Source organism: Aquabacterium humicola (assembly GCF_030167915.1).
GTDB lineage: Bacteria > Pseudomonadota > Gammaproteobacteria > Burkholderiales > Burkholderiaceae_C > Pseudaquabacterium > Pseudaquabacterium humicola.
The window spans coordinates 1-55,485 of record NZ_JARGNB010000008.1 but is presented as its reverse complement, the minus strand read 5'-3'; the positions used below and the strand labels follow the sequence as shown (position 1 = coordinate 55,485).

Below are 55,485 nucleotides of genomic sequence, written 5' to 3'. Positions count from 1 at the left end.
GCGTGATCACGCGGCCGATCGCCGACAAGGCGCTGGCGATGCTCGACGTCGACGCCCAAGGCTTCGACCTGATGGACCGCAAGCTGCTGGAGGCGGTGGTGCACCGCTTCGACGGCGGGCCGGTCGGGCTGGACAACGTGGCCGCGGCGATCGGCGAGGAGCCGGGCACGATCGAGGACGTCATCGAGCCCTACCTCATCATGCAGGGCTTCCTGCAGCGCACGCCACGCGGCCGCATCGCGACGCTGGCCGCGTACAAGCACCTGGGGCTCGCGCCGCCGCGTGCCGGCGCCGGAGCGAGCGGCGAGCTGTTCTGATCAGGCGGCCGCGGCCCGCGCCGGCGCACCCGCCCGGCCGCTGCCGAGCCAGCCGACCAGACTCATGCCCGCCAGCAGCCCGGCGAAGGCCAGCAGCTGCGTCGACAGCGCCAGCGTGTGCGCATGCCACAGCAGCAGCACGGTGCCGCCCAGCATGCCGACGAACAGCAGCGCCGACACCGCCTTGGCCAGCGGCGACGCCGGCGGATCGAAGCGCTGCACCGCGCGCAGGTCGAACGGCGGTTTCGGATAACGCCGCTGCAGATCGGCCGGCCGCCAGCCCGGCGGCATGAACCAGAGCCTGACCTTGTCCGCCCAGCGCTCGGCGCGCCAGCTGTCCAGCGCCAGCGCGGCATAGACCTCGAGGTTGGCCCACAGCGGGTTCCAGCTGCGCAGCGGCGAACGCGTGCCGTAGACGCAGGGTTCGTCCTCGCGCTCGTCGCGGAAGGTGCCGAAGAGCCGGTCCCACAGGATCAGGATGCCGCCGTAGTTCTTGTCGACGTACGGGTCATTCACCGCGTGGTGCACGCGGTGGTTCGACGGCGAGCAGAAGACGCGGTCGAACCAGCCGAGGCGGCCGATCTGCTGGGTATGCACCCAGTACTGGTACAGCAGGTCGATCAGCGCGACGACGCCGAAGACCAGCGGCGGGAAGCCCAGCAACGCCATCGGCAGGTAGAACAGCCAGCCGGCGACCCAGTCGGTCGAGGTCTGGCGCAGCGCGGTCGACAGGTTGTAGTCCTCGCTCTGATGGTGCACCACGTGAGCGGCCCACATCAGCGCCACCGTGTGGCCGAAGCGGTGCTTCCAGTAATAGAGGAAGTCGTACAGCAGCAGCCCGCTGAGCCACACCCACGGCGCATCCGTGGGCAGCTTCACGAGCGCCAGCCGGTCGAACAGCATCGTGTAGAGGCCGATCATCAAGAGCTTGGTGAACAGGCCGACAACCTGGCTGAGCATGCCCAGTCCGATGCTGGCCATCGCGTCGTGCAGCCGGTAGGTGTTGCGGCGGCGGGCCAGGCCGACCACCCACTCCAGCGCGATCAGCGCCAGGAAGACCGGTGTGGCCAGCACGATGATCTGGGCGTCTTTCATGGCGGTATTTTCGCCATCGCCCGCTGACCGTTCGCAGGACATTCCCGAACGGGTCCGGCAGCGCCCGGGCCGGGCCATGGGTCGCCCGGCCGCCGTTCGAATGCATCGCACGACCGTTCGTCGGACCGGAAACATCTGTTTGCCAGCACACCCTCAAGGCCGTGAAGTCTGCAGCCGAAGGCACGGGACAGAACGCGGAACATGCGCCTCGCCGGCGCTCGTGCCGCCCCAAAACCGCCTTGGGTCGATGGTGGTGAAGTGTCCGGAATCGTTCGATGACCGCCCAACGAACACGCGGCTTCACGCTGATCGAGATCATGATCACCGTGGCCATCCTCGCGATCGTCGCCAGCCTGGCCTTGCCGTCCTACACCGCCTACATCCAGCGTTCGCGGGTGCCGGCGGCCCTGGAGGTGCTGTCGACCTTCGGCGCCAAGATGGAGCTGGCCTACCAGGACAGCGGCCGCTACGGCACCGCGGCGACCGGCTGCAGCGCGATCCTCGGCACGGCGCCCTACTTCACCGCGACCTGCACGCTCGCCGATGCCACCGGCCAGGGCTACACGGCAACGATGACCGGCTCCGGCACGATGGCCGGCTACACCTACACGATCAACCACCAGGGCGCCCGCGCGACGACGGCGCACCCGAAGGGCGCCAACGCGACCTGCTGGACCGCGAAGGGCAATTCATGCGACATCTGACCGCCCCCCGGTGCGGTTCCCCCGCACGCGGCCTGACGCTGATCGAGGTCATGGTGGCGCTGGTGATCCTGGCGCTGACCATCACCGTCGCGGGACCGCACTTCGGCGACTTCATCGTCAACACCCGCATGCGCGAAGGCGCGAACTCGCTGCAGGCGCAGGCGCTGTATGCGCAGAGCGAAGCGCTCAAGCGCAACGCCACGGTCCGGCTGACCATCACCTCCGGCGCCGCGCAGGTCACGCTGGCCGCCAACGGCACGGTGCTGCGCACGCACACGCTCACCAACGGCCTCGGCGCCGATGCGGGCACGATCGACTTCGGCAGCAACGGCCTGCCGCTGCCCTTCGGCACCGAGCTGGCGATCAACGTCGGCCACACCGGCACCACCTGCTCGCAGGACATGCGCTGCCCCGGCCTGCGCATCGACGGCGGCGGTGGCATCCGCGTCTGCAGCAACAAGCTGAGCTGCACATGAAGCGCGTCCGCCCCCCGCTGCGTTCGCAACGCGGCTTCGGCCTGTTCGACAGCGTCGTCGCGCTGTCGCTGCTGGGCTTCGGCCTGCTCGCGCTGGTGCGCATGGAAGGCAACCTCGCGGGCCAGTCCACCGAGGCCGCGCAGCGCCTGACGGCCTCGCAGCTGGCCGACGAGCTGCTGAACTCGATGCTCGTCGACAACGCGAACCCGAACTGCTACACGCTGCCGGCCGCCGGCGCCTGCGGCAACGCCACGGCGCGGGCGATGACCGATGCCTGGAAGGTGCGCGCGCTGGCCCGGCTGCCGCACGCCACCTCGGTCACCAGCACCTACAACGCCGCGACCGGCCGCCTGACGGTGCAGCTGGCCTGGTACTACAAGCAGGCCGGCGAGGCCCGCACGCACGAGGTGATCAGTGATGTGCGCTGAGTCCACTCCCCGGCGCCCGCGCCGCGCGCGCGGCCTGTCGATCATCGAGCTGATGGTCGGCATGGTCGTCGGCCTGCTGGTCAGCCTGATCGCCGCGCGCAGCGCGCAGTTCTTCACCGCCACGCAGCGCCAGGGCGTCGCCGTCGGCGGCGGCATGAGCAACGCCGCGTCGGCACTGGCGGCGATCAAGGAAGACGTGTCGCTCGGCGGCATGGGCTTCTTCGTCGACGGCCGCTACCGCTGCGCCAGCCTGAACCTCAGCAGCGGCGCCGGCACGCCGGCGTCCGACGGCGCGACCTTCGCCCCGGTGCAGGCCACGCGCGTGGGCAGCAACGATGTCATCGACGTGATCTACAGCAGCGACGTCGCGGCCGGCGCCTGGTCCGAGCTCAACGCCGTGTCCGACGGCAGCGCGGCGACGATTAACTCGCTGCTGCCGGTCACGGTCGGGCAGACCCCCGCGGTGCTGCTGGCGCGCAAGGTGGCCGATGCCACCGCCGCCAATCCCTGCCTGGTGCGCACCGTGACCGCGTCGACTGCACCCGCCGCCGGCGTGCGGCAGGCGATGAGCTTCGCCAATACCGGCGTGCACAACCAGGCCGTGTTCACCAGCAGCCCGCCCTTCACCGAGCGATCGCCGGTGATCCTGCTCGGCGGCCTGAACTGGAACCGCTACCAGCTCAACGGCACGAACCTGCAGCTGACCCAGCGCCTGACCGGCACGACGGCGACGCTGCTGCGCAACGTGATCGGCCTGCGCGTGCAGTACGGCGTGACGCTCGGCGCCGGCACGCCGGCCGCGGTCGAGGACTGGGTGCACACCACCGACGCCGGCTGGGGCAGCGTGAGCACCGCCAACATCGCCCGGGTGCGCGCGCTGCGCATCGGCGTCGTCATGCGCAGCCCGCAGCGCGAGAAGCCCGAGGGCAGCGGCGGCACCACCTGCGAGACGACCAAGACCAAGCCGCAGCTGTTCGAAGGCGCCGACGCGGTGACGATCGAACCCGACGTCGCCGACTGGCAGTGCTACCGCTACCGCAGCGCGGTGATCGTCGCGCCGGTCCGCAACCTGGTGCAGGGCACCAGCACGATCAACTGGCCCGCCACCAACCTGACGCCGTGATGAAGCTCCACTCCCTACGCGCCCAGCGCGGCGTGACGATGCTGATGGTGATGCTGCTGATGGCGGCGATGCTGATGGGCGCGCTGGCGTTCGCGCGCATCACCGAGGCCGGCACGCTGGTCAGCGGCAACGTCGCGACCCGCGAGGCCTCGACGCACGCCGCCGAGGTCGGCCGCGCCACCGCCTTCGCCGCGCTCGAGGCGCTGGCCAACAAGGACGCCAACGCCGGCACCTGGTACTGGGCGACGATGCAGCCGACCGCCGCCAACGGCGTGCCCTCGACGATCAACTTCGACGGCGCGGCGACGGTGGCCGGCGGCGTCGGCCGCTTCACCGTGAACTACGCGGTCGAGCGCATGTGCAACGTCAACACGGTCACCGACTCGTCGACGCAGTGCCTGGTGATGGTGCAGCCGCCCGACGCGGCCAGCGGCGACCCGCCGGACAAGAGCTACGACCCGAAGGACTACATGGCCATCGGGCCCAAGCAGTACCGCATCACGGTGCGCGTGACCGACGCGCGCGGCACGGCGACCTGGACCCAGTCGCTGACCACCGTCAACTGACGCTTCGCGCGCACCGGGTCCGTCTCCTGGAGGGAGCTCACGATGAAACCTGCCCTGAAATTCGCCACCGCCGTCGCTGCGCTGGGCGGCCTGCTGTTCCAGGTCGCCTCGCATGCCACGAACATGGCCGAGCAGCCGCTCAAGGCCTCGGTGCTGGCCAAGCCCAACGTCATCTTCGCGATGGACAACTCCGGCTCGATGGATGCCGAGGTCCTGCTGAAGACCTACCAGGGCTGGTACTGGAGCAAGACGAGCTCGCCGGGCCCCTACAACGGCAGCGCGCTGCACAACACCAGCAACAAGCCCTACGCCTACCTGTTCCCGAACGGCGTGCCGGCTTCCGGCGACGACGGCCGCAAGATCTCGACGCAGGCCAACGGCAGCAATGCCGGCCACGGCATTCCGCCCACCGCCCAGTTCGCGTTCGCGCGCTCGAGCGACTACAACCCGCTCTACTACGACACCACCAAGACCTACAAGCCCTGGAGCCCCGCTTACGTCAGCAGTGCGCTGAGCTTCGCCAACGCGACGCCGACGGCCGCCAAGTCCCATCCGGTGATCGGCTCCTCGACGATCGACCTGACGACCAACGTCACGACGACCGACAACGAGTGGCGCTTCGCGTTCACGTACGGGATGAAGATCCCGGCCGGCACGACCAACCTCTCCTGCGGCACCGCCGACGCCGTCTACACCGGCGGCAGCACCTGCTTCGGCTCGGTTCCCTACTACCCGGCGACCTTCTGGAAGAAGGAGACCTGCACTGACGACGGCGTCAACTGCACGACCAACTTCGACGGCGCCACGCTCAAGCGCTACGAGATCAAGTCGGGCAATACCTTCCCGTCCGGCCGCACCTACGCGGCGGAGATGCAGAACTTCGCCAACTGGTTCCAGTACTACCGCAAGCGCAAGCTGCTGATGGCCGGCGCGATGGGCGCGGTGCTCGAGGACATCACCGGCCTGCGCATGGGCGTGGTGGCCTTCACGCCGAACGCCGTGCCGACGATGTACGACGCCGACGCCACGACCGCCGCGTCGAACGCGCGCCGCGTCGCCGGCATCTTCTACGACGCGCGCATGGGCGGCTCGACGCCGACGCGCGGCACCTACAAGTACATCTACGACCAGTTCGACACCAATACGAACGTCGTGCAGTACGCCTGCCAGCGCAACGCGGCCTTCATCATCACCGACGGCTTCGCCAACGACGGTGCGCCGACGATCCCGAGCTACACGGCGTCCACCTACAACTCGCACGTCGCGCCGTACGCGACGACGCCGTCGACGTGGCTGGCCGACCAGGGACTCGCCTACTTCACGCGCCAGCTGCGTGCCAGCGGCGCCAGCGCGCTGCCGGCCGGCAAGGTGCCGCTGGGCAACCAGAGCGTGACCAACCCGGATCCGAATCCCAACCTGCACGTCAACACCTACGCGATCACGCTCGGCATGACCGGCGAGATCTGGCCGGCCAACAGCACGCCGTTCACGACGGCGCCGAGCTGGCCGACGCCGGTGACCGACACCGCGAAGATGATCGACGACCTGTGGCACGCGACGATCAACGGCCGCGGCCAGATGTACCTGGCGACCGATGTGACCTCGGCGGTCGAGGGCATCCAGGCGGCGCTGTTCGACATCCAGAGCCAGGAAGGCGCGCAGAGCTCCGTGGCGGTCAGCACCTTCAACCTGCTGGCCAGCGACGGCAAGGCCTATGAGGCGGTCTACAACCCGTCCGGCTGGACCGGCGACCTGACCGCCAGCGCGGTCAACATGACGACCGGCGCGATCGCCGCGTCGCCGACCTGGTCCGCCGCGACGTTGCTGAATGCCCGCAACTGGACCACGCGCGTGATCTTCACGTCCAACGGCAGCGCCGGCGGCGGCATCGGCTTCACCAGCGCCAACATCGGCAGCATCGTCAACCCGGACAGCGTCAGCTTCACCAACGACGGCGTCGTCGACTACCTGCGCGGCAAGCGCGACGGCGAAGGCACCACCTACCGCAAGCGGGTGAGCCTGATGGGTGCGGTGATCAACGCCGAGCCGGTCGTCGACAAGACCGGCGTCGCCTACGTCGCGTCCAGCGAAGGCATGCTGCACGCGATCAACACCAGCACCGGTGCCGAGGAGTGGGCGTTCGTGCCGTACGGCACGCTGCCGAACATCGGCCAGACGGTCGAGCGCCAGTACACCTTCAAGACCAAGCTGGACGGCACGCCCTCGGTGGGCACCTACACCGACGGCGGCAACCGCCTGCTGGTCAGCGGCATGGGCGCGGCCGGCCGCAGCTACTACGCGCTCGACGTCACCAGCCCGAAGAACCTGGGCGAAGGCGCAGCCGCGGCGCAGGTCAAGTGGACCTTCCCGTCGCCGACGCAGACCGCCTACCAGCCCTACGTCGGCTACACCGTCGGCCGGCCGCTGATCGTCAAGACCATCGACGACGGCTACGTCGCGCTGGTGACCTCCGGCTACGACAACGGCACGACGATCGGCGACGGCAAGGGCCGCATGTGGATGCTCAATGCCGAGACCGGCGCGGTGATCAAGGAGTTCGTGACCAGCGCCGGCACCACCGGCGCCGAGGCCGGCCTGGCGCAGATCGCGGCCTACCGCGAGGACACCGGCACCGCGCGCTACGTGTACGGCGGCGACCTGCTCGGCAACCTGTGGAAGTTCGACCTGAAGCTGGGCACGACCACGCTGCTGGCCACCTTCAAGGACAGCGCCGGCACCAATGCGCAGCCGATCACCACGACGCCGCAGCTGACCGAGATCGACGGCAAGCCGGTGATCATGCTGGCCACCGGCCGCCTGCTGGACATCTCCGACTTCGGCAACAGCAACGTGCAGTCGATCTACGCCTTCCGCGACACCGGTGCGGCCGCGCCCGCCAACGCGCGCACGACACTGGAGACGCTGACGCGCAGCGGCACCGTCATCTCCGGCACCGTCGACTGGGCGACCAAGCGCGGCTGGGTCGTCGACCTGCCGGCGGGCGAGCAGGTCAACGTCGAGCCGAAGTTCGCGCTCGGCTGGCTGTTCGTCAACGCCAACTCCGCCGGCGGCTCGAACTGCGCGCAAGGCGCGTCGGGCTACCGCATCAACGTGCGCAGCGGCAACGGCAAGACCGACGTGCTGTCGTCGGTCGCCAACGCCACCGCGCCGGTGATCGTGCAGCTGAAGGAAGGCGCGCTGATCCGCTGGGTGCGCAAGAACAACGGCGACATCCAGGGCGACGAGTTCGCCGCGGCCAAGACCTACCAGCGCCGCCGCAGCGCCTGGCGCGACATCCGCTGACGCGCGGCGTCAGTCCCGCCGGGTCGCCCCAAGGGACTGATCAGGGACTGATCCCCCTCGGGGGGAACGCGCCGCAGGCGCGCAGGGGGCCCCAGTCCCGCCGGGCCGCCCCAAGGGACTGGATCCCCCTCGGGGGGACCGCGCCGCAGGCGCGCAGGGGGCCAATCAAGCCGCCGCGTCGTCCCTGACCAGCACCGCGAGGTGCTGGTGGTCGTTCCAGCCGACCAGCGTGAAGCCCTGCGGCGAGTGCAGCAGCCGGTTGATCGCCGCGTTGCCGAGCTGCCAGGTGCGCGGCGCGTTCAGCTCGATGCGCGTCGCGGCCCGGTACAGGCAGTCCAGCACGCCGCCGTGCGTGACCAGCGCGATCGTGCGGCCCGCATGGCGTTCGGCGATCGCCAGCGCGGCGGCGATGCTGCGCTCGAAGAAGTCGGCCAGGCGTTCGCCGCCGGGCGGACCGAAATCGGGGTCGCGCGCGCGCCAGCGCGCGGACAGCTCGGGCCAGCGCTGATCGATCTCGGCATAGGTCTGGCCTTCGAGCAGGCCGAAGCCGCGTTCGCGCAGACCGGCGTGCATCTCCAGCGGCAGACCCAGCGGGCCGGCGAAGGCGCGTGCGGTGTCGGCCGCGCGGCCGAGATCGCTCGACACCACGACGTCGATGCCCTCGTCGCGCAGCGCGTCGGCGAGCAGCGCCACCTGGCGCCGGCCGTGCGCGTTCAGCGGGATGTCGAGCTGGCCCTGCAGGCGCGATCCGGCGTTCCACGCGGTCTCGCCGTGGCGGATCGCGACGATGCGCGTCGCGGAACTCAATGCCCGCCGCCGCGCAGCCGGGCGTTCAGCGTGTAGGTGCCCGAATGCGTCGCGGTGTCGAGCACGTGGCCGGCGAGGGCCGCACGCACCTCGGCGCCGGTGAACGCGCCCTCGACGCCGAGGCGGTCGACATCCACCGCGTACAGCGTGAACACGTAGTGGTGCACCAGCGAGTCGTTGAACGGCGGGAACGGGCCGTCGTAGCCGAAGTACTCGCCGGCCATCTGCGCATCGCCGGCGAACCAGCCGGTGAAGTCGTTGAGGCCCTGGCGCGCGCCCTGCGGCGCCGCCGGCCCGGGCTTGCCGCGCGCGGTGAAGCCGCGGCTGAACTCGCCCTCGGCGATCGCGCTGACCGAGGTCGGCAGGTCGACCAGCAGCCAGTGGTAGAAGTCGACCCGCGGCAGGTCGGCCGGCACCTCGCGGTCGGTCTTGTTGACGTCGTCGCCCTTGCTCGGCACGTCGAAGTCGTGGCACACCAGCACCAGCGATTTCGTGCCTGCCGGCAGCTCGCTCCAGGCCAGGTGCGGATTCAGGTTGTCCGAGAAGGTCGGGCCGCCCGGACCCGGCTTGCCGGCGGCACAGCGCTCCGGAATCGCCTCGCCGTTGGGCCAGCTGTCACTCCACAGTTTCATCGCTTCATCCTTCTCGGGGGCCGCTCACGCGGCCCGGGGTTCAGACGCCCCAGACGATCGGCTCGTTCGCGGCGCCGGCGCGGCGCATCATCTCGACCATCGGCCACCAGCGCTGGCGCGGCGTGACGCCCTCGCGCGGCGTCAGGGATTCGCCCTTCGCGGCGGCCTCCGCTTCGGCCTCGGCGCGCGCGGCCTCGTCGTCGGCGATGGCGCGCTCGATCGCGGCGATCGCCGCCGGCATGTCCTTCGGCTCGAAGATGCCCTTGGGCACCGGTTCGCGGCCGATCGCGCGCATCAGCGCATCGCCGTTCGGCCCCATCATGATGACGTCGCCGGCCGCCTTGCTCTTGAATTTGTAGATCATCGCCGGTACACGTAGCCGCGTTGGAAGGGATAGACCGATTGTGCTCCGCGCATCGGGCCGTCCGACAACGCGCCGCTCGGCCGCGACGCGAGGATCTGGTGCAGCGTGATCCAGCCCTGCTCGAAGGCCATCGCGCTGCCGGCCAGGTACAGGCGGTATGCCCGCACCACGCGCTCGCTGGTGATCTCGCGCGCATGGCCGAGCTGCGACTCCAGCCCGTCCGACCAGGCCCACAGCGTGCGTGCGTAGTGCGGCCGCAGGTTCTCGACGTCCAGCGCCTCGAGCCCGGCCTCGGACAGCTCGCGCAGCACGTGCGACAGGTGCAGCAGCTCGCCGCCCGGGAAGATGTAGCGCTCGATGAAGTTGCCCATGCCGGCGCCGAGCTGGTGGTTGCTCGTGCCGCCGGCGGTGATGCCGTGGTTCATCAGCAGGCCGCCGGGTTTCAGCAGCCGCAGCAGCTTGTCGAAGTAGGTCGGCAGCAGCGCCCGGCCGACGTGCTCGAACATGCCGACCGAGGCGATCTTGTCCCAGGGCTCGTGCTCGGGCAGCGCGCGGTAGTCGAGCAGCTCCATCTTCACGCGCCCGCTCAGCCCGCGCTCGGCGATCAGCCGGGTGACGTGCGCATGCTGGTTGCGCGACAGCGTGATGCCGGTCGCCTGCACGCCATAGTGCTCGGCCGCCCACAGCAGCAGCCCGCCCCAGCCGGCGCCCACATCGAGGAAACGTTCGCCCTCGCGCAGCATCAGCTTGCGGCAGATGTGGTCGAGCTTGGCCTCCTGCGCGTTCGCCAGCGTCATCGTCGGCTCGGCGTAGTAGGCGCAGGAGTAGACGCGGCGCGGATCGAGCCACAGCGCGTAGAAGTCGTCCGAGACGTCGTAGTGGAACTCGACCTGCCGCGCATCGGCCTCGGCGCTGTGCCGCGCCAGCGACTTGCCGCGGCGCATCAGCTCGCGCCACCAGCGCCACGGCCCGTGCTCGACGCCGCGGGTCGGGTCGCCGCCGACCAGCCCGGTCACCGCGCTCATCAGGTCGCGCATGCTGCCGTCGAAATCCGCGCGGCCCTCGACGTAGTCCTCGGCCAGCTTGCCGACCTGGCCGGCGGCGACGTGCGCCAGCGAGCGCATGTCGTTGAGACGGATGACGACGCGCGCGTCGGCGCTGCCGACGCGCTGCCCGCCGGGCAGCACCAGGGCGGCCGGCGCGCCCAGCGCGTCGAACTTGTCGCGGACGATGGCTTCCAGAGCGGGCATGGCGGTCGGACGCAGCCGTGGTGGTCCGGTCGACTCTAGGAAAATTCGCCGGGCCTCGTCAAGGCGACAGCAAACCGCGCGCCCGGCAAGCGGCGCGCCCGCCTTGACCTGGATCTAGGGCCTGTTAACGCTATGGGAGGGTCCGCGCCGCCCGCTGGCAGGCCCTAGCGCGCGACCAGGCTCAGCTGCGGCTTGGCGCCGCCGCGCGGCCGGCCGCGCACGCGCTCGTCGAAGCTCAGCGCATCGAGCGCCGGCGCGTAGAGGAAGCCCTGGAACTGGTCGCAGCCGACCTCGACGAGGAAGTTGCGCTGCGGCTCGGTCTCGACACCCTCGGCGATGACCTTCATGCCCAGCGCGGCCGACATCTGCACGATCGCGCGCACGATGCCGGCATCGCTGTCGTTCTGCGGAATGCCCTCGATGAAGCTGCGGTCGATCTTCAACCGCTCGATCGGGAAGCGCTTCAGGTACGACAGGCTCGAGTAGCCGGTGCCGAAGTCGTCGATCGCCAGCCGCACGCCCAGCTGCGACAGCTGCGACAGGCGCGCCAGCGCCTCATCGGCGTCGTGCACCAGGATCGATTCGGTCAGCTCCAGCTCGAGCAGCGAGCCGGGCAGCTCGTTGTCGGACAGCACCGCGGCCACGCGGTCGATGAAGTCGGCCTGCTGGAACTGCAGCGCCGAGACGTTCACCGACACCGGCATCACCAGGCCTTCGTTGCGCCAGCGTGCGGCCTGGCGCACCGCCTGCTGCAGCACCCAGTCGCCGATCGCGACGATGAAGCCGGTGTCCTCGGCAACCGGGATGAATTCGCCCGGCGACACCTCGCCGAGCTCCGGATCGCGCCAGCGGATCAGCGCCTCGGCGCCGATCACGGCGCCCGAGCGCAGGTCCAGCTGCGGCTGGTACTTCAGCCGGAAGCGGTTCGAGGCCAGCGCCTGCCGCATCGCATGGTCCAGGCGCATGCGCTGGCGCAGGTCGGCATCGTGGTGCGGCTGGTGGAAGCGGAAGCCCGCGCGGCCGCCCTGCTTGGCGCGCTGCATCGCGGTCTCGGCATGGCGCACCAGTTCGTCGCCGTCCTCGCCGTCGGTGGGGAACAGCGCGACGCCGACCGAGCAGGTCATCGTGAACTGCAGCCCGTCGACCGAACAGGGGCGCGAGATCGCCTCCAGCACACGCTGCGCGGCGGCTTCGGCGCCGCGGTGGTCGACCCGCTGCACCACCAGCGCGAACTGGTCGCCGCCGATGCGCGCGACGAAGTCGCCCTGGCGCAGGCAGCTCTTCAGGCGCTCGGCGGTGTCCAGCAGCACGCGGTCGCCGATCTCGTGGCCGAGGCTGTCGTTGATCTGCTTGAAGCGGTCGAGGTCGAGGATCAGCAGCGCCAGCGTGCCGCTGGCGCGGTGCGCCTGGCGCATCGATTCGGCCAGCGTCTCGCCCAGCTGGCGCCGGTTGAACAGGCCCGTGAGTCCATCGGTCGTCGACAGTGTATTGATGCGCTGGCTGGCGGTTTCCAGCTCGGTGCGGTCGCGGAACGCCCAGACGCGGCCGTTCGGCCGGCCGTGGCAGGACTGCGGCTGCGTGACCCGTTCGAGCACGCGGCCCGACAGCAGCTCGATGCGCTCGTGGGCCTGCATCAGCGTCGCTTCCTGGATCACCGCCAGGCGGCGCTGGTAGGCCTCGGGCTCGCGCACGCTGCGGCGCATCCAGTCGTAGACCGCCTCGTCGTTGCGCTGCGTCAGCAGTTCCTCGGGCACCCCCCACAGCTGCGCGAAGCGGCGGTTGAAGGCGGTGATGCGGCCGGCCAGGTCGGTGACCAGGATGCCGTCGCCGGTGGATTCGAGCGTCGCGCGCAGCTCGGCGACCAGCGACTCGCGCTCGTCGCAGCGTCGCTGCGCTTCGGTGCGGTCCTGCACGGTGACAAGAAAGCAGCGCTGCGCGGGGTCCAGCAGCCGCACGCGGCGGCTGACCTTCACCAGCCGGCCGCTGGCATGCACCAGTACGGTGTCCGACTGCAGCCACTGGTCGTGGCCGGCCCGCACCTCGTCCCAGAACGCCAGGTCCTCGGGCGTCGCGATCAGGTGGGCGGCATTGCAGCCGAGCAGCCGCTCCAGCGGCAGGCCGAGCAGCTCGACCGCCGCGGCATTGGCCGCCAGCACGTGCGCCGATGCGCCATCGACGAGCCACGCGGCATCGCCCAGCGCATCGATCGTCTGCGCCCAGGCAGACAGCAGATTCACCGGCACGCTCACGCAGCGAGTTCCTCGCGGGTGGTCGTCCCGGAAGGCCCCGCCGGCGCGGCGACCACGCCGGTGAGCGCCGGTTCGAAGAAGTAGACGACACGCTGGCGCGGCGCCAGGTAGTTCTGCACCGCCACCGGCAGCTGCGAGGGCTTCAGGCTGCGCCGGATGCCGAGGTCGGTGACCTCCTCGAGGTTCAGCAGCAGCGCCTCGTCCACCGGCACCGCCGCATCGCAGACCAGCACGCGGGGCTTCAGCGGCCGCGAGCTGTTGACGCTGACCACCGTCGCGTAGCGGTCGTCGGTCAGCTGCACCATCGAGCCCGGCGGGTAGACGCCCATCATGCGGATGAAGGCGTTGAGCATCGTCGCGTCGAACTTGGACTTCGCCTGCGCGAAGATCAGCGACAGGGCCTCGTGCGGCGTCAGCGCGTGCGAAGCGACCGCCGGGTTGCAGAGGTTGTCGTAGCGGTTGACCAGCGCGACGATGCGCGCCGGCGCGTTCATGCGGTCGCCGTTCAGCCGGGCGGGGAAGCCGGAGCCGTCGGCCATCTCGTGGTGCTGCGCGATCACCGACATCGCGCCGGGCGACAGGCCCATGCGCTGGCCGTGCGCGATGCCGTGCGCCACGTGCTCGCGGTACTGGTTGTTCTCGGCCGCGGTGAACAGGCCGTCGGGCAGGCGCAGACGCTCGGGGATCTCGAGCTTGCCGATGTCGTGCATCAGCGCGCCCAGCCCCAGGTCCATCATCTCGGCCTCGCTGAAGCCGAAGACGCGGCCCATCAGCAGCGAGATCACCGCGACGTTCAGCGCGTGTGCGCCGTTGCGGTCGCCACCGGCGTCGGCGAGCACGCGAATGCACAGCTCGCCCTCGATCATCATCTTGTCCAGCAGCGCGCGCGTCAGCGCCTCGCCGGTCTCGCGCGCGGCCTGCGGCAGCGACTGCACCTGGTCGCTCGCGATCTTCCAGGCCTGGCCGGCTTCGGCGTACTGCTCGGCACAGATGCGGTCGGCCTCGCGCTGCGCGGCCAGCGCGGCCCGGCGGCGCGCGGCTTCGGTCTTCGCGGCGGCTTCCGCGGCGGCAGCGGCAGCGGCATCGGCCGCGGCGACCGCCTCCTGCAGCTCCGACGGGGTGCCGGGCGTCAGCGTCGACGTCTGGAAGGCCGCCGCCTCCGGCAGCTTGCTCTTCTCCGGGCTCCAGCGCAGCCGCTTCAGGCCCAGCCCGCGGATCGTCGCGATCTGCTCCGGCGAGGTCAGCAGGAAGCTCGACAGCGCGAACGGATGCGCCCACCACCCGAGGTCCAGGTGGATGAACATCCCTACGCGCAGATTGTCGATATCGATGGTCGCCGACATGGTCGCAGTTTCCAGTCTTGGAGAGCCGCTCCCCGGGCGACTTGGATACGGCCGCCCCCCGAAGAACTCACGCTGCGGGTTTTCCCCGCTCAGGATCAACTTCGGCAGCGGGGGTGGAAAACTTGAAACGAAGCGCGCCCAGGCGACAGCCGCCGTGCCGGATCGACTCCTAGAATCGTTTGATTCGTGAAGTGCTTCACTGCTCGCCGCGCGCCGGCGCGGACCCCGGAGTCGATGCCATGACCCCTGCTGCCTTCATCTGCGACGGCGCCCGCACGCCCTTCGGCCGCTACGGCGGCGCGCTGTCATCGGTGCGCACCGATGACCTGGGCGCCATCCCCCTGCGCGCCCTGATGGCGCGCCATCCGAAGCTCGACTGGGCGGCCGTCGACGACGTGCTCTACGGCTGCGCCAACCAGGCGGGCGAGGACAACCGCAACGTCGCGCGCATGGCCGCGCTGCTGGCCGGGCTGCCGCCGTCGGTGCCGGGCGCGACGATCAACCGCCTGTGCGGCTCGGGGCTCGACGCGCTGGGCACTGCCGCGCGGGCGATCAGGGCCGGCGAGGCGCAGCTGATGATCGCCGGCGGCGTCGAGAGCATGAGCCGCGCGCCCTTCGTGATGCCGAAGGCCGACAGCGCCTTCAGCCGCAGCAACGCGGTCTACGACACCACCATCGGCTGGCGCTTCGTCAACAAGCTGATGAAGGAGCAGTACGGCGTCGACTCGATGCCCGAAACGGCCGAGAACGTGGCCGCCGACTTCGGCATTCAGCGCGATGCGCAGGACCGCATGGCGCTGGCCTCGCAGCTGAAGGCCGTGGCCGCGCAGAAGTCCGGCTTCTTCGATGCCGAGATCGTGCCCGTCACGATCCCGCAGAAGAAGGGCGACCCGGTGGTCGTGAAGCAGGACGAGCACCCGCGCGAGACCTCGCTGGAGGCGCTGGCGAAGCTCAAGGGCGTCGTCAGGCCCGATGGCTCGGTGACCGCCGGCAACGCGTCCGGCGTCAACGACGGCAGCTGCGCGCTGCTGGTGGCCAGCGAAGCCGCCGCGGCACGCCATGGGCTGACGCCGCGGGCCCGCGTCGTCGCGATGGCCACCGCGGGCGTCGCCCCGCGCATCATGGGCATCGGCCCGGCACCGGCGACGAAGAAGCTGCTCGAGCAGACCGGCATCGGCATCGACCAGCTCGACGTCATCGAGCTCAACGAAGCCTTCGCCGCGCAGGGCCTCGCTGTGCTGCGGCAACTGGGGCTGCAGGACGACGACCCCCGCGTGAACCCCAACGGCGGCGCCATCGCGCTCGGCCACCCGCTGGGCGCCAGCGGCGCGCGGCTGGCGATCACGGCCGTGAACCAGCTGCACCGGATGAACGGTGGCCGAGGGGGTCGCTACGCGCTGTGCACGATGTGCATCGGCGTCGGCCAGGGCATCGCGCTGCTGCTCGAACGCGTCTGAAGCGCCTGGCCGGCGGCGGCCGCCGGCCGCCCGAAGCGGCGCGAGAACCTGGAGGAGACCGATGACCCCCGCGCTGAGCTACCTCGTCTGGAGCATCGTGCTGTGCTGGCTGATGGTGCTCATCGCCAGCCTGGTGCGCGCCGAGAGCTGGACCTCCGCCGGCCTGCTGAAGGCCTTCGGCAACCGCGACGACCTGGGCGATGCCAGCGCGCTGGCCGGGCGCATGGACCGCGCGGCGAAGAACATGCTGGAGAACCTGCAGTTCTTCGGCCTGCTGGTGCTCACCGCGCAGGCCGCCGGCAAGGGGGCGGACAGCGGCGTGACGACCGGCGCGATGCTGTTCTTCTGGGCCCGCGTCGTCTACGCGCCGCTGTACTGGGCCGGCGTGAAGTTCCTGCGCACCGGCGCGTGGGCGGCGGCCGTGGTCGGCATGCTGATGATCGGCCGCGCGCTGCTCTGACGGATTCCTAACGCAGCGCCTGCGCGCGCCACGCGGTCGGCGTGAGCCCGGTCTCGCGCTGGAAGAAACGCGTGAAGTAGCCGGCTTCGGCGAAGCCGAGGCCGAGCGCGATCTGCTTGACGCCCAGCGTCGTGTACGCGAGGTCGCGTTGCGCCTCGAGCACCAGGCGGCCGTGCAGCACGCCGAGAGCTGAATGCCCGAGCACCTGGTGGCAGGCGCGGTTGAGCTGCGTCGGCGTGATGCCGATCTCGCGGGCCAGCGCCCCGAGCGTCGGCTGCTCGCGGAACCGCGCCTCGATCAGGGCGCGCAGGCGCCGCACGTGCGCGAGCGCACGTTCGCCGGCGGCTTCGGGCGCGGCGTCGGTCGGGTCCGGCAATGCGCGTCCCAGCTCGACGGCCAGCGCCAGCAGCGCCGCATCGAGCTTCAGGTCGCGCCAGGGCGCGGTGCCGAAGAACTCGTCGCGCAGCGTCTTCACCGCCTGTTCGACGGCATGCGACGCCGCGTCCGTCATCGCCCGGCCGAGGACCTGCGTGCGCATCACCCGCGCGGCCAGCGTACCGGCGCCGGACAGCAGCTGCGCGAGGTGGCGCTCGAGCACGGTGATCACGGTGCCGTCGACGTCCTCGTCGAAGCGGAAGCCATGCGGCGCCAGCGCGGCGACCGTGAGCAGGCAGGGGCCGCGCAGCTGCGCGGTGAGGCCCTCGAGCAGGGCCTGAGCCCGGCCGCTGCGGATGTACAGAATTTGAAAGAGAGATTCATGCCGGTGCGGCTTGATCTCCCAGTCGTGACGCTGGCTGCGTTCACGGATGGTCTCGCAGTGCAGCCAGTCTGTGGCCTGCGTGCGGCCGTGTTCGCCGTACAGCGCGTAGGTCGGCAGGTTGGGCGCAGGCGGTGGGCGGGGCATGTTCGAATTGTCCAAGCGTTAGCCGCTTCCGTCCATTGGCGCTGACGCCGCGCCGACCTACCCTTGACGCAGTTCAAGGACAGGAACGTCGTCAGGAGACAAACACCATGAGAACCCAGGTCGCCATCATCGGCGCCGGCCCGTCGGGCCTGCTGCTCGGCGCGCTGCTCGCGAAGGCGGGCATCGCCAACGTCATCGTCGAACAGCGCAGCGCCGACTACGTGCTGGGCCGCATCCGCGCCGGCGTGCTGGAGCAGACCACCGTCGACCTGCTGGATGCCGCCGGCGTCGGCAGCCGCATGCACCGCGAGGGCCTGCCGCACGACGGCGTCGAACTGTGCTTCGGCGGCGAGCGCCACCGCATCGACCTGCACGGGCTGACGGGCAAGCGGGTGATGGTCTACGGCCAGACCGAGGTCACGCGCGACCTGATGGACGCCCGCACCGCGGCCGGCCTGCCCATCGTCTACGAGGCCGACGACGTGCGCGTGCATGGCTTCGACGGCAGCACGCCGCACGTCACCTGGCGCGCCGGCGGTGTCGAGCAGCGCCTGGATGCCGACTTCATCGCCGGCTGCGACGGCTTCCACGGCGTCTGCCGCGCCAGCGTGCCCACCGAGGCGATCCAGCTGCATGAACGCGTGTACCCGTTCGGCTGGCTGGGCCTGCTGGCCGACGTGCCGCCGGTGCACCACGAGCTGATCTACCTGAACCACGAGCGCGGCTTCGCGCTGTGCAGCCAGCGCAGCCACACCCGCAGCCGCTACTACCTGCAGTGTTCGCTGGACGACAAGGTCGAGCAGTGGAGCGACGACGCGTTCTGGGCCGAGCTCAAGCGCCGCCTGCCGCCCGCCACCGCCGCCGAGCTGACCACCGGCCCGTCGCTGGAGAAGAGCATCGCGCCGCTGCGCAGCTTCGTCGCCGAGCCGATGCGCTTCGGCCGGCTGTTCCTCGCCGGCGACGCCGCGCACATCGTGCCGCCGACCGGCGCCAAGGGCCTGAACCTCGCGGCCAGCGACGTGGGCTTCCTGTGGCAGGCGCTTGATGAACACTACCGCGGCAGCGCGGGTGGCCTGGACGGTTATTCGGAGCGGGCCCTGCACCGCATCTGGAAGGCCGAGCGCTTCTCCTGGTGGCTGACCTCGCTGATGCACCGCTTCCCGGACGGCGGCAGCTTCGGCGCCAAGATGCAGCAGGCCGAGCTGGAGTACCTCGTCTCGTCGCAAGCGGCGATGACGACGCTGGCGGAGAACTACGTGGGTCTGCCGATGAAGTGAACCGAAAGCCGGCCGGTCGGCCGGCAGGCGGCCGCCTGCGGCATCATCGCCGTTCCTTCCATCCACCAGAAGAGAACGGAGACACGTCATGGGACGCATGCTGAAGCTCACCCTCGCCGCCATCGCAGCGGTCGCCACGGTCGCCACCCACGCCCAGGCGCCGCAAGCACCGCTGAAGGTCGGCCTGATGCTGCCCTACACCGGCACCTTCGCCGCCTTGGGCAACGCGATCGAGAACGGCTTCAAGCTCCACGTCAACGAGCAGGGCGGCAAGCTCGGCGGGCGCGAGATCCAGTACTTCAAGGTCGACGACGAGTCCGATCCGTCCAAGGCCACCGACAACGTCAACAAGCTGATCAAGCGCGATGCGGTCGACGTGATCGTCGGCACCGTGCATTCCGGCGTCGCGCTGGCGATGGCCCGCGCGGCCAAGGAGAGCAATACGCTCCTGATCGTGCCCAACGCCGGCGCCGACGCGATCACCGGCGCGCAGTGCGCGCCGAACATCTTCCGCAGCTCGTTCTCGAACTGGCAGCCGGGCTACGCCACCGGCGTGGTCGCCGCGGGCAAGGGCTACAAGCGGGCGATGACCATCACCTGGAACTACGCCGCCGGCAACGAGACGGTCAAGGGCTTCACCGAGGCCTTCGAGAAGGGCGGCGGCAAGGTCATCAAGGACCTCTCGCTGCCGTTCCCGAACGTCGAGTTCCAGGCCCTGCTGACCGAGATCGCGGCGCAGAAGCCGGACGTCGTGTTCGCCTTCTTCGCCGGCGGCGGCGCGGTCAAGTTCGTCAAGGACTACGACGCCGCGGGCCTGAAGAAGACGATCCCGCTGGTCGGCTCCGGCTTCCTGACCGACGGCACGCTGGAAGCGCAGGGCGCCTCGGCGCAAGGGCTGATCACCGCGCTGCACTACGCCGACAACATCGAGACGCCGCGCAACGAGGCCTTCCGCAAGGCCTATGCCCTGGCCTACAAGGCCAATGCCGACGTCTACGCGGTGCAGGGCTACGACGCGGCGCAGATGCTGGGCGCCGGCCTGACCGCCGTGAAGGGGGACTTCGGCAAGCGCGACGCGCTGCAGGCCGCGATGCAGAAGACCATCGTCGGCAGCCCGCGCGGCAAGTTCGCGATCTCCAGTTCGCGCAACCCGGTGCAGGACTTCTACGTCCGCGAGGTCAAGGGCACCTACAACGTGATGACCGGCGTCGCGGTCAAGCAGCTCGCCGATCCCGGCCGCGGCTGCAAGTCCTGACTTTCGCCTCGGCTCCTGGCCCCCTGGGCCAGGGCCGATGGCTCCTTCGGCCGATGTGAGCCGGCGTTCGTTTTCCGACACTGCCTTCATGCGCCGGACTTCCCGTCCGGCTTCCAAGAAGGACAAACGTCGATGGACCCGAACGCCACCCTGCCGCCCGGCTCGCGCCGCATGCCGCGCTACGACCTGTACACCGCGACGCACCGCGCGCTGCGGCTGTTCATGACCGAGACGCTGGCGCGCATCGGCCGCCTCGACGTCAACGACCGCCACGAGCTGACCACCGCGCTGAACGAGGTCGACGGCCTGCTGCGGCTGGCGCGGCTGCACCTGGCCCACGAGAACCAGTACGTGCACGCGGCGATCGAGGCCTGCCAGCCCGGCGCGACGCAGGCCATCGGCGCCGAGCACGTCGAGCAGATCGAGACCATGGACGCGCTGCATGCCGAGGCGCGCGCGCTGGCCAACCTGCCCACCACCACCGGCGCGCTGCGCCTGTACCAGCACCTGGTGCGCTTCGTCGCCGACAGCTTCGACCACATGCTGGCCGAGGAGACCGAGCTGAACCCGCTGCTGTGGTCGCATTACCGCGACGAGCAGCTGCTGGAGATCGAGCAGCGCATCGCCGACGCGACGACGATGACCGACCGCGCGCTGCTGCTGCGCTGGATGGTGCCGGCGATCACGCCGATCGAACGCGCGTGGCGCTACGCGCAGCTGCAGCGCCAGCTCAAGCCCGAGGCCTACGAGGCCGCGCTGGCCACCGCGCGCGCGGTGCTCGACGGCCGCGGCTGGAACAAGCTGAAGTGGGCGCTGGGCATGAACGCGGTCGCCTGAGCGTGCCGGGCCGCCGCCCGGTGAAACCCGCAGGCGCGCCGCCCGGCAGCTGGCCCGTGATCCCCACAGTCGCGGACGTCCGCCCAGCCACCCCGTGCGGGCCCGGTTGACAGTCTTCAGCGCGCCACTGCAGCATCACCGCGACGTCGGAGGGGGCTGCATGGAGAAGATCGATCCCGGGCAATGGGAGGCGGCCATCGAGCGCCTGTACGACGCGGTCGGCCACGAGCTGCCTTTCGCCGAGGCACTCGGCGCGTTCCGGGCCTTCTTCGACGCCCGCGGGGTGATCTTCCTGACCACGCCCGAGCGGCGCCTCGCCACCACCACCCACATCGGCTCGGTCGGCGTGTCGCCGGCCTCGCTCGTCGAGTACCACACGCACTTCAACGTGCACGACGAATGGGTGCGCAGCGGCTTCTCGCGCGGCTTCGTGCTCGACCGGGTGTACCGCGGCTCGCAGCTGGTCGCACCGCAGGCCTTGAAGCGCAGCTACTTCTGGCGCGAGTTCCTGCACCGTCACCGCATCCGCGACGTGTTGTGCTGCATCGTCGAACCGCTCGGCCCCGACGGCCAGGGCACCTTCCTGACCTTCCATCGCCACGAGGACCAGCCGCTGTTCCCGCGCCGCAGCGAAGCGCGCCTCGCGTCGCTGACGCCGCACCTGCGGCGCGTGCTGCGCCTGCACCGGCGCCTGGCACCGGAGCTGGCGGTCGGCGAGACGCTGCACGAGCTCTTCCGCGCCGCCGACGCGCCGATGCTGCTGGTCGGTGAGGCGGGCGAGCTCGTCGAGAGCAATCCGGCCGCGGCGGCGGCGATGGAACTGCCGGACGCGGTGCTGAAGCCGGTCGGCGGCCGGCTGATGATGTCGACCGCCGAGGGCTGGAAACCGCTGGCCGATGCGCTGGCCGCGTTCGCCGACGAGGCGCGGCCCAGCCTGTCGGTCGATCTGCAGACGCCCGGGCGCCACGCGGTGCTGGAGATCCGGCGCGTGCATGGCGCCACCACCGACCGCTTCGCGACCCACCGCGCGGTGGCCATCTGCACGATCGCCGCGCGGCCGGCCGGCGACGGCACCGACCTCGCGCGGCGCTACGGCCTGACGCCGGCCGAGCTGCGTGTGGCCAGGCGCCTGTGCGAGGGCCTCAGCGCGGCGGCGATCGCCGACGAGCAGCAGGTGGGCGTCACCACCGTGCGCACGCACATCCGCAACCTGTTCGTGAAGACGGGCACCTCGCGCCAGGCCCAGCTGGTCTCGCGGATGATGAACGGCCAGTGACGCGGGCGGCGCTCGCCATCGGCCGCGCGGCACGCCGTGTCGCGGCGTAGCCGCATCCACTGCACCTCACCGCACCGCACCGCAGCGCAGCGCAGCGCACCGATCAATAATCCGCCGCCGCCCGCGACCCCCACCCCCTTGGACCTCGCCACCTTCGCCGTCCAGTGCCTCAATGCCGTCCAGTACGGGCTGCTGCTGTTCCTGGTCGCGTCCGGGCTGACGCTGATCTTCGGGATCATGGGCGTCATCAACCTGGCGCACGGCAGCTTCTACATGATCGGCGCCTACCTGGCGTTCTCGCTGTCGCCGCTGTTCGGCCAGCACTTCATCACGATGCTGGTGTGCGGCACGCTGCTGGCGGCGCTGTTCGGCTACATCCTCGAATGGGCCTTCTTCAGCTACCTCTACCAGCGCGAGCACCTGCAGCAGGTGCTGATGACCTGGGCGCTGATCCTGGTGTTCGAGGAAGCGCGTTCGCTGCTCGTCGGCAACGACGTGCACGGCGTCAAGCCGCCGGACTGGCTGTCGGGCAGCATCGCGCTCGGCGAGCTGATGACCTACCCGGTCTACCGGCTGTTCGCATCGGCCGCCTGCATCGTCATCGGCGCGGCGCTGTACTGGATCGTCAACCGCACGCGGCTGGGCATGATGATCCGCGCCGGCGCCAGCAACCGCGACATGGTGCGCGGCCTGGGCATCGACATCACGCGGCTGTACCGCATCGTCTTCGCCGGCGGCGTCGCGCTGGCCGCGCTGGCCGGCATGATCGCCGCGCCGATGTCCAGCGTGTACCCGGGCATGGGCGGCCACGTGCTGATCATCTGCTTCGTCGTCGTCGTGATCGGCGGCATCGGCTCGATCACCGGCGCGCTGATCGCGGCGCTGCTGGTCGGCTTCGTCGACACCTTCGGCAAGGTCTTCTTCGCCGAGCTGTCCGGCATCGGCGTGTACCTGCTGATGGCCATCGTGCTGGTCTGGCGGCCCGAAGGGCTGATGAAGCGCGCCTGATGAACCCGCGCCTGCCGCCCTGGCTGCTGCCCTGGTTGTTGCCGACCATCGGCGCCATCGCGCTGCTCGCCGCGCAGCCCTTCCTGAGCTCGTACCTGCAGGACCTGGTGCTGCGCATCGTCACGCTGGCGATCTTCGCGCTGAGCCTCGAGCTGCTGGTCGGCACCACCGGCCTGGTCAGCCTGGGCCATGCGGCCTTCTACGGCATCGGCGCCTACGCCACGGTGATGCTGTCGCCGCCCGACGGGCCCGGCGCCATCGTGCTGCTGCTGCCGGCGGCCGCGGGCTTCGCCGCGCTGTACGCGCTCTTCGTCGGCGCCTTGAGCCTGCGCACCAAGGGCGTCTACTTCATCATGGTCACGCTGGCCTTCGCGCAGATGGCCTACTTCGTCTTCCACGACACCAAGTTCGGCGGCGGCACCGACGGCATCTACCTGAACGTGCGGCCGGTGCTGGCGATCGGCGAACGCGTGGTGCTCGACACCGACCACAAGCCCACGCTGTACTGGCTGGCCTGCACGCTGCTGATCGCCACCGGCGCACTGCTGGCGCTGATCCGCCGCGCGCGCTTCGGCCATGCGCTGGCCGGCATCCGCGTCAACGAGCAGCGCATGCGCGCCGCCGGCTTCCCGACCACGCTGTACAAGCTCGCCGCCTTCGTGATCGCCGCCGCGCTGGCCGGCGTCGCGGGCTTCGTCGCGGCGACCAAGGACGGCGTCGTCAACCCGGAGCTGCTGTCCTGGCACGTGTCCGGCGAGGTGCTGCTGGTGATCATCCTCGGCGGGCTCGGCCACCTGCGCGGTGCGGTGCTGGGCGCGGTGGCCTTCGTGCTGCTGAAGGAACTGCTGTCGACGCCGGCGCTGGTCGGCCCGCTGTCCGAGCGCTGGCAGCTGACCCTGGGCTTCACCGTGATCGCCTTCGTCGCGCTGCTGCCGAAGGGCCTGATCGGGCTGGCCCGGCGGAGGCTGTCGTGAGCGCCGTGCTGGCCTGCACCGGGCTGACGCGCCGCTTCGGCGGCCTGGCCGCGGTCAACGACGTGTCGCTGGATTTCCGGCTCGGCGAGGTGCATGCGGTGATCGGCACCAACGGCGCCGGCAAGTCCACCCTGATCAACCTGCTGTCGGGCGAGCTCGCCCCGAGCGCCGGCCGCATCGCGCTCGACGGCGCGGAGATCACCGCCTGGCCGCAGCCGAAACGCGCGCGCGCCGGCATCGGCCGCAGCTACCAGCGCACGACGATCTTCGGCGAGTTCAGCGTCTTCGAGAACGCGCGGCTGTGCGCGCAGGCGGCCTTCCCGCGGCCCTGGACCTGGCGCCAGGCAGCCGCCGACTGCCCGGACAGCGGCGCAGCCGCCCGCGAGGCGCTCGCCGCCGCGGGCTTGGCCGACCAGGCGACACAACTTGCTTCGACCCTCAGCCACGGCGGCAAGCGCCAGCTCGAGATCGCGATGTGCCTGGCGACGCGGCCCCGCGTGCTGCTGCTCGACGAGCCGCTGGCCGGCATGGGCGCCGAGGAGACCGAGCGCATGCTCGCGCTGCTGGCGGCACTGAAGCCCGGCCACGCGATCGCGCTGGTCGAGCACGACATGGACGCGGTCTTCCGCATCGCCGACCGCATCACGGTGATGGTCAACGGCCAGGTGATCGCCAGCGATGCGCCGGCGGCGATCCGCGCCAACCGCGACGTGCAGGTCGCCTACCTCGGAGAGCACGAGTGACGGCCCCGATGCTGGCGGTCGACGACCTGCACACCTACCTCGGCGACAGCCACATCCTGCGCGGCGTCAGCTTCGAGCTGCCCGCCGGCTCGGCGCTCGGCCTGCTGGGCCGCAACGGCATGGGCAAGACCACGCTGATCCGTTCGATGCTGGGTTATGTGCGGCCCCGCGCGGGCCGCGTGCGGTGGCTGGGCACGGACATCACCGGCCACCTGCCCGAGCGCATCACGCGCCTGGGCCTGGGCTACGTGCCGGAGGGCCGCGGCATCTTCCCGAACCTCTCGGTGCGCGAGAACCTGCTGATGGCCGCGCGGCCGGCCGCCGACGGCGCGTCGCCGTGGACACTGGAGCGCGTGCTCGAGACCTTCCCGCGGCTGGCCGAGCGCCTGTCGCACGGCGGCCAGCAGCTCTCGGGCGGCGAGCAGCAGATGCTGGCAATCGGCCGCGCGCTGATGACGCATCCGCGGCTGCTGATCCTCGACGAGGCCACCGAGGGCCTGGCGCCGCTGGTCGTCGCCGAGATCTGGCGCGTGATCGCGCTGATCCGCGCCTCGGGCCTGTCGACGCTGGTGGTCGACCGCAACATCAGGGCCGTGCTCGCGCACACCGACCGTGCGCTGGTGATGGAGAAGGGCCGCGTCGTGATGAGCGGCGAATCGGCCGCCCTGGCGGCCGATCCGGCGGCGATGGCCCAGGTGCTGGGGGTCTGACCGCGGCCGCCTCCCGGGGCGCGCCTTGCCGGCCTCAGGACTTCTTCGCCAGGCGCCAGACCATCAACCCGAGCGCCGCGACACCCGCCAGCAGCACGCCCCACAGCAGCATCGGCCGCAGCTTCGCGCGCTGCGCCTGCTGCTCGGCCTGCTGCACCACCTCCGGCACCTCGGCGAAGGTGCCGATCTCGGCACGGCCGAAGCGCGCGCGTTCCTGCTCGAGCTGCGGCACCAGCGTCTCGATCGGCAGCGCGCCGGGTGTCGGCGCCGGCGTACGCATGCCGGGCGTGGGCATGTTCACCGCGCCGGCCTGCAGCCGGTACGGCGGCGTGCCCTGCGCCGGGAAGACCAGCGACGCCAGCTGCACCTGGGCGATCAGCATCGTGCGTGCGGCATCCAGCGCGGGGGCGCGTTCGTCGGGCACCAGCCGCAGGTAGCGCGTCTCGGTGTGCAGCTTCAGCGGCGGCGAGACGCTGCTGGCGCCATCGCTGCTGCCGGGCCGCTCGATGCGGTAGACGACACCCGCGGTCAGTTCGTGCCAGGGCTCGTCGGCGCGCTGGCGTTGCTGCACACGCAGCGGGATCACCTGCGTGCCCGGCGGCAGCGCCAGGTCGACCTGCAGCACCGGCAGCACGCCGCCGAGGTCGACGTGCAGCGCGCGCCTGGCCGACGGGTCGGACGCGCGCGCCGGCGGCTCCGGCGACGCCGGCAGGCGCAAAGTGGTCGGCGGATCGAGCGGGATGCCGCCGCGCCGCTCGACCACCGCTTCGCCGCCGGTCAGGGCCGGGGCGATCGGCGGATCGGCCCAGCGCAGCCGGATGTAGCGCGCCGGCTCGGCCGGCAGCATCACCAGCGGCTGCGTCAGCGCCCCGCCCGCCGCCGCGGGCGCGGCCGGCGATGCCGTCAGCGACATCAGCTGGCCGCCGCCGGCGGGCCGCCACTGGCGCAGGTCGTCGCTGGCATCGAGGGCGTAGCCCGCATTGAATTCGGCCGGTCCCGACCAGCGCAGCCGCAGGCTGCGCGGCGCGGGCATGTCCGGTGTGCGTTCACCGAGGTCGAACAGCCAGCCCGCCGGCGCGCCGCCGGTCGGCCGCGGCAGCTCGCCGCCGGTCGTGCGCACCTGCAGCCGGCCGCCGTCGATGCGCAGTTCCAGGTTCGGCGGCAGCGCCTCGCCGGCGGCGACCTTGGGCAGCAGGTACAGCGCCACCTCACGCCGTTCTTCGGTGATGCGCTGCTGTTCGGCCCGCGGCCCCAGCAGCGCGAACGGCACCAGCCGGCCCTCCGCATCGACCAGGCGCAGATCCGCCAGCCCCGGCTGCCGGCTGTGGGCGTAGACCGCCGGCGGCAGCGGCAGCTGCACGAAGCCGCCCGGCCTGCTCACCGTCACCGGCGCGCTCCAGCGCAGCGCGGCGGCCTCGCCGGCCCGCGCCGGCGCCGGCAGCGCGGCGGCCAGCGGCCCGGCCACCAGCGCGGCCACCAACCCGGCCATCCGCCCGGCCACCCGCCCCGCCGCGCCCACCCGAATCTCAAGCCGCATGCGTCTCCTCCGTCGTCGCCCCCGCGCTTCGGCGCGCGGCGGGCAACGGCGCAACATAACCGATCACCAGCATCAGCAGGCCGACGCCGATGAAAGAGACGATGCGCGTGACGGTGCCCGTGCCCGACAGGTCGACCACCATCAGCTTCAGCACCACGGCGCCCAGCAGCACCGCGCCGGCGATCCACAGGGCGCGCTGCTCACCGACCTCACCCATGGCGCGCTGCGCGCGCCGGGCGCTCCACCACATCGCCGCCAGCGCCAGCGCGCTCCACAGCAGCGTCAGGCCGGTCTGCACCGCCAGCGAACCGCTCCAGCCATCGAAGGTGTAGGGCACGCCGGCGTGGTGGTGGAAGGCGCGCACCAGCATCGCGTTGAGCCACAGGAAGCCGATGCCGCCCAGCAGCGCCGGCACGGCACCGGGCTGCACCTCGCGCAGCGCGTCGGCGCCGTCCCCGCGGGCCCACAGCGCGACCGCGGCCAGCGCCAGCGCGATGCCCAGGTCCAGCGGGTTCAGCAGGGGCACGTGCGGCAGCGGCTGCGCCGAGCCGGTGGAGCCGATGTTGGCCAGCACGATCCACAGCAGCAGGCCCAGGCTCAGCACGCCGGCGGCGATGCTGCGGTAGGCCGACGGCTCGTCGCGCAGCGGCCACCACCTCAGCGTCGACGGCCGCGGCAGCAGCAGGAGCAGCACCGCCGGACCGACCAGCCAGCCGAGCCACGGCCAGGCGCTGCCGGCATCGCCCCAGTCCTTCGTCAGTGCCCGGCCGAGCAGCGCGGCCAGCGCAGCCAGCAAGAGCGCACCCAGCGCATGCGCGAGCTTGCGGCCCGCCGCCGGCCAATGCGGCGCGGCCCACTTCAGCGACAGCCCGTGCGCCAGCAGCATGACCGGCCAGCCGAGCCAGCCGGCGTCCTGCAGCGGACTGTCCTGCATCACCGCGCTGGACGCGGCGGCCAGCAGCGCCAGCGGCATCGTGCCGAGCACCGGCGCCGCGATGCCGGGCCAGCGCCAGCGCGCCGCGATCGCCGAGAAGGCGGTCGCCAGCGCCGCCAGGATCAGCAGCCAGGCGGCGAGCGAATAACGCCCGGGCACGAACTGCTCGATCTCGATCGCCGACGCGCTGAGCAGCCAGACGAGCGCCCAGACGATCAGCAGCGGCTCGGCGACACGTTCGCGGCCGATGCCGGCGGCGTGCCGGTGCACGACGTACGCCGCCACGATCGAACCGGCCGCCGCCAGCAGCGCGTTGAACAGCACCGCGTTCCACGGCGATGTCGGCATCGGGTGCGCATGGTCGAGCCCGATCAGCATCGACACGCCGGCCAAGAGCAGCAGCGCATAACCGAAGGCGCGCGGCAGCCGGCGCCCCTGGCGCAGGCCCAGCCACACCAGGCCCGCGCCTTCGAGCGACCAGGCGCCGGCGGTGCTGCGCGGATCGAGCGCGAACGGGATCACCAGCGTCAGGAAGACGGTGCCGATCGCGAGGCTCGCGTCGAAGGTCAGGCCCAGCCCGGGCCGGCCGCGCATCCATGTCGCCAGGCCGACGTAGAACGCGGCCAGCACCAGCGCCGACAGCGCGACGCCGTAGGCCGTGTCGTGCACCAGGCCGTACTGCAGCGCGAACGTGATCGTCGGCAGGCCGAAGAGCAGGCTGCCGTTGACCCACTTCGAGGTCCTGTCGGCCAGCGCCTCGGCCCGCCGCACCGGCAGCACCAGCACCAGCGCGAAGAGCAGGAAGAAGGCGATCAGGAAGGCCTGGCTGCTGGCGTAGTGCACGGGGCTGTAGCGCATCAGGCCCCAGGCCGTGCCGACGCCGAAGGTGAAGCCGAAGCCGATCACGTTCAGCACGCGCCAGGTGCGGAACCACGCGACCGCGAGGATGCCGAGGTCCAGCACCAGGTAATAGCTGAAGAGGGCCACCTGGTTGCCGCTGCCGGTGGACACCAGCAGCGGGGTCGCGAAGCCGCCGAGCGCACCGATCACCGCCAGCGCGCGCGCGTCCTGCAGCACCGCCAGCGCGGCGGCGAGCGCGGCGATCGCCACCATCATCGCGAACACCGGCCCCACCGCCAGCACGCCGTAGAACTTGAACGCGACGAACAGCGTCAGGTACAGCACCGCGACGGCACCGCCCTGCAGCGCCTGCGCGTAACCCGGCCGGCTCGTGCGCAGCCGCCAGCCGACGGCCAGCAGCACGATCGCCGCGACGCCGATGCCAGCCAGGCGCAGCTCGATCGGCAGGTCGACGTGCTCGGACGCGTACTTCGCGAGGAAGGCGAGGCCGAGGAACAGGATCAGCACACCGGCCTTGACGATGGTGTTGCCGCCGAAGAACCAGTCGCGCAACGGCGCGAGCGGGCCGCGCGAGGGCGGCGGCGCCTCGGCGGCGCCGGCGAGCGTTGGCGCGGCGGCCGCAGGCTCGTCGAGCGGCACATCGACTGCCGCCGCGGCCAGCGCGGGCGCCGCGAGGGCCGACGGTTCCGTCGCCGAGCGCGCCGGCAGCGGCATCGTCACCGGTTCCGGCGCGACGGGCATCGCGCCCGGCGCGGTTTCGGCGTGCGCGTCGGGTTGATCGGTGCCGGCATCGGCCGCTGCCGCGGCCGCCGCGGCGGGTACCACCGCACCGGCCTGGCCCTTCTGCAGCGCATCGATCTGCCGCTGCTGGCGCCACGAGCGCACGGCCAGCCAACCGATCAGCGCGCCGAACACCACGCCGCCGTCCGACTCCATCGCGGCACCCAGAATCGCACCCACGACGATCGCCACGATCACCAGCATCTCGCCACCCTCTTTGCGCCAGGTTGGCGCCATGCGCGGGCATTCTGTCAGCGCGCCCCCCGGCCGCGCGGTTTCATGCGTTTCGGTGGCGTCGTATTGGCTGCAAAGGCGCATGGCGTGCGCCCGGCGCCTTGCGCACGCTCAGCGCGCCAGCAGCATCGCGAGGTAGCTGTCGACCAGCGACGGCGCGTCCAGCCCGACGCCGCGGCCGCGGCCGCGCGTGGCCTGCAGCATCACCATGCCGACGTAGCTCGCATAGCCGATGCGCGCGCGGTCGGCGGCCACCGCCGGCGCCAGGCCGGCCTGCTCCAGCACGCGCGCCAGGTAGTCGATGCGCGCGGCGGTCGCCCGCTCCACCGATGGCCCGACCAGCGGGTCGGACGCGGCGCACCACAACGCGTACTGCAGCCGCACCACCCGCGCCGGCTGACTGCCTTCGTCGGTCACGGTGCGGGTGACGACGCGGATCAACTGCTCGGCATGCTGGGCGCTGTCGGGCATGGCATCGACCAGTTCGATGATCGCCTGCGTGCCCTGCGCCTCCCAGCGCTCGAGCACCGCCTGCAGCAGCGCGTCGCGGCTGGCGAAGTGCCAGTAGACCGCCCCCTTGCTCAGCCCGAGCGCCCGCGCCAGCGGCTCGATCGCCAGCGCCGCGACGCCGTGCTCGGCGATCCAGTCGGCGGCCGCGGCGATCCAGTCGTCGCGGCTGAGCGTCGGCTTGCGTCCCATGGGTGCCCGATTCTAGGGACCGCCCCGCGGCCGGGGCTTGACGCAAGGCACGGTCCGTCAATAACATTCGCATGCGTATGTTTTGAGGACCCCGCATGATCGCCGCGCTGTGTGCCGCCCTGCTTGTCTTCGCCGCAGGCTTCCACTTCTACTGGGGCTTCGGCGGCCGCGTCGGCTTCGACGCCGCGCTGCCGCAGCGCGCCGGCAGCGGGCAGCGCGTCTTCACCCCGAGCGCCCGGGGGGCGCACCTCGTCGGCGCGCTGCTGCTGGTGATGGTGATGCTGGTCGCCGCGCAGGCCGGCTGGCTCGGCGGATGGTTCCCCGCGTGGCCGCTGCCGGCGGCCTGGACCCGCGCCGCGGTTGCGCTGCTGGCGGCGGTGTTCCTCGTGCGGGCGCTCGGCGCCTTCGAGTACGCCGGCTGGTTCAAGCGCGTGCGCGACACCCGCTTCGCGCGTTTCGACACCTGGTTCTACTGCCCGCTGTGCCTGGTGCTTGGCCTCGGCCTGGCGTGGCTGGCGTTCGGCGCCTGAGCGCCTGCTTCCGGGAGATCCGATGAATCGGTGGTTCCTCTCGGCCGGCCTGCTGGCCTGCTTCACGGCGCTGGTGCACGTCTTCGCCGGCGGCCCGGGCGTGGCCGAGCCGCTGCTGCGATCGTCGATCGACGACGTGCCGCGGCTGACGATGTACGCCTGCTGGCACCTGGTCTCGGCGGCGCTGGCGGGCAGCGGCCTCGCGCTGCTGGCCGCGGCGCGGCCGGCCGCCGAGTTGCAGGCGCGCGCGCTGGTCGGCTTCATCGCCGTGCTCTGGCTCGCCTTCGGCCTGGTGATCCTGTCCGTCGCCCTGCAGCAGCCGGGCGCGGGCTGGATCTGGAAGATGCCGCAGTGGCTGGCGCTGATGCCGGTGGGCCTGCTCGGCCTGGCCGGACTGCGGCGCCCGGCGCCGGCCACGGTCTTTGCGAACTAGCACCATGAGCCCCTTGCCGCCCGGCCAGCAGGCGCTGGACCACTTCCCGCGCTTCGGCATCACCGCGCTCGCGCGGCGCTTCCCGAAGCAGCCGCACCGCGTGCAGCTGGCGCTCGACGGCGCCTTGCAGTCGCCGCTGGCGATCGACGAGGCCGCGTGGGCCCGCTTGCCGCGCCACCAGCAGACCAGCGACTTCCACTGCGTGACGACCTGGAGCCGGCAGGGGCTGCAGTGGTCCGGCGTGCGGTTCCGGGACGTGCACGCGATGCTCGCCGCGTCGCACGGGCTCGATGCGCAGGCCACGCTGGTGGTGCTGCGCAGCCAGGACGGCTACCACGCCGCGCTGCCGCTGCAGGACCTGCTGGCCGACGACGTGCTGCTGGCCGACCGGCTCGACGGCGCGCCGCTGCCGGTCGAACACGGCGCGCCGCTGCGCCTGGTGGCGCCGGCGCACTACGGCTACAAGAACGTCAAGCACCTCAAGCGCATCGAGTTCCGGCGGCCCGGCGACGGCTACCGGCCCTTCGGCTGGCGCTTCATGTCGCACGAGCGCGCCCGCGTCGCGCTGGAAGAACGCGGCACCGGGCTGCCGGGCTGGCTGCTGCGGCGGTTGTACCGGCCGCTGATCGGGCCGACGGTGCGGGCGTTCGAGCGGGCGATGCGCGAATACACCGCCGCGCCACGCTGACAACCGGTCCGTACACCCCCCGCTGGCATCATCGGCCTCCTGCCCTGCCAGGAGCTTGCCGATGCCCCCGAACCCCGCCGCCGCGCGTGCCGCCGAGACCTTCGACAGCGGCCGCTTCGCCGCCGACCTCGCCCGCCGCGTCGCCTTCCGCACCGAGAGCCAGAACCCCGAGCGCGCCGGCGAGCTGCGCGACTACCTCGCCGACGAGATCGCGCCCAGCCTGCAGCGGCTGGGCTTCGAATCCCGGCTGCACGACAACCCGGTCGCCGGCGCACCGCCCTTGCTCACCGCCGAGCGGCTCGAGGACCCGGCGCTGCCGACGGTGCTGGTCTACGGCCACGGCGACGTCGTGCGCGGCCACGAAGGCCAGTGGGCCGAGGGGCGCGACCCGTGGGCGCTGACGCCCGATGCCTCGGCCACGCCCGAGCGCTGGTACGGCCGCGGCGGCGCCGACAACAAGGGCCAGCACAGCATCAACCTGGCGGCGCTGCAGGCGGTGCTCGATGCGCGCGGCGGCCGCCTGGGCTTCAACGCCAAGGTCCTGGTCGAGATGGGCGAGGAGACCGGCTCGCCGGGGCTGGAGGACTTCTGCCGCGCGCAGCGCACGCGCCTGGCCGCCGATGCGCTGATCGCCAGCGACGGCCCGCGGCTGCAGTGGCAGCGGCCGACGGTGTTCCTCGGCACGCGCGGCGTCGCCAACTTCGACCTCGAGCTGACGCTGCGCGCCGGCGGCCACCATTCCGGCAACTGGGGCGGCCTGCTGCGCAACCCCGGCACCGTGCTCGCGGCGGCGATCGCCAGCCTGGTCGATGGCCAGGGGCGCATCCGCGTGCCGGGGCTGCGGCCGCCGCCGATCCCGCCGGCGGTGCGCGCCGCGCTGGCCGACATCACGCTCGGCGGCAGCCCCGGCGACCCGGACATCGACCCGCTGTGGGGCGAGCCCGGGCTGACGCCGGCCGAGCGCGTTTTCGGCTGGAACACGCTGGAAGTGCTGGCGATCGGCTGCGGCAACCCGGCGGCGCCGGTCAACGCGATCCCGCCGGCCGCGCGCGCGACGCTGCAGCTGCGCTTCGTCGTCGGCACCGATGCCGCGCGGCTGCGCGAGCACGTGCTGAAGCACCTCGACGCGCAGGGCTTCGGCGACATCGCCGTCAGCGAGCCGGTGCTGATGGCCGCGACCCGGCTCGACCCCGACAACGCCTGGGTGCGGCTGGCGCTCGGCGCGATCGAACACGCCACCGGCGCGAAGCCGGCGCTGCTGCCGAACCTGGGCGGCTCGCTGCCGAACGACGTCTTCGCCGACATCCTCGGGCTGCCGACGGTCTGGGTGCCGCATTCCTACCCCGCCTGCTCGCAGCACGCGCCGAACGAGCACCTGCTGGCGCCGCTGGTGCGCGAGGGGCTGCAGATGATGGCGACGATCTTCTGGGAGGTCGGCGAACAGGCCGCGACGCTGCCGCGGCGGGGGGCCTGAGCCGCCGCAGGGCCGCCCCAAGGCGGCTCGCGCCCCCTCGGGGGCAGGAGCGAAGCGACGTGGGGGCCCGAGACCCGCCCGCCCGCCCGGCCGGCGGTGAATCATTCGGCCACCCTCGGCACAATCCGCACAACATCCCGGCGGTGAGCCGATACGCTTCGCGCATTCCACGTCGGAACGCCCGAAAGCCAGATCATGCCGCTCGCCGCCTCCCGCCTGCCCGCCCCGTACCGCCCTGAACTCGAGGTGGTGCACCACCTGCTGAAGAGCCTGGAGGGCCGGCTGCACTGGCCCGCGGTGATCGAGGCCGGGCGGCCCTGGGTCGAGGCGGTGCGCGCGAAGCCGGCGCCGTTCTGGGCGATGGAATCGCTGCTGCGCGAGTACCCGATCTCCAGCGCCGAGGGCCTGGCGCTGATGCGGCTGGCCGAAGCGCTGCTGCGCGTGCCGGATGCCGAGACGGCGATCGCGCTGACCGCCGACCAGCTCGGCCGCGCCGACTTCTCCGGCGGCGCCACGGACGGCTCGCAGCACAAGATGCTGGCCTCGCTGTCGGCCAGCGCGATCTCGCTGGCCAAGCGCATGCTGCCGGACAGCGACTCGAAGCCCGGCCTGCTCGAACGCCTGGGCTCGCAGACCGTGGTCGCCGCCACCGTGCGGGCGATCCAGCTGCTGGGCCGGCAGTTCGTGCTCGGCCGCAACATCGGCGAGGCGCTCGGCGAGGCGCGTTCGCAGCGCAAGGAGCAGCCGCGGCTGCGCTTCTCGTTCGACATGCTCGGCGAAGGCGCACGCACCGACCACGATGCGCAGCGCTACCTCGCGAGCTACCGCAACGCGATCGAGGTGATCGCGCAGTCCACCCGCGGCGACGGCCCGCCCGAGCGCGATGGCATCTCGATCAAGCTGTCCGCGCTTCATCCGCGCTACGAGGATGCGCAGCTCGACCGCGTGCTCGGCGAGCTGGTGCCGCGCGTGACGGGCCTGATCGACCTGGCCGCGAAGGCCGACATCAACCTGACGATCGATGCCGAGGAATGCGACCGGCTGGAACTCTCGCTGGAGGTCTTCGACCGCCTCGCCGCGCACGTGCAGGCCACCGCGCCCGGCTGGACCGGCTTCGGCCTGGCCATCCAGGCCTACCAGACCCGCGCGCTGGAGACGATCGACGCGATCGCCGGCATCGCGCGCGAGCGCGGCCTGAAGTTCATGGTGCGCCTCGTCAAGGGCGCGTACTGGGACGGCGAGATCAAGCGGGCGCAGGAGCTCGGCCTGGCCGGTTATCCCGTCTTCACCCGCAAGCACCACACCGACATCGCCTACCTCGCCTGCGCGGCGCGCCTGATCGATCATCACCCGCTGATCCTGTCGCAGTTCGCGACGCACAACGCCGGCACCCTCGCGGCGATCGTCGGCATGGCCAGGGATCGCGGCGCGAAGTTCGAGATGCAGCGCCTGCACGGCATGGGCGAAGGCATCTACCGCGAAGCGCTGGCCGGCGAAAGCACCCTGGCGCTGCGCATCTACGCGCCGGTGGGCGAACACCGCGACCTGCTGGCCTACCTGGTGCGGCGGCTGCTGGAGAACGGCGCCAACTCGTCCTTCGTGCACCAGTTGGCCGATGCCGGCGTGCGGGTCGAGGAGCTGCTGGCGTCGCCGCTGGTCGCCGCCGAGGCCCCCGGCCAGCCGCTGCCGGCCGTGCTGTACGGCGCCGGCCGCGCAAATTCCACCGGCGCCGACCTCACGGTGCCCGAGCAGCGCATCCCGCTGCAGCGGGCGATCGATGCCGCCCGCGTGCCGAGCATCCCGATGGCGACGGGTGACGACGTGCAGCGGGCCATGACGATGCTGTCATCGGGATTCGACGCCTGGAGCTCGAAGCCCGTGGCCGAGCGCGCGGCAATCATCCGCCGCGCCGGCGACCTGCTCGACGCGCGCCTGGCCGACTACTGCGGCCTGCTGGTCAAGGAAGCGGGCAAGACACTCGGGGACTGCATCGCCGAAGTGCGTGAGGCCGTGGACTTCTGCCGCTATTACGCGCAGCAGGCCGAGGAACGCCTGGAGGCGATCCGCCTGCCCGGCCCGACCGGCGAAAGCAACGAGCTGCGCCTGCACGGCCGCGGGGTCTTCGTCTGCATCTCGCCGTGGAACTTCCCGCTGGCGATCTTCGCCGGCCAGGTGGTCGCGGCGCTGGTCGCCGGCAACACCGTCGCGGCCAAGCCGGCCGAGCAGACCCCGGCGGTCGCCGCCGCCTTCGTCGAGCTGCTGCACGAGGCCGGCCTGCCGCGCGACGCGGTCGCGCTGCTGCACGGCAGCGGCGAGACCGTCGGCGCGGCGCTGGTCGCGCATGCGTCGAACGCCGGCGTCTGCTTCACCGGCTCGACGCAGGTGGCGAAGATCATCCAGCGCACGCTGGCCGCCAGCGACGGCGCGATCGTGCCGCTGATCGCCGAGACCGGCGGCCTGAACGCGATGGTCGTCGACTCGAGCGCGCTGCCCGAGCAGGTGATCGACGCGGTGGTGCAGAGCGCCTTCCGCTCGGCCGGCCAGCGCTGCTCGGCGCTGCGCCTGCTGTGCGTGCACGAGAGCATCGCCGACGGCGTGATCCAGATGCTGCGCGGCGCGCTGCAGGTCCTGACCGTCGGCGACGCCAGCGACATCGCCACCGACGTCGGCCCGGTGATCGACGCCGAGGCGCACGCCAACCTGACGAAGCATGTGCAGCGGCTGGAGCGCGAGGCCACGCTGCTCGGCCGCGCGCCGATGGATCCGCGCTTCGCCGCGACGCACATCGCGCCGGTGGCCTTCGAGCTGAAGGCCATCGAGGACTTGAAGGAAGAAGTCTTCGGCCCGGTGCTGCACGTCGTGCGCTGGGGCGGCGACGTCGACGCGCTGGTCAAGCGCATCAACGCGCTGCGCTTCGGCCTGACGCTGGGCATCCAGACGCGCATCGACAGCCGCGCGCTGCGCATCGCCGCGGCGGCGAAGATCGGCAACGTCTACGTCAACCGCAACATGATCGGCGCGGTCGTCGGCGTGCAGCCCTTCGGCGGCGAGGGCCTGTCGGGCACCGGCCCGAAGGCTGGCGGCCCGCACTACCTGTACCGCTTCTGCGCCGAGCAGACGCTGACGATCAACACCGCGGCCGCCGGCGGCAACGCGGCGTTGCTGGCCGGGCTGCACTGACGGCCGGGCTGCACGGGTCCGGGCTGCGCTGACGGCCGGGCTGCACGGGTCCGGGCTGCGCAGATACGGGCTGGGCACCGAGGCGCGCGCCCGGCAGGCCGGCGGTTCAGTCGGGCGTGAAGCTGCCCGGCCGCTGCTCGCAGCGCTGCGCCACGCAGACATGCCGGGGCGGCGCCTCCACGTGCGCCGTGCAGACCACCGGCTCGGTCGCCTTCGCCAGCGCCAGCCGCGCGACCGCACGCTGTTCCGCCGCCGTGGCCTCGCCGGCCGCGGCGCCGGCGGAGCGCTTCGAGTAGGTGTGCTGGTCGTGCTGCACGCAGCTGGGCACCGGCGGCGTGAAGACCAGGCCGGTGCACTGGCTGTCGTTGTCGCAGGGCCCGGTCGCGACCTGCGACACCGCCTGCGCCCGCAGCGCGTTCGCCCGCGCGACCAGGTCCTCCCGGCTCTCTTCGTCACCACCGCCGCAGCCGGCGGACAGCACCGACACCAGCATCGTCGCGAGTGTCAGCCCGCCGCCATTCCACGTTCTTTTCATGTTATCCCCTGAGCGAATGCTTCCGATCCGACAGCGATCGGGGCGCAGTCTGCCGCAGGCCGGCCGCATTGCGAGGTGATGCGCATCACATCCCTGCGTCGAACTGACTGGAGCCTCCCGACTGCAGCCCAGACTCCTACGCCGCCTTCCAGAAGATGTAGTCGGCCTGGTAGCGCACGGTCTCGCGCTGGCCGAGCGCGTCAGCGAGGCAGGCGCGCGACGGCGCGACGCCCCCCTGCGTCGCGACGCGCTGGATGTAGGCGACGTCCTTCATCGCCGTGCCGCTGCCGGTGGCCGGGTTGGCCTTCACCAGCTGCAGCGGGATGCTGCCCGGCAGCGCCGGCGCGACCGCCAGCTGCGCGCCGGTGATTGCCGAGCCGTCGGCGGACGCCCAGGTCGCCGGCGGGCCGTAGTAGCTGCCCACCGCCCTGCCCGCGCGGTCGTTCAGCACCGCGCGCGGGCCGACGAAGACCCATTCGTAGGCCGCGGGCTGGCCGGCCGGCGGGTTCGCCTTCTGGCGGCACTCGTAGGTGATCTCGCCGACCCCGACCGTCTCCATCGCCACGCGGTGCCCGGCCGGCACCTTGACCGGATCGGGCAGCGCAGCCTGGTCGAAGGCGGCCATCGGGGCGCTGGTCATCATCGAGCCGCAGCCGGCGAGCGCGGCGGCGGTGGTGGCGAGCAGCAGGGCGGCGGACGGGATGGATCGCATGGGAGGCTCCTCGGGACTGCGTCATTGCAGACCCGTGAGGTACGCACGCGCCGCGATCCGGATGCAAGCGGCCAGAACCCCTCGCCGCGGCGAGGTCTTTTCGCCCGCCGCTTCAGCCGCTCACTTCAGCTGCCAGCGATCGCCCTCGAGCACGGCGACGCCATCGGCCTGCAGCTTCTGCAGGTGCGCACGCAGCGAGCGCAGCGCGACCGCGTGCAGGTGCTTCGGCGTGTCGGCGTACACCGCGTCGCGCAGCGCATCCTCGCCGGCCGGTGCCAGCGCGCGCAGGGCGTCCAGCACCCGGGCCTCGCGCTGCAGCCGGTGCGCGATGAGCTTGCGCACGGCGGCATGCGGCTCGTCGATCAGGAAGCCGTGGCCGGGCGCCAGCCAGTCGAGGTCCTCGTCGAGCAGGCGCTCGAGCGAGCGCAGGTAGGCGGCCATGTCGCCGTCGGGCGGATTGATGACCACCGTCGAGCCTTGCATGATGTGGTCGCCGGTGAACAGCAGCTTTTCCTCTTCCAGCAGGTAGCACAGGTGGTTGCTGGCATGGCCGGGCGTGTGGATCACGCGCAGCGTCGCGCCGGCGCCGAGCGACAGGCGGTCGCCGTCCGACAGCACGTGTTCGGGCGCGAAGCCGGTGTCCTGCCACTCCGGGTGCGCGGCCACCCGGCCGAAGCGCGGCGCGCCGACCTTTGCGCGCAGCGCGGCGATGGCCGGCGAGTGGTCCTTGTGCGTGTGCGTGGCCAGCAGCCGCGTCACGCGGCCCGGCGCGGCCTTCATCAGCGCCGCGACGTGCGCCGGCTCGTCGGGGCCGGCATCGAGCAGCGCCCAGTCGTCGGCGCCGGGCGTGCCGATGAAGTAGCTGTTGGTGCCGGGGCCGGTCATCATGCTGCCGTTGCCGGCGGTCACGCGCAGCACGCGCGGCGACAGCCACACCGGCACGCCGGGCGCGAGCTCGGTGCTGACATCGCCGCGGCCCTCGGGGTCGAGCCGGCCGATCTCGGCGAACGGCCAGGCGCCCGGCATGATCGGCCGCTTGCCTTGCGGCGTCAGCCCGAGGCGCGGGCGGATCAGCGGCTTGTGCACCTCGGCGCGTGCGGCCTCGATCGCGTCGGCCGCGGTCCTGAACTTCGCCAGCGCCTGCAGCGTCACCTGCGTCACGTTGACCAGCTTCAGCCCGCGCTTCGGATCGAGCGCCTCGGCCGGCGTGATCCACAGCAGCTCGACAGTCTCGGTCTCGTCGTGGCGCGCGGTCTGCGCCGGCGGCGCCGTGGTGATGAAAAAACGCGTGTCGAAGACCTTGGGCATGCCGCGGGGCGTCATCCAGTGGCTGTAATAGCTCAGCGGCGCGAGGTCGATGCGCACGCGCAGCCGCTCGCACAGCTCGGCCATGCCGCAGCGGTTCTGGTGCAGGTCCTGGCGCAGGCCGACCAGCGTTTCGGCGTCGTGCGCGTCGAGCGCGACCGGCGTGCCGTCGGCATGGCGCGCGAACAGCAGGCCGGCCTCCTCGAAACACTCGCGCACCGCGGCGATCCAGAAGTTCAGGCCGTTCGCCGGCAGCCCGAGGCGGCGGCTGGCCTCGGCGTCGTCGAGGCCGTCGCACAGGCCGTAGGCATCGGCGTCGCCCGGATCCAGCAGCCCGCCGGGGAAGACCGCGGCGCCGCTGTTCTGGTCGCCGGGCTTGTCGGCGCGGCGCAGCATCAGCACTTCCATGCCGCGCGGGGCATCGCGCAGCACGATCAGCGAAGCCGCGAGCCTCGGCACGGCGGGCGGCACGAGCGGCGCGTTCATCGGCCCTCCTGGGGGGTCAGCTGGTCGATCTCGTGCGCGCTGAAGCCGGCTTCGGCCAGCACCTCGCGCGTATGCGCCCCCGCTTCGGGCGCCGGCCGCGGCACCTCGGCCGCGCTGCGCGAGAAGCGCGGCGCCGGTGCCGGCTGCTGCACGCCGCCGACCTCGACGAAGGCCTGGCGCGCCTGCGCATGGTGGTGATCCGCGGCCTCGGCCAGCGTCAGCACCGGCGCGAAGCAGGCGTCGCTGCCTTCGAGCAGCGCGCACCACGCGTCGCGCGTGCGGCCGGCGATCAGCGTGGCGATCGCTTCACGCATCTCGGGCCACAGCCGGCGGTCGTACTGGCGCTGCACGAAGCGGCGGTCCAGCCCGATGCGCTCGGCGAGCTCGGCGAAGAACTTCGGCTCCAGCGCGCCGATCGAGACATGGCGGCCGTCGGACGTCGCATAGGTGTCGTAGAACGGCGCGCCGCCGTCGAGCAGGTTGGCCGCGCGCTGCGTGGCGTCCCACTGGCCGCCGGCGGCGAGGCCGTGGAACAGGCTCAGCAGCGACGCCGCGCCGTCGACCATCGCCGCATCGACGACCTGGCCGCGCCCCGAGCGCTGACGCTCGAAGAGCGCGGCCATCAGCCCGAAGGCCAGGTACAGCGCACCGCCGCCGTAGTCGCCGACGAGGTTCAGCGGCGGCACCGGCTTGTCCGCGCCGCCGATCGCATGCAGCGCGCCGGTCAGCGCGATGTAGTTCAGGTCGTGTCCGGCGGCCTGCGCCAGCGGGCCGTGCTGGCCGAAGCCGGTCATGCGGCCGTAGACCAGCCCCGGGTTGCGGGCATGGCAGGCCTCGGGGCCGAGGCCCAGGCGTTCGGCGACCCCCGGCCGCCAGCCTTCGATCAGCACGTCGGCGCGGTCGATGAGCCGCAATGCCGCGTCACGGCCGGCCGGCTGCTTGATGTCCAGCGCCACCGAGCGCCGGCCGCGGCCGGCGACGTCGAAGCGCGCCGGCATCGGCAGGCCCAGCCCGCTGGGCTCGATGCGGTCGATGCGGATCACGTCGGCGCCCTGGTCGGCCAGCAGCATCGCCGCGAACGGCCCGGGGCCGATGCTGGCGAGCTCGATGACGCGCAATCCGGCGAGGGGTCCCATGAGTCCTTGTCTCCTTCAGCAACTTGCCAGTGTGCCGCAGCCGCGTGCACTAGCATGACGGCAACGATGCTCCGGAGATCACCATGACGCATCTTCTCCGCCCACGCTGGGCCCTCGCCGCGCTGCTGGCGCTCGGCGCCGCCGCCGTGCAGGCCGCCGGCGTCAACGACAAGGTCCAGTCCGCCGGCCATGCCGCGTCGGCCGCGGCGACCAAGGGCGAGAACGCGGTGAAGAAGGGCGCCGGCAAGGTCAGCGACGCGATCGACGCCGGCACGAAGAAGACCGCCGACGCCGTCACCCGCACCGCGAAGAAGCTGGGCCTGCCGACCGCCGGCGCCAGCGCGCCGGGCGCGGCGGACCAGGTGGCGAAGTAGCGCGAAGAGCAGCGCGGTTCAGCCGCGCTCGACGTCCGCCGTCTCCGGGTGCGTCAGCGCCTCCAGCGGCAGCGGCCGGGCGAGCAGGAAGCCCTGCAGCTCGTCGCAGCCCTGCTCCTGCAGCAGCTTCAGCTGCGCCTCGTTCTCGACGCCCTCGGCATTGACGCGCAGGCCGAGCGAACGCGCCAGCGAGACGATGGAGCGCACGATCAGCCGCACCTTCGGGTCGTCGGCCAGGTGCAGCGTGAAGCTGCGGTCGATCTTGACCTTGTGGAACGGGAAGCGCCACAGGTAGGACAGGCTGGAATAACCGGTGCCGAAGTCGTCCATCGCGATCTTCACGCCCAGCGCGTCCAGGGCCCGCAGCGTGCCGGTCACCTCCTCGGTGTGGCCCAGCAGCAGCGACTCGGTGATCTCGACCTCCAGCCGCGCGGCCTCGAGGCCGCTGGCCTCGAGCGCGGCGCGCACGACGTCGACCAGGTCGCCCTGGCTGAACTGCGCGGCCGACAGGTTCACCGCCACGGTCAGCGGCGCAGGCCAGCCGGCGGCGGCGGCGCAGGCGGTCTCGAGCACCCAGCGGCCGAGCGGCGCGATCAGGCCGGAATCCTCGGCCAGCGGAATGAAGTCGACCGGCGCGATCGGGCCGCGCACCGGGTGGCGCCAGCGCAGCAACGCCTCGTAGCCGGTGACGGTGCGGCCGTCGGCCGCGTACAGCGCCTGGTAGTGCAGCGCCATCTGCGGCGAGCCGATGGCCTCGCGCAGGTCGCGCACCAGTTGCCGGCGGTCGTCGAGGCGGCGATCGAGCGTCGCGTCGTAGAAGTGGAAGGCGCCGCGGCCGGCCTGCTTCGCGCGCTGCAGCGCGAGGTCGGCCTTGTGCAGCACCTCGTCGGGCGTCGACGCGTCGACGCCGAATACCGCGGCGCCGATGCTGCAGCCGCTGCTGACGCTGTGGCGGTCGATCTGGAAAGGCTCGGCGAGCGCGGCGATCACGCGCTCGGCCAGCATCGTGACGCTCTCGGGCGCGGTGGCGCCGGACAGCAGCAGCGCGAACTCGTCGCTCGCCAGGCGCGCGACGCGATCGCCCTGGCGCACCAGCGCGCGCAGGCGGTCGCCCACCTGGCGCAGCATGTCGTCGCCGGCGGCATGGCCCTGCGTGTCGTTGACTTCCTTGAAGTGGTCGAGGTCGACGCACAGCACCGAGAAGCCCGGGCCGCCGCCGGCATGGCGCCAGGCGGCCTCGTCGAGCGCCTCGTTGAAGCTGCTGCGGTTAAGCAGGCCGCTCAGCACGTCGTGGCGCGACAGGTAGCGCGCCCGCTCCTCGGCGGCACGCTCGGCCTTCAGGCGGCGGTACCACCAGCCGCAGAACACGGTGGTCAGCGCGCCCAGCAGCGCGAAGACGCCGGCCGCGACGAGGCCGAACGCGGCCTGGATGCGCTGCGCGCGCTCGGCCTGGTCGACATAGACCTCGACGACGCCGATCACGCGGCCGCCGCGCATCACCGGCACGTAGGCCTCGCTGTACAACGCAGGCCGGCTGGCGTCCTGGCCCTGCTTCAGCTCGATGACGTGCTTGCCGTTCAGCACCAGATCGCGCACCTTGGCATTGCCGTGGCCGATGGTGTTGTCCTTGACCACCGGCGCCGGGCGATCGAGGTCGTCCGAGACCAGCACGACGCGGCCGTCGCGGTCGAACAGCTTGAAGCGGAAGACCTCCTGCACCTTGCGGTGGCGCAGCAGGTCGCGGTGGGCCGCGGGCGTCGGCGGCTCGCCGCGGAAGATGCCCTCCAGGTCCTCGATCGACGCGCTGGCGAGCTCGGCCCAGGCGAGCGCGACGTGCTCGGCATCGCGCTGCAGCAACTGCGTCGACGCCTGGCGCAGCAGCAGCATCAGCAACACGACGGCGGCCGCCACTGCGGCGACGAGCATGATGAAGCGCGGCCAGACCCGCCGCGATGGCGACGGGATCTTCAGCAACGGTGGATCTGCCCTGGTGTTCTCATCCGGCTCGACGTGCCGCTGCCCCGAAGCGACACGCCGGGGCCCGCCGGATCATCGGCGCGATCCGGGCCCGGTACAGGCGGGTTGTCCCGCAAGCCGGGCGTCGAGCCGCGGCCGGCGTGAAATCGGACCGCCTTCGCGGGCCCGATCAGGCCGGCGGCGCGCCGAGCTTCGCGCTCAAGGTCGCCGCGGCGGCCTTCACCTGCGCCGCGAAGCGCGGCTGCAGGCGCGGCGTCGGCATCGTCAGGGTCAGCGCGCCGGCCAGCGCGCCGTCGGCATCGAAGACCGGCGCGCTGATGCCGGTGAGGCCGGGCACGCGGTCGCCGCTCAGTTCGCAGACACCCTCGCGGCGGATCTGCTCGTACAGGGCGCCGCGCGCCGGCGGCACGCCGAAGGCCAGCAGCACGCGGCCGCCGGCGCCGCGCTTCAGGGGCAGCAGGTCGCCGGCGCGCAGATGGTCGCGCAGCAGCTGCGGCGAATCGACGCGGTGCAGGCACAGTCGCTGGTCGCCCTGGCGCACGTGGAAGGCGGCGCTCTCGCGCGTGGTGTCGACCAGCGCACGCAGCGCCGGCAGCACCAGCGCGTCGAGCGAGAACGACGCGGCATAGATCGAATGCAGCCGCGCGACCTCCGGCCCCAGCGCGTAGCGGCCGTCGGCATGCTGCTGCAGCAGCCGCGCATGCAGCAGCGACGCGACCAGCCGCAGCACCGTGCTCTTGTAGAGCTGCGTGCGCGCCGCCAGCTCCGCCAGGGTCAGCGCGGCATCGCCGGCACGGAAGGCGGCCAGCAGCGTCAATGCACGATCGACCGCGGCCGCGCCGCCGGGGGCGGCATCACGATCGGCGAGCGACGGGGTGGCGGCAGCGCGGGGCATGGCAGTCGACGGCGTTGAAGGGGGATCCGCGGCCGGATTGACAGCGCACGGGCGCCTTCCGATAATTTTCGGAACGTCGTTCTATCTTATAGAACAACGCCGATCGCCGTCAAGCACGCACCCGAACCACCGAGAACCCGAGGTCCCGATGTCCCCACCCGCCCCCGGCGTCCTGATCAGCGAGGTCGGCCCGCGCGACGGCCTGCAGAGCGTCGCGACGGCCATGCCCACCGCCGCCAAGTGCGCGTGGATAGCTGCGCTGCACGCCGCCGGGCTGCGCGAGATCGAGGTCGGCTCCTTCGTCTCGCCGAAGCGGCTGCCGCAGCTGGCCGACACCGCCGCGGTCGTGCGCCATGCCGTCACCCTGCCCGGGCTGACGGTGATGGTGCTGGTGCCGAACCGCACCGGCGCGGACGCGGCGATCGCCGCCGGCGTGCACAAGCTGACGCTGCCGCTGTCGGCCAGCGAGGCGCATTCGCTGGCCAACGTGGGCCGCACGCCGCAGCAGATGCTGGCGCAGATCGGCGAGGTGCATGCGCTGCGCCGCGAACGCGCGCCCGGCGTGGCCTTCGAGGTCGGCCTGTCGACGGCCTTCGGCTGCACGCTGCAGGGGCCGGTGGCCGAAGACGAAGTGATCCGGCTCGCGGTGGCCGCGGCCGAGGCCGGCGCCGACGAGGTCGGGCTGTCCGACACCACCGGCATGGCCAACCCGGCGCAGGTGCGGCGGCTGTTCAGCCGGCTCTTCGCCGAGCTGGGCGAACGCGCCGGTGCGGCCCACCTGCACAACACGCGTGGCCTCGGCCTCGCGAACTGCCTGGCGGCGTACGACGCTGGCGTGCGCACCTTCGATGCGTCGCTGGGCGGCCTCGGCGGCTGCCCCTATGCGCCGGGCGCGTCGGGCAACGTCGTCACCGAAGACCTGGTCTTCATGTTCGAGGCGATGGGCGTGGCCACCGGGGTCGACCTGCCGGGCCTGATCGCCGCCCGCGCAGCGCTGCAGCAGGGCCTGCCCGGCGAGCCGCTGTACGGCATGCTGCCGGACGCGGGACTGCCCAAGGGCTTCGTGCCGGCCACGACCCCCCTCCGCGGGAGCGCTGCATGAACGAGGCCACCGACGTCCCGAAGGCGCTGCCGCTCGCCGGCGTGCGCGTCGTCGAGTTCACCCACATGGTGATGGGTCCGACCTGCGGCATGATCCTCGCCGACCTCGGCGCCGAGGTCATCAAGGTCGAGCCGATCGCCGGTGACAACACGCGCAGGCTGCTCGGCTCCGGCGCGGGTTTCTTCCCGATGTTCAACCGCAACAAGCGCAGCCTGGCGGTCGACGTGAAGGATGCGCGCGGGCTCGAGATCGTGCTGAAGCTGGTGGCGCAGGCCGATGTCTTCAGCGAGAACTTCAAGGCCGGCACGCTGGACAAGCTCGGCCTCGGCAGTGCCGCGCTGACGGCGCTGAACCCGCGCCTGGTGGTCGTCTCGCACAAGGGCTTCCTGCCCGGTCCGTACGAACACCGCACCGCACTCGACGAAGTGGTGCAGATGATGGGCGGGCTGGCCTACATGACCGGCCCCGAAGGCCGGCCGCTGCGCGCCGGCGCGTCGGTCAACGACATCATGGGCGGCATGTTCGGCGCCATCGCGGTGCTGGCCGCGCTGCGCGAGCGCGAGCGCACCGGCCGCGGCCAGGTGGTGCAGTCGTCGCTGTTCGAGAACAACGTGTTCCTGGTCGCGCAGCACATGCTGCAGTACGCGGTGACCGGCCAGCCCGCGGCGCCGATGCCCAGCCGCATCTCGGCCTGGGGCATTTACGACGTGTTCGCGGTGCGCGACGGCGAGCAGATCTTCCTGGCCGTCGTCAGCGACACGCAGTGGGCCATCTTCTGCCGCGCCTTCGGCCTCGACGACCTTGCCGCCGATGCGCGCCTGGCCAGCAACAACCAGCGCGTGCTGGCGCGCGAGTGGCTGATCCCGCTGCTGCGCGAACGGCTGGCCGATCGCAGCGCGGCCGACATCACCACGCTCTTCGAGTCGCACGGCCTGCCCTACGCGCCGATCACCCGGCCGCAGGACCTGTTCGACGATCCGCACCTCGCGGCCACCGGCGGCCTGGCGCCGATGACGCTGCCCGACGGCCGCGCCGCGCGGGCGCCGCTGCTGCCCATCGTCATCGACGGCCAGCGGCCGCCGCTGCGGATGAACCCGCCGCAGCTCGGCGAGCACAGCGCGGCGCTGCTGCGCGAACTGGGCTACGACGACGCGGCGATCGACGCCCTCGTCGCTGCCGGCGTGATCGGCCTGCCGCCGGCGGGCTGACGCGGCGCGCCGACCCTATCGCAGCAGGTTGCCGACGACGTAGGCCGCCGCCTTCAGCATCGCCCACACCACGCCCGATACAACGACGGCCGAGACCGCGGCGACGAGCAGGCCGGCGAGGATCCACAGGCCGTCGCGTTCCAGGATGCCCAGCGCCAGCAGGCTGATGGCCAGCGCCGGCAGCATGTTGCCCAGCGGCACCGGCAGCACCAGCACGACGGCCAGCAGCAGGCAGACCAGCCCGACCAGGTACTCCATCGGCGGCAGCGCCAGCGGCGAGATCCGCGGCTGCAGCAGGCGCTCGGCGCGCGCCAGCCAGGGGCCGATGCGCCGCACCAGCGCCGCGAAATCGGACCGCGACAGCGTGCGGCGCGCCATCACCGCCGGCAACCAGGGCCGGCGACCGAAGGTCAGCTGCAGGGCCAGCAGCACCAGCGGCGCGCCGAGCACCGCCGAGACCCCTGGCGGCACCGGCAGCACGTTGGGCACCGCGAACACGAACAGCAGGGCGGCCAGTGCGCGGTCGCCGAGGGCGGTGAGAAGGTCGCCCACGGCGATGCGCTGGCGACTGGGGTCGTTCGCCAGCGCATAGAGCATCACCGACAACGTGACCTTGTCGCCGGTGCCCCTCACTCGTCGCGGCCGCCGGCGATGCCGAACAACGCGAGCAGCGACTGGAAGACGTTGTACAGGCTCAGGTACACGCCCAGCGTGGCGGTGATGTAGTTGGTCTCGAGGCCGTCCTTCACGCGCTTGAGGTCGTGCAGGATGAAGGCCGAGAAGATGCCGATGGCCAGCACCGCCAGCGCGATCATCAGCGCGCCCGACTGCAGGAACACGTTCGCGATGCCGGCCACCATCAGCAGGATCGCGCCGATGAACAGGAATTTGCCCATCGACGTCAGGTCGCGCTTGATGATGCTCGACAGCGTGGCCATGCCGAGGAAGATCAGCCCGGTGCCGGCGAAGGCCGTCATGATCAGGCCGGCCCCGTTGGCCAGGCCCAGCACCGCGCCGACCAGGCGCGACAGCATCAGGCCCATGAAGAAGGTGAACGCCAGCAGCAGCGGCACGCCGGCGGCGGAGTTCTTGGCCTTCTCGATCGCGAACATGAAGCCGAAGGCGCCAACGAGGAAGACGACGAGGCCGATGCCGGGCGACAGGGCCCGCGTGAAGCCGGTGGCCACGCCGAGCCAGGCGCCCAGCACGGTGGGCACCATCGACAGGGCCAGCAGCCAGTAGGTGTTGCGCAACACGCGGTTGCGTTCGACGGCGCCGGTGACGCCGGTGCCGAGCGGGTTGTAGGAGGTGGTCTGGTTCATGGTGCGTCCTTCGAGGAGAAGCGTTGGGAAACGGCGCGGGGCGCCGAAGAGGCCCGGCCTCGGCCGGGCCGGCTCATGCCGTGGAAGCAGCAGCCGCCGTTCCGTGGCGGCAGCCCGGGGCCGCGCAGACGCGGCCCGCTGACCGCCCGACGACGGCGCGGCGGCGCCGCGTCAGCCGGCGAACGAAACGCCGCAGGGGGGGCGCAGGGGTCCGGCCAGGAAGGGTGTCGGCGTGCCCAGCGACAAGCGCGTGCGCGGCGGCGCCATGACCAGCGACTGCTCGCGCGTCGTCGGCGGCGTCGGCAGCAGGCCCGGCGTCTCGGCCGACGCGTCGCCGAGGACCGGCGACGGCAGGCCGTCGACCCTCGGGTACGTTGGCGCGCCGTCGTCGGGCATGGCCAGTTCAGCGGCTTCGAGAATGGCGTGGCCCGGCGCCGTGCAGTCCGGCGCAGCGGCGGGCGGCGCCGCGCTGACGCCGAGGCTGGTCCAGAGCAGGACGAAGCAGAGAAGGAGGGCCATCACCCGGGAGGGCATGGCGCCGATTCTACCGACGGGGGAAAGGCCCCTGGACGCCATGCCGGCGCCTCGCGCCTTCAGCGCCGCGGCGGTGCGCCGCCGGCTGCCGACTGCTCGGGCCGCGCATCGCGCTCGACCGCGCGCAGCAGGTCCTCGGCCTGCGTCTGGTGCTGCTGGACGACCGGCAGCGTCTTGGCGGCGAACGCCCGCAGCTGGGCATCGGCAGCGCGGTTGGCGGCCTTCTGGAACAGCGCCACCGCATCGCGGTGCGCGCGCACGCCGAAGCTCTTCGCATAACGCTGGTCGAACTTGTCGTCGGCCGCGGTCGCCAGCAGCTTCAGGCTCGCGCGCTGGGTGATCGAGAGCTTGTCCGGCAGCGTCACGTGCCTGGCCGCGGCCAGCGCGGCCAGCTCCGCGTGGGCCTTGCCGTGCTCGTCGACCATCTGCTGCGCGAAGGCGCGCACCTGCGTGTGCTTCGACCGCTGCAGCGCGAGCTGGGCGGCCGCCTTCTCGGCATGGCCGGCCTGCGCGGCGTTCTTCATGAAGGTGATGTCGGCCCGCGCCAGCGCGTGCGGCGCGCTCGGCCCCGCCGCCTGCGCGATCGGCACCGGGCCGGAGGCGGGCTGCGCCGGCACGCCGGCGGCGCTGACCAGGAGCAGCAGACCGAGGACGGCCGGCGCAAGCACAGGAATCGGGGGTCGCATCACGGGCTCCTCGACAAGCGGTGTCGAGCCGGCGCGGCAAGGCCCGTGCCCGTGCCCGTGCCCGTGCCGCGCGCCGTCAGCGCCAGCGATCGCGGCCGCGGCGCTTCAACGGGGCCGTTTCCCCATCCCCCGGTTCATCGCGTCGAGCAGGTCTCCGTTGTCCTGCGACAGCTCCCAGGCGAACACGCCGGCCAGCCCCTCGCGGCGTGCATAAGCCCCCTTGGCCATGACCGCGCGCGGATCGTCGTAGCCGAGGTAGCGGCGCGTCGCCGGGTTCCAGAGCGCATAACCCTGGGTCACCGGGTCCTGCACGACCTGGAAGCCGCCCCGGCCGCGGCCGTGGGTGTCGACGTAGAGCGCGGCGATCTCGCGCCAGGTCAGCACCCCTTCGCCGGGCGGGAACGGGCCGGTCTTCTTCGCGCCGTTGAAGCTCGCGCCGCGCCGCGGCGGCACCACGCCGCTGAAACCCCGGCCGTACATCGCCACGCCGGCGACGAGCTTGGCCTTCGGCATGCCCGCGTCGGTGAGGGCCTTCACCGCCCCGGCCAGGCTCTCGTTCGTGCCGGGGCGGCCATCGAGCAGCGCGGCATGGTGGCCGGCGCTCGCGGACCAGCCACCGTAGAAGTCGTAGGTCATCATGAACAGCAGGTCCAGGGCCGGCGCGGCGCGGCGGAAATCGATCCTGCGGACGATCGCATCGGTGGTGTTCACCGCGCTCGTCACGAGGTAGCGGCGGCCGGTCTCGCGGCCGAGTGCATCGACCGCGCGGCGCAGGTCGATCATCAGCGCGGCATAGCCCTGGCCGTCCTCCGGCGCGCCGAGCGCCACGCCATTGGCCGAGCCGTTGCTCGTCGGATGCTCCCAGTCGATGTCGATGCCGTCGAAGGCGGGGTGCGCACGCAGGAAGGCGACGGCCGAGTCGACGAACACCGCGCGCCTGGCCGGCTCGTTGGCAAAGTGGAAGAACGGGTCCGAGCCGCCCCATCCGCCGACGGAGGCGACCACCTTCAGGGCCGGCAGCCGCTGCTTCAACGCCACGAACGCGGCGTCGAAGGTCTTCTCTGTGTCGGTGACCGCCAGCTGGAAGGCCTCGCGCTGCGCGCAGGCCGCCGCGTCCTTCGGCAGCTGGCCGGGGCCGCAGATGCGCAGGAAGGCGTAGAGCGCGTGCGTGAGGCTGCCCGGCGCCAAGCGGTCCAGCAGCGCCGGCGACTCCCAGTTCGGCACGTAGACGCCGACCACGCGCGCGGGGTCGCCGTCGAAGGCGCGCCAGCCGGCGCCGAAGGGCGCGATGGGCGCGGCGCCCGACAGGGCCGGGCCTGCCGCCCGAGCGGCGGTCGACGCGCCCGACAGCAGCAGGACCAGCAGCAGCGCGGCGAAGTGCCGCAGGCCTCTGAATCGGATCGACAACCGTGCGCTCCCGACCGCCGCGACCCGGCTGTCCGGGCGCGATTGTGAAGCGCGGGGGTTACCGGCGGGTCATGAGCACGGCCCGGGCATCCGGGCGGCGCAGCCTCAGCGGCCGAAGAAGCGGCCCAGCGCCGGCCACCAGTCCGCCAGCGCGCCGACGCTGGCCAGCACCAGCGATCCGGCCACGATCAGCACCACCGCGCCACGCGAGAGGCCGCGCTCCGAGGTGCGCGCCCGGGCACGCCGGCCATCGAGCCGGCTCGGCTCGGCGAAGGTCGATTGCGTGCTGTGCTGCCAGTCGGAGGCGAGCGAGCTGCGGAATTCCGAGCGCCGTTCACCCGAAGGCTCGTGCTCCCAGTCGTAGACGCCTTTCCTGCCGTTCATGTGCGCGCTATCGGCCGGCGCGCGCGCGGCTTGAGCGGCGCGGACACTAGGATGGACGCATGTCGCGCACGCAAGCCGAATTGTTCGCACCCCAGTGCCCCGCGCCGGTCGGCCCGCGCGGCAACATCGTGATCGGCACCTGCAGCTGGACCGATGCATCGCTGATCAAGTCCGGCGGCTTCTACCCGAAGGGTTGCAGCTCGGCCGAGGCGCGGCTGCGCTACTACGCGTCGTGCTTTCCGGTCGTCGAGGTCGACTCCAGCTACTTCGCGATGCCGGTGCCGCAGAACGCCGCGCTGTGGGTCGAGCGCACGCCGGCGGACTTCCGCTTCAACATCAAGGCCTTCCGCGCACTGACCGGCCACCAGACCCCGCCGGCCTCGTTCCCGCCCGACCTGCAGCCGCTGCTGCCGCCGCTCGAGCCCCGCCAGAAGAACCACTACTACGCCGACCTGCCCACCGAGCTGCGCGACGAGTTGTGGCGCCGCTTCATCGAGGCCATCGCGCCGCTGCGCCACTCGGGCAAGCTGCGCGCGGTGCACTTCCAGTTCGCGCCGTGGGTGAGTTCCGCGCGCGACTGGGTCGCGCACGTCGAGCACTGCGTCGAGCGCATGGCCGGGCACCGGCTGGCGGTGGAGTTCCGCAACCAGAGCTGGTTCGCACCCGAGCGCGCCGAGCGCACGCTGGCGTGGGAGCGCGCGCTCGGCGTCGTGCACGTCGTCGTCGACGAGCCGCAGGGCGTGGGTCACTATGCCCAGGGCGTGTGGGCGGTGACCGACCCGGCGCTGGCCGTCGTGCGGCTGCACGGCCGCAACGCCGAGACCTGGAACGCGAAGGGGCTGACGGCCTCGTCCGAACGCTTCAACTACGAGTACAGCGACGACGAGCTGCGGGACCTCGCCCAGCGGACCGTCCGCCTCGCGGAGCAGGCCTTCGAGGTGCAGGTGCTGGTCAACGTCAACTACGAGGACCAGGGCATCCGCGCCGCGCGACGCCTGCAGGAACTGCTCGGCGCGATGCCGGCCGCGTCGTGACCCGCGGCGGCACGGCGCTTGCCCACCCGGCGGCAAGCGACTGGAACACCTGACACGTCGTTGGGAACCCGTCGACAGTGAGGTGCCCCATGATGGTCAAGCTGTTCGCGGCGCTGCCGCTGCTGTTGGTTTCAGTCCTGGGCCACGCCGCCGTGGTCGGCGTGGCGGAGCTGCAGGATGGTGCCTCCATCCTGCTGCAGGACGAACAAGGGCCCTGCGTCGGGTCGGCCCGGATGGCCTCGTTCGTCAAGGCCGGCGCGAGCGCCGTGCCGGGATGCTGGGTCGCACGGGGCCACCACATCGCGGTGGTCTTCCTGGACGGTGACATCGGCGCGGTGCCGGTGGCGGCGCTGAAGCCGCCGAAGAGCGCCTGACACCCGCGCGCCAGCCGGCCCCACGGCCGGTCACCAGAATTCCCCACAGGCGCGGGCTGCAGGCCGCGGCGCGATGCGCCGACATCGAACACATCCGATGTTCTCCGGCCGACCGCAGCGACCATGCAGCCCCCGCCCGCCCTGTCCTCCGACCGTTTCCCCGCGCTGCACGGCGCGCCGGTGCGCCTGCAGCACGGCCCGCTGGCGATGCGGCCGGCCGTGGCCAATGCCAGCACCTTCGGCATCGCGCTGACGCCCGGCGGCCTCGTGCTGCACGCCAACGAGGCGGCGCTCGCGCTGGTGGGCGCGCGGCTGGCCGACGTGGCCGGCCGGCCCTTCGATGCCACGCCGTGGGCGCAGCACCTGCGCGAAGGCCGCGCGGCCTGGCGCTATGCGCTGGTCGCCGCCCGCGCCGGCCATGCGACGCCCCTGCCGCTGCCGATCAAGACCGCCGAGTCGCAACGCATCACGGTGGACTTCCTGCTGCAGCCGCTGGCCGGCGAAACGGGCACGACCACGCTGCTGGTGCTGACCGGCCGCGACGTGCCGGAGCGGCACCGCGTGCGCCCGGCCGATACGGCCGCCGCGCCGGTCGCGCAACGGGCGCGGGCCCTGATCGTCGACGACGAGGCGCCGCTGGCCGCTTGCCTGGCGCGCCTGCTGCAGCGGCACCTCGGCGCCCGGCTGGACCTCGTGGCCTGCACCGATGCGCACGAGGCCATCGGGCACCTGCGGCAGAGCCACTTCGACCTGGTGATCAGCGACTGCGAGATGCCCGCGCTCGACGGCGTCGCGCTGCTGGGACAGGCGCGCGCACTGCAGCCGCAGGCGCTGCGCCTGATGCTTGTCGACGCACAGCAGCTATCGCGCGTGCTCGACGGCGAGCGCCAGGTGGATGTCTTCCGCTACCTCGCGAAACCGTGGTCGTCGCGGCAGGTGCTGATGCACGTCGAGGCCGCGCTGCAGGAGATCGACGCCCGCCCGCGCGGCACCGAGACCGTCGCCGGCGCCCTGCCCGCCCGGCCGCCGGTCGCCATGGACGCTCCCATCGCCGCCTAGGCGCGAGCGCGCGCATACTCGCGCGATGCCGCTGCCCCTCGATACCGGCCAGGCGCCCGGCCTGCGCGCCCCCGTTCCCGCCGACTACGACACCATCGCGCTGTGGCTGCCGGACGCCGACACGACGCTGCGCTGGGCCGGCCCGCTGGTGCGCTGGCCATTCACCGGCGCGACGCTGCCGGCCCTGCTGGCCGCGCCGAACGCCACCAGCCGCGTGCTCGGCCCGCCCGATGAACCGCCGCTCGGCTTCGGCCAGCACTGGCCGCGCGAGGGCGGTGCCGTTCACCTGGGCCGCCTGCTGGTGGCCCCCGGGCTGCGCGGCCGGGGCTTCGGCCGGCTGCTGCTGGAACGGCTGATCGACGACGTGCGCGCCAGGCACGGCGCCGTACCGATCACGCTGCGCGTCTACCGCGACAACACGCCGGCGCTGGCGCTTTACACCCGGCTCGGGTTCGGGCCGGTCGAAGAGTCCGGCGACACCGATGTCGCCTTCATGCGGCTCGACCCCTGAGGCGGCCTCGCGCTGATCCGGTCGGCGCCGGAGAACGTCGCACCGGGGCGTAGCACCGGTTCCGGGAGGCCGTGCGGGCGCCGGCGACCGCACGACCTCATTACGTGGGATGACGTATTGCGTCGCCGGCCCGCTGCCGCGTAGGCTGCACGCTAGCCCAGCCCGTTGTCGCCCCATGGGACGCTCGAAATCCAGCCTGCTCGCCGCACTCGTGGTCGCCGTCGCGCTCCTCAGCGGCTTCTGGCTCGCCACCGACGAGTCCGATCCGGCGCTGCACCGGGTGTGCATCGACATGAGCGCGTTGATCGCGCAGCCGTGACCTTCGGCCGCTGCGGCACGATGCTCAGGTCCGCCTGAGCAGCAGGCCCAGCAAGGCCAGACCCGCGAAGAGCGCGCCGGCGTGAAAGGTGAATGCCGCACCGAGCCGGTCCCACAGCAGGCCGGCCAGCGCGCTGGCCACCAGCATCGCCACCCCGCTGACCACGCTGAACATGCCGAACGCGGTGCCGCGCAGCTCGGCCGGCGCGGTGTCGGCCACCATGGTCGCCAGCAGGCCCTGGGTCATGCCCATGTGCACGCCCCACAGCGCGACGCCGGCCAGCAGCGTCGTCCAGTGGCTGTCCAGCGCCAGCAAGAGGTCGGCCGCCACCAGCACCACCAGGCCGGCGGCGAGCAGGGTCCGGTGGTCCATGCGGTCGGACAACTTGCCGAATGGATAGGCCGACGCGGCGTAGACGAGGTTCATCGCCACCATCACCAGCGGCACCAGCGCGAGCGCGATGCCCGCCTGCTGCGCACGCAGCACCAGGAAGGCTTCGCTGAAGCGCGCCAGCGTGAAGACCGCGCCGATGGCCACGACCCCCCAGTACGCACGCGGCAGGCGCGCCAGGCTCTCGCGGCGCAGCGGATTCCCGCGCAGCGGGCCGGCGTGCCGCTCGGGCTCGCGCACGCCGAGCCACAGCAGCGCCACCGCCAGCAGCCCCGGGATCACCGCGACCCAGAACACCGCGCGGAAGTCGTCTGACCACAGCAGCATCAGCCCCGCCGCCAGCAGCGGGCCGACGAAGGCGCCGACCGTGTCCAGCGACTGCCGCAGGCCGAAGGCCGCGCCACGCACCTCGGGCGGCGCGAGGTCGGCCACCAGCGCATCGCGCGGCGCGCCGCGCACGCCCTTGCCCACCCGATCCAGCAGCCGCGCGGTCAGCACGATGCCGGCGCCCGGCGCGATCGCGAACAGCGGCTTGGTCAGCGCGCCCAGCGCATAGCCGAACAGCGCCAGGCCCTTGCGCCGGCCGAGGTGGTCGCTCAGCGCCCCCGAGAAGACCTTGACGATCAGCGCCGTCGCCTCGGCCAGGCCCTCGACCAGGCCCACCGCCAGCGCGCTCATGCCCAGCGTACCGACCATGAACGTAAGCGATCGAGCAACCACGTCCTTGATTCCCGCGAAGGCAACTGAGAGCCTACGAACCCATGTACCTTACGTGGGATCGTTATGTCAGAGGCTTTCGATACTGAGGACCTGGCCAAGCGACTGGT

Annotated in this window: 54 protein-coding genes (1 of these 54 only partly in view); 30 read left to right on the top strand and 24 right to left on the bottom strand. The window is 72.1% G+C overall.

Annotation, left to right across the window (positions count from 1 at the left end; genetic code table 11):
- On the top strand, positions 1-317 hold the end of the coding sequence (ruvB, locus tag P1K89_RS27125; RefSeq protein ID WP_284619670.1) for a Holliday junction branch migration DNA helicase RuvB. 751 nt of this gene lie to the left of the window's left edge; only the last 317 of its 1,068 coding nucleotides appear in the window; its start codon lies off the left edge, out of view; the stop codon is at positions 315-317.
- Here ruvB and P1K89_RS27120 read toward each other — a convergent pair whose 3' ends face one another.
- Complete coding sequence (locus P1K89_RS27120; RefSeq protein ID WP_284619669.1) at positions 318-1,412, bottom strand: sterol desaturase family protein; 1,095 nt, start codon at positions 1,410-1,412, stop codon at positions 318-320.
- Positions 1,413-1,687: 275 nt separating this feature from the next.
- Here P1K89_RS27120 and P1K89_RS27115 point away from each other — a divergent pair, with 275 nt between their 5' ends.
- The 6 genes from P1K89_RS27115 to P1K89_RS27090 are packed head-to-tail and all read left to right on the top strand — an operon-like array spanning position 1,688 to position 8,012.
- Entirely contained in the window at positions 1,688-2,116 is a 429-nt protein-coding gene (locus P1K89_RS27115; RefSeq protein ID WP_284619668.1) for a type IV pilin protein, read from the top strand.
- Entirely contained in the window at positions 2,104-2,592 is a 489-nt protein-coding gene (locus P1K89_RS27110) for a GspH/FimT family pseudopilin (RefSeq protein ID WP_284619667.1), read from the top strand. The genes P1K89_RS27115 and P1K89_RS27110 overlap by 13 nt, the downstream gene beginning before the upstream one ends.
- Positions 2,589-3,020: a type IV pilus modification PilV family protein gene (locus tag P1K89_RS27105; RefSeq protein WP_284619666.1), complete on the top strand. Its 432-nt coding sequence runs from the start codon at positions 2,589-2,591 to the stop codon at positions 3,018-3,020. The genes P1K89_RS27110 and P1K89_RS27105 overlap by 4 nt, the downstream gene beginning before the upstream one ends.
- Positions 3,010-4,143 carry a PilW family protein gene (locus P1K89_RS27100; protein WP_284619665.1) on the top strand — a complete coding sequence of 378 codons (1,134 nt, stop codon included), beginning with the start codon at positions 3,010-3,012 and terminating at the stop codon, positions 4,141-4,143. The genes P1K89_RS27105 and P1K89_RS27100 overlap by 11 nt, the downstream gene beginning before the upstream one ends.
- Positions 4,143-4,709 carry a pilus assembly PilX family protein gene (locus P1K89_RS27095; protein WP_284619664.1) on the top strand — a complete coding sequence of 189 codons (567 nt, stop codon included), beginning with the start codon at positions 4,143-4,145 and terminating at the stop codon, positions 4,707-4,709. The genes P1K89_RS27100 and P1K89_RS27095 overlap by 1 nt, the downstream gene beginning before the upstream one ends.
- Before the next feature lie 42 nt (positions 4,710-4,751).
- On the top strand, positions 4,752-8,012 hold the full coding sequence (locus P1K89_RS27090) for a pilus assembly protein (RefSeq protein WP_284619663.1): 3,261 nt from the start codon (positions 4,752-4,754) through the stop codon (positions 8,010-8,012).
- A gap of 165 nt (positions 8,013-8,177) precedes the next feature.
- On the opposite strand, the gene P1K89_RS27085 is transcribed toward P1K89_RS27090, so the two are convergent.
- From P1K89_RS27085 to P1K89_RS27060, 6 genes are all read right to left on the bottom strand, one after another.
- Complete coding sequence (locus P1K89_RS27085; protein ID WP_284619662.1) at positions 8,178-8,819, bottom strand: histidine phosphatase family protein; 642 nt, start codon at positions 8,817-8,819, stop codon at positions 8,178-8,180.
- Positions 8,816-9,451, bottom strand: coding sequence for a YbhB/YbcL family Raf kinase inhibitor-like protein (locus P1K89_RS27080; RefSeq protein ID WP_284619661.1), 636 nt, complete (start codon positions 9,449-9,451; stop codon positions 8,816-8,818). Before P1K89_RS27080 ends, P1K89_RS27085 begins: the two co-directional genes overlap by 4 nt.
- Positions 9,452-9,491: 40 nt before the next feature.
- A complete protein-coding gene (locus tag P1K89_RS27075; RefSeq protein ID WP_284619660.1) occupies positions 9,492-9,815 on the bottom strand; it encodes a DUF1840 family protein in 324 nt (107 codons plus the stop codon).
- Positions 9,812-11,065 (bottom strand): class I SAM-dependent methyltransferase, encoded by a 1,254-nt coding sequence (locus P1K89_RS27070; RefSeq protein WP_284619659.1) that lies wholly within the window; start codon positions 11,063-11,065, stop codon positions 9,812-9,814. The genes P1K89_RS27075 and P1K89_RS27070 overlap by 4 nt, the downstream gene beginning before the upstream one ends.
- Positions 11,066-11,229: 164 nt before the next feature.
- Positions 11,230-13,302, bottom strand: coding sequence for a putative bifunctional diguanylate cyclase/phosphodiesterase (locus P1K89_RS27065; RefSeq protein ID WP_284619658.1), 2,073 nt, complete (start codon positions 13,300-13,302; stop codon positions 11,230-11,232).
- A gap of 8 nt (positions 13,303-13,310) precedes the next feature.
- A complete protein-coding gene (locus tag P1K89_RS27060) occupies positions 13,311-14,657 on the bottom strand; it encodes a cyclic di-GMP phosphodiesterase (RefSeq protein ID WP_284619657.1) in 1,347 nt (448 codons plus the stop codon).
- Between the two features lie 239 nt (positions 14,658-14,896).
- On the opposite strand from P1K89_RS27060, the gene pcaF reads away from it, so the two are divergent.
- Both pcaF and P1K89_RS27050 read left to right on the top strand, forming a co-directional pair.
- On the top strand, positions 14,897-16,114 hold the full coding sequence (pcaF, locus tag P1K89_RS27055; RefSeq protein ID WP_284619656.1) for a 3-oxoadipyl-CoA thiolase: 1,218 nt from the start codon (positions 14,897-14,899) through the stop codon (positions 16,112-16,114).
- 61 nt (positions 16,115-16,175) lie between these two features.
- Positions 16,176-16,574, top strand: a complete 399-nt coding sequence (locus tag P1K89_RS27050) for an MAPEG family protein (protein WP_284619655.1) — start codon at positions 16,176-16,178, stop codon at positions 16,572-16,574.
- A 7-nt stretch (positions 16,575-16,581) separates the two neighbouring features.
- Here P1K89_RS27050 and P1K89_RS27045 read toward each other — a convergent pair whose 3' ends face one another.
- Positions 16,582-17,478: a helix-turn-helix domain-containing protein gene (locus P1K89_RS27045; protein WP_284619654.1), complete on the bottom strand. Its 897-nt coding sequence runs from the start codon at positions 17,476-17,478 to the stop codon at positions 16,582-16,584.
- A gap of 107 nt (positions 17,479-17,585) precedes the next feature.
- Here P1K89_RS27045 and pobA point away from each other — a divergent pair, with 107 nt between their 5' ends.
- From pobA to P1K89_RS27005, 8 genes are all read left to right on the top strand, one after another.
- Positions 17,586-18,755, top strand: coding sequence for a 4-hydroxybenzoate 3-monooxygenase (gene pobA / locus P1K89_RS27040; RefSeq protein WP_284619653.1), 1,170 nt, complete (start codon positions 17,586-17,588; stop codon positions 18,753-18,755).
- A gap of 88 nt (positions 18,756-18,843) precedes the next feature.
- Positions 18,844-20,010 carry an ABC transporter substrate-binding protein gene (locus P1K89_RS27035; RefSeq protein ID WP_439898037.1) on the top strand — a complete coding sequence of 389 codons (1,167 nt, stop codon included), beginning with the start codon at positions 18,844-18,846 and terminating at the stop codon, positions 20,008-20,010.
- 132 nt (positions 20,011-20,142) lie between these two features.
- Complete coding sequence (locus P1K89_RS27030; RefSeq protein ID WP_284619652.1) at positions 20,143-20,847, top strand: hemerythrin domain-containing protein; 705 nt, start codon at positions 20,143-20,145, stop codon at positions 20,845-20,847.
- A 160-nt stretch (positions 20,848-21,007) separates the two neighbouring features.
- A complete protein-coding gene (locus tag P1K89_RS27025; protein ID WP_284619651.1) occupies positions 21,008-22,123 on the top strand; it encodes a response regulator transcription factor in 1,116 nt (371 codons plus the stop codon).
- A 138-nt stretch (positions 22,124-22,261) separates the two neighbouring features.
- Positions 22,262-23,131, top strand: a complete 870-nt coding sequence (locus P1K89_RS27020; RefSeq protein WP_284619650.1) for a branched-chain amino acid ABC transporter permease — start codon at positions 22,262-22,264, stop codon at positions 23,129-23,131.
- Positions 23,131-24,105 carry a branched-chain amino acid ABC transporter permease gene (locus P1K89_RS27015; protein WP_284619649.1) on the top strand — a complete coding sequence of 325 codons (975 nt, stop codon included), beginning with the start codon at positions 23,131-23,133 and terminating at the stop codon, positions 24,103-24,105. Before P1K89_RS27020 ends, P1K89_RS27015 begins: the two co-directional genes overlap by 1 nt.
- On the top strand, positions 24,102-24,848 hold the full coding sequence (locus P1K89_RS27010; protein WP_284619648.1) for an ABC transporter ATP-binding protein: 747 nt from the start codon (positions 24,102-24,104) through the stop codon (positions 24,846-24,848). Before P1K89_RS27015 ends, P1K89_RS27010 begins: the two co-directional genes overlap by 4 nt.
- Before the next feature lie 8 nt (positions 24,849-24,856).
- On the top strand, positions 24,857-25,558 hold the full coding sequence (locus P1K89_RS27005) for an ABC transporter ATP-binding protein (protein ID WP_284619909.1): 702 nt from the start codon (positions 24,857-24,859) through the stop codon (positions 25,556-25,558).
- Between the two features lie 34 nt (positions 25,559-25,592).
- Here the strand turns inward: P1K89_RS27005 and P1K89_RS27000 are convergent, their stop codons facing one another.
- The 3 genes from P1K89_RS27000 to P1K89_RS26990 form a co-directional block, all read right to left on the bottom strand.
- Positions 25,593-27,095: a DUF3999 family protein gene (locus tag P1K89_RS27000; protein WP_284619647.1), complete on the bottom strand. Its 1,503-nt coding sequence runs from the start codon at positions 27,093-27,095 to the stop codon at positions 25,593-25,595.
- The gene (locus tag P1K89_RS26995) at positions 27,085-29,907 is read right to left on the bottom strand and encodes a DUF2339 domain-containing protein (RefSeq protein WP_284619646.1); all 2,823 of its coding nucleotides are present in this window, start codon (positions 29,905-29,907) and stop codon (positions 27,085-27,087) included. Before P1K89_RS26995 ends, P1K89_RS27000 begins: the two co-directional genes overlap by 11 nt.
- A gap of 108 nt (positions 29,908-30,015) precedes the next feature.
- On the bottom strand, positions 30,016-30,603 hold the full coding sequence (locus tag P1K89_RS26990) for a TetR/AcrR family transcriptional regulator (protein WP_284619645.1): 588 nt from the start codon (positions 30,601-30,603) through the stop codon (positions 30,016-30,018).
- A 95-nt stretch (positions 30,604-30,698) separates the two neighbouring features.
- Here P1K89_RS26990 and P1K89_RS26985 point away from each other — a divergent pair, with 95 nt between their 5' ends.
- The 5 genes from P1K89_RS26985 to P1K89_RS26965 all read left to right on the top strand — a co-directional run bounded on the left by P1K89_RS26985 (position 30,699) and on the right by P1K89_RS26965 (position 36,908).
- Positions 30,699-31,133 (top strand): DUF3995 domain-containing protein, encoded by a 435-nt coding sequence (locus tag P1K89_RS26985; RefSeq protein ID WP_284619644.1) that lies wholly within the window; start codon positions 30,699-30,701, stop codon positions 31,131-31,133.
- Positions 31,134-31,155: 22 nt separating this feature from the next.
- Entirely contained in the window at positions 31,156-31,566 is a 411-nt protein-coding gene (locus P1K89_RS26980) for a hypothetical protein (protein WP_284619643.1), read from the top strand.
- Positions 31,567-31,570: 4 nt separating this feature from the next.
- On the top strand, positions 31,571-32,254 hold the full coding sequence (locus P1K89_RS26975) for a molybdopterin-dependent oxidoreductase (RefSeq protein WP_284619642.1): 684 nt from the start codon (positions 31,571-31,573) through the stop codon (positions 32,252-32,254).
- A 61-nt stretch (positions 32,255-32,315) separates the two neighbouring features.
- The gene (locus P1K89_RS26970; protein ID WP_284619641.1) at positions 32,316-33,728 is read left to right on the top strand and encodes a M20 family metallopeptidase; all 1,413 of its coding nucleotides are present in this window, start codon (positions 32,316-32,318) and stop codon (positions 33,726-33,728) included.
- A 195-nt stretch (positions 33,729-33,923) separates the two neighbouring features.
- Complete coding sequence (locus tag P1K89_RS26965; protein ID WP_284619640.1) at positions 33,924-36,908, top strand: L-glutamate gamma-semialdehyde dehydrogenase; 2,985 nt, start codon at positions 33,924-33,926, stop codon at positions 36,906-36,908.
- 106 nt (positions 36,909-37,014) lie between these two features.
- Here the strand turns inward: P1K89_RS26965 and P1K89_RS26960 are convergent, their stop codons facing one another.
- The 4 genes from P1K89_RS26960 to P1K89_RS26945 form a co-directional block, all read right to left on the bottom strand.
- Positions 37,015-37,443, bottom strand: coding sequence for a hypothetical protein (locus P1K89_RS26960; protein ID WP_284619639.1), 429 nt, complete (start codon positions 37,441-37,443; stop codon positions 37,015-37,017).
- Between the two features lie 136 nt (positions 37,444-37,579).
- Entirely contained in the window at positions 37,580-38,155 is a 576-nt protein-coding gene (locus P1K89_RS26955; protein ID WP_284619638.1) for a DUF3455 domain-containing protein, read from the bottom strand.
- A gap of 120 nt (positions 38,156-38,275) precedes the next feature.
- Positions 38,276-39,946, bottom strand: a complete 1,671-nt coding sequence (locus tag P1K89_RS26950) for an MBL fold metallo-hydrolase (protein ID WP_284619637.1) — start codon at positions 39,944-39,946, stop codon at positions 38,276-38,278.
- Positions 39,943-41,082, bottom strand: coding sequence for a CaiB/BaiF CoA transferase family protein (locus P1K89_RS26945; RefSeq protein ID WP_284619636.1), 1,140 nt, complete (start codon positions 41,080-41,082; stop codon positions 39,943-39,945). The genes P1K89_RS26950 and P1K89_RS26945 overlap by 4 nt, the downstream gene beginning before the upstream one ends.
- A gap of 83 nt (positions 41,083-41,165) precedes the next feature.
- Between P1K89_RS26945 and P1K89_RS26940 the strand changes: the two genes are divergently transcribed.
- Positions 41,166-41,456, top strand: coding sequence for a hypothetical protein (locus P1K89_RS26940; RefSeq protein WP_284619635.1), 291 nt, complete (start codon positions 41,166-41,168; stop codon positions 41,454-41,456).
- Between the two features lie 18 nt (positions 41,457-41,474).
- Here P1K89_RS26940 and P1K89_RS26935 read toward each other — a convergent pair whose 3' ends face one another.
- Positions 41,475-43,430: a putative bifunctional diguanylate cyclase/phosphodiesterase gene (locus tag P1K89_RS26935; RefSeq protein ID WP_284619634.1), complete on the bottom strand. Its 1,956-nt coding sequence runs from the start codon at positions 43,428-43,430 to the stop codon at positions 41,475-41,477.
- Between the two features lie 172 nt (positions 43,431-43,602).
- Complete coding sequence (locus tag P1K89_RS26930; RefSeq protein WP_284619633.1) at positions 43,603-44,328, bottom strand: IclR family transcriptional regulator; 726 nt, start codon at positions 44,326-44,328, stop codon at positions 43,603-43,605.
- Between the two features lie 148 nt (positions 44,329-44,476).
- Here P1K89_RS26930 and P1K89_RS26925 point away from each other — a divergent pair, with 148 nt between their 5' ends.
- Together P1K89_RS26925 and P1K89_RS26920 are read left to right on the top strand one after the other, a co-directional pair.
- Positions 44,477-45,430 (top strand): hydroxymethylglutaryl-CoA lyase, encoded by a 954-nt coding sequence (locus tag P1K89_RS26925; RefSeq protein ID WP_284619632.1) that lies wholly within the window; start codon positions 44,477-44,479, stop codon positions 45,428-45,430.
- Positions 45,427-46,638 carry a CaiB/BaiF CoA transferase family protein gene (locus P1K89_RS26920; RefSeq protein WP_284619631.1) on the top strand — a complete coding sequence of 404 codons (1,212 nt, stop codon included), beginning with the start codon at positions 45,427-45,429 and terminating at the stop codon, positions 46,636-46,638. The genes P1K89_RS26925 and P1K89_RS26920 overlap by 4 nt, the downstream gene beginning before the upstream one ends.
- A gap of 15 nt (positions 46,639-46,653) precedes the next feature.
- Here P1K89_RS26920 and P1K89_RS26915 read toward each other — a convergent pair whose 3' ends face one another.
- The 6 genes from P1K89_RS26915 to P1K89_RS26890 form a co-directional block, all read right to left on the bottom strand.
- Complete coding sequence (locus P1K89_RS26915) at positions 46,654-47,271, bottom strand: exopolysaccharide biosynthesis protein (protein WP_284619630.1); 618 nt, start codon at positions 47,269-47,271, stop codon at positions 46,654-46,656.
- A complete protein-coding gene (locus P1K89_RS26910; RefSeq protein ID WP_284619629.1) occupies positions 47,268-47,960 on the bottom strand; it encodes a Bax inhibitor-1 family protein in 693 nt (230 codons plus the stop codon). The genes P1K89_RS26915 and P1K89_RS26910 overlap by 4 nt, the downstream gene beginning before the upstream one ends.
- A 171-nt stretch (positions 47,961-48,131) precedes the next feature.
- On the bottom strand, positions 48,132-48,494 hold the full coding sequence (locus P1K89_RS26905; RefSeq protein WP_284619628.1) for a hypothetical protein: 363 nt from the start codon (positions 48,492-48,494) through the stop codon (positions 48,132-48,134).
- Positions 48,495-48,553: 59 nt separating this feature from the next.
- Complete coding sequence (locus tag P1K89_RS26900; RefSeq protein WP_284619627.1) at positions 48,554-49,180, bottom strand: DUF4142 domain-containing protein; 627 nt, start codon at positions 49,178-49,180, stop codon at positions 48,554-48,556.
- Between the two features lie 105 nt (positions 49,181-49,285).
- Complete coding sequence (locus tag P1K89_RS26895) at positions 49,286-50,587, bottom strand: glycoside hydrolase family 18 protein (RefSeq protein WP_284619626.1); 1,302 nt, start codon at positions 50,585-50,587, stop codon at positions 49,286-49,288.
- Positions 50,588-50,692: 105 nt separating this feature from the next.
- Positions 50,693-50,971 (bottom strand): hypothetical protein, encoded by a 279-nt coding sequence (locus P1K89_RS26890; protein ID WP_284619625.1) that lies wholly within the window; start codon positions 50,969-50,971, stop codon positions 50,693-50,695.
- Between the two features lie 59 nt (positions 50,972-51,030).
- Between P1K89_RS26890 and P1K89_RS26885 the strand changes: the two genes are divergently transcribed.
- From P1K89_RS26885 to P1K89_RS26865, 5 genes are all read left to right on the top strand, one after another.
- Positions 51,031-52,005, top strand: coding sequence for a DUF72 domain-containing protein (locus P1K89_RS26885; protein WP_284619624.1), 975 nt, complete (start codon positions 51,031-51,033; stop codon positions 52,003-52,005).
- A gap of 89 nt (positions 52,006-52,094) precedes the next feature.
- A complete protein-coding gene (locus tag P1K89_RS26880; RefSeq protein WP_284619623.1) occupies positions 52,095-52,379 on the top strand; it encodes a hypothetical protein in 285 nt (94 codons plus the stop codon).
- A 123-nt stretch (positions 52,380-52,502) separates the two neighbouring features.
- Entirely contained in the window at positions 52,503-53,438 is a 936-nt protein-coding gene (locus P1K89_RS26875) for a response regulator (RefSeq protein WP_284619622.1), read from the top strand.
- Between the two features lie 25 nt (positions 53,439-53,463).
- Positions 53,464-53,949 (top strand): GNAT family N-acetyltransferase, encoded by a 486-nt coding sequence (locus P1K89_RS26870; RefSeq protein WP_284619621.1) that lies wholly within the window; start codon positions 53,464-53,466, stop codon positions 53,947-53,949.
- A gap of 175 nt (positions 53,950-54,124) precedes the next feature.
- A complete protein-coding gene (locus P1K89_RS26865; RefSeq protein WP_284619620.1) occupies positions 54,125-54,268 on the top strand; it encodes a hypothetical protein in 144 nt (47 codons plus the stop codon).
- 24 nt (positions 54,269-54,292) lie between these two features.
- On the opposite strand, the gene P1K89_RS26860 is transcribed toward P1K89_RS26865, so the two are convergent.
- Positions 54,293-55,387, bottom strand: a complete 1,095-nt coding sequence (locus tag P1K89_RS26860) for an MFS transporter (protein WP_439898043.1) — start codon at positions 55,385-55,387, stop codon at positions 54,293-54,295.
- Between the last annotated feature and the right edge of the window lie 98 nt (positions 55,388-55,485).

Coding starts and splice junctions, on each gene's coding strand:
- P1K89_RS27120 (WP_284619669.1), bottom strand. CDS start 1,412: ATGAAAGACGCCCAGATCATCGTGCTGGCCACACCGGTCTTCCTGGCG.
- P1K89_RS27115 (WP_284619668.1), top strand. CDS start 1,688: ATGACCGCCCAACGAACACGCGGCTTCACGCTGATCGAGATCATGATC.
- P1K89_RS27110 (WP_284619667.1), top strand. CDS start 2,104: ATGCGACATCTGACCGCCCCCCGGTGCGGTTCCCCCGCACGCGGCCTG.
- P1K89_RS27105 (WP_284619666.1), top strand. CDS start 2,589: ATGAAGCGCGTCCGCCCCCCGCTGCGTTCGCAACGCGGCTTCGGCCTG.
- P1K89_RS27100 (WP_284619665.1), top strand. CDS start 3,010: ATGTGCGCTGAGTCCACTCCCCGGCGCCCGCGCCGCGCGCGCGGCCTG.
- P1K89_RS27095 (WP_284619664.1), top strand. CDS start 4,143: ATGAAGCTCCACTCCCTACGCGCCCAGCGCGGCGTGACGATGCTGATG.
- P1K89_RS27090 (WP_284619663.1), top strand. CDS start 4,752: ATGAAACCTGCCCTGAAATTCGCCACCGCCGTCGCTGCGCTGGGCGGC.
- P1K89_RS27080 (WP_284619661.1), bottom strand. CDS start 9,451: ATGAAACTGTGGAGTGACAGCTGGCCCAACGGCGAGGCGATTCCGGAG.
- P1K89_RS27075 (WP_284619660.1), bottom strand. CDS start 9,815: ATGATCTACAAATTCAAGAGCAAGGCGGCCGGCGACGTCATCATGATG.
- P1K89_RS27070 (WP_284619659.1), bottom strand. CDS start 11,065: ATGCCCGCTCTGGAAGCCATCGTCCGCGACAAGTTCGACGCGCTGGGC.
- P1K89_RS27060 (WP_284619657.1), bottom strand. CDS start 14,657: ATGTCGGCGACCATCGATATCGACAATCTGCGCGTAGGGATGTTCATC.
- pcaF (WP_284619656.1), top strand. CDS start 14,897: ATGACCCCTGCTGCCTTCATCTGCGACGGCGCCCGCACGCCCTTCGGC.
- P1K89_RS27050 (WP_284619655.1), top strand. CDS start 16,176: ATGACCCCCGCGCTGAGCTACCTCGTCTGGAGCATCGTGCTGTGCTGG.
- P1K89_RS27045 (WP_284619654.1), bottom strand. CDS start 17,478: ATGCCCCGCCCACCGCCTGCGCCCAACCTGCCGACCTACGCGCTGTAC.
- pobA (WP_284619653.1), top strand. CDS start 17,586: ATGAGAACCCAGGTCGCCATCATCGGCGCCGGCCCGTCGGGCCTGCTG.
- P1K89_RS27035 (WP_439898037.1), top strand. CDS start 18,844: ATGGGACGCATGCTGAAGCTCACCCTCGCCGCCATCGCAGCGGTCGCC.
- P1K89_RS27030 (WP_284619652.1), top strand. CDS start 20,143: ATGGACCCGAACGCCACCCTGCCGCCCGGCTCGCGCCGCATGCCGCGC.
- P1K89_RS27025 (WP_284619651.1), top strand. CDS start 21,008: ATGGAGAAGATCGATCCCGGGCAATGGGAGGCGGCCATCGAGCGCCTG.
- P1K89_RS27015 (WP_284619649.1), top strand. CDS start 23,131: ATGAACCCGCGCCTGCCGCCCTGGCTGCTGCCCTGGTTGTTGCCGACC.
- P1K89_RS27005 (WP_284619909.1), top strand. CDS start 24,857: ATGCTGGCGGTCGACGACCTGCACACCTACCTCGGCGACAGCCACATC.
- P1K89_RS27000 (WP_284619647.1), bottom strand. CDS start 27,095: ATGCGGCTTGAGATTCGGGTGGGCGCGGCGGGGCGGGTGGCCGGGCGG.
- P1K89_RS26995 (WP_284619646.1), bottom strand. CDS start 29,907: ATGGCGCCAACCTGGCGCAAAGAGGGTGGCGAGATGCTGGTGATCGTG.
- P1K89_RS26990 (WP_284619645.1), bottom strand. CDS start 30,603: ATGGGACGCAAGCCGACGCTCAGCCGCGACGACTGGATCGCCGCGGCC.
- P1K89_RS26985 (WP_284619644.1), top strand. CDS start 30,699: ATGATCGCCGCGCTGTGTGCCGCCCTGCTTGTCTTCGCCGCAGGCTTC.
- P1K89_RS26980 (WP_284619643.1), top strand. CDS start 31,156: ATGAATCGGTGGTTCCTCTCGGCCGGCCTGCTGGCCTGCTTCACGGCG.
- P1K89_RS26975 (WP_284619642.1), top strand. CDS start 31,571: ATGAGCCCCTTGCCGCCCGGCCAGCAGGCGCTGGACCACTTCCCGCGC.
- P1K89_RS26970 (WP_284619641.1), top strand. CDS start 32,316: ATGCCCCCGAACCCCGCCGCCGCGCGTGCCGCCGAGACCTTCGACAGC.
- P1K89_RS26965 (WP_284619640.1), top strand. CDS start 33,924: ATGCCGCTCGCCGCCTCCCGCCTGCCCGCCCCGTACCGCCCTGAACTC.
- P1K89_RS26960 (WP_284619639.1), bottom strand. CDS start 37,443: ATGAAAAGAACGTGGAATGGCGGCGGGCTGACACTCGCGACGATGCTG.
- P1K89_RS26955 (WP_284619638.1), bottom strand. CDS start 38,155: ATGCGATCCATCCCGTCCGCCGCCCTGCTGCTCGCCACCACCGCCGCC.
- P1K89_RS26950 (WP_284619637.1), bottom strand. CDS start 39,946: ATGAACGCGCCGCTCGTGCCGCCCGCCGTGCCGAGGCTCGCGGCTTCG.
- P1K89_RS26945 (WP_284619636.1), bottom strand. CDS start 41,082: ATGGGACCCCTCGCCGGATTGCGCGTCATCGAGCTCGCCAGCATCGGC.
- P1K89_RS26940 (WP_284619635.1), top strand. CDS start 41,166: ATGACGCATCTTCTCCGCCCACGCTGGGCCCTCGCCGCGCTGCTGGCG.
- P1K89_RS26930 (WP_284619633.1), bottom strand. CDS start 44,328: ATGCCCCGCGCTGCCGCCACCCCGTCGCTCGCCGATCGTGATGCCGCC.
- P1K89_RS26925 (WP_284619632.1), top strand. CDS start 44,477: ATGTCCCCACCCGCCCCCGGCGTCCTGATCAGCGAGGTCGGCCCGCGC.
- P1K89_RS26920 (WP_284619631.1), top strand. CDS start 45,427: ATGAACGAGGCCACCGACGTCCCGAAGGCGCTGCCGCTCGCCGGCGTG.
- P1K89_RS26910 (WP_284619629.1), bottom strand. CDS start 47,960: ATGAACCAGACCACCTCCTACAACCCGCTCGGCACCGGCGTCACCGGC.
- P1K89_RS26905 (WP_284619628.1), bottom strand. CDS start 48,494: ATGCCCTCCCGGGTGATGGCCCTCCTTCTCTGCTTCGTCCTGCTCTGG.
- P1K89_RS26900 (WP_284619627.1), bottom strand. CDS start 49,180: ATGCGACCCCCGATTCCTGTGCTTGCGCCGGCCGTCCTCGGTCTGCTG.
- P1K89_RS26890 (WP_284619625.1), bottom strand. CDS start 50,971: ATGAACGGCAGGAAAGGCGTCTACGACTGGGAGCACGAGCCTTCGGGT.
- P1K89_RS26885 (WP_284619624.1), top strand. CDS start 51,031: ATGTCGCGCACGCAAGCCGAATTGTTCGCACCCCAGTGCCCCGCGCCG.
- P1K89_RS26880 (WP_284619623.1), top strand. CDS start 52,095: ATGATGGTCAAGCTGTTCGCGGCGCTGCCGCTGCTGTTGGTTTCAGTC.
- P1K89_RS26875 (WP_284619622.1), top strand. CDS start 52,503: ATGCAGCCCCCGCCCGCCCTGTCCTCCGACCGTTTCCCCGCGCTGCAC.
- P1K89_RS26870 (WP_284619621.1), top strand. CDS start 53,464: ATGCCGCTGCCCCTCGATACCGGCCAGGCGCCCGGCCTGCGCGCCCCC.
- P1K89_RS26865 (WP_284619620.1), top strand. CDS start 54,125: ATGGGACGCTCGAAATCCAGCCTGCTCGCCGCACTCGTGGTCGCCGTC.